Consider the following 57,671-nt stretch of genomic DNA (forward strand, 5'->3'; position numbering starts at 1 on the left):
TGAACACCGAGTTGCCGAACATTCAGGAGGATCTGCGTGGGTTGGCGGATTTCTCGCAGACGTATGCCGATGCGGGTCCGCAGTTGATCGATGCGCTCGACAATCTGTCGGTCACGGGAAACACGTTGGTCGAGCAGCGTCCGGCGGTGGATACGTTGATCTCGTCGTTGACGGCGACGAGTGCGTCGACGGCAGATTTTCTGCAGGCCAACGCGGACAATCTGATTCGGATCTCGGCGGATTCGCGTGAGGCGCTGGACTTGTTGGCGCAGTATTCGCCGTCGTTCGGGTGCACGTTCGCTAATTTCGTGCCGGTGGTGCAACGCGCGCAGGACGTCATCGGCGTCGGCGACGAGTACCGCGGCATCAACGTGGACATGCCACTCATCAATCCACGTGGACGGTACCTGCCTAATCAGGACGAGCCGCGCTTCTTCGACGACCGTGGACCGACATGCCACGCTCCGGCGGACGCTGCTGCCGGTGAGTTCTTCCCGCAGTACCCGGGCGGATCGGTCAACGACGGTTCCTACCAGGTGCCGTCGAGGAACCCCGGACCGCAGGATGTTCCGGAACTGCCTGCGCCGCAGTACTCGCCGCTGCCGGGCATCGTCGAGCAGACGCCGGTGTCCTACGCGGGCTCGGATTTCGAACGCGACACGCTCGCCGTGATCTACGGCGGAGCAACGGGAACCGCTCCGCAGGACGTTCCTTCCTGGGTCACATCCGCGACAGCGCCCGCACTCCGAGGTGCCGAGGTCCGGATGACGGCAACCGGAAACTCACCGCGGTGACACCTCACCCCGCTCGGTGGGGTCGGGTCCGGCCGAGGACTTCCACGCGCGCGAACTGCTGGCGTCGACCATCGGCACGACCCGCGTCGTGATCGCCGAGTTGTACATGTCGGCAGCCTGACGCGGATTGGCGTGGCCGGTACCCGGCATGCGGACCACGCGAAGGTTTCCGTCGGGCCCTCCCGATCGCTCGAACAGAATGCGTTGGGAATAGTCGACGTCGACCACGGTGTCCGCAGCCCCGTCCCGCGGACGCAAGAACACGATCGCCGGAGCGGTCTTGCCGTCGACTTCGTCCGACAACGCGTCGAGGTTGTCCAGAGCACCGGAGGCGACAATTGTCTTGAACTGCGATTCGATGAAACCGTTGCTGGCCGCCGACGGATTCAACACCTTGTCGCGCATCACTTCGTCGAACGCCGAAGCAGCCTCCTCCCACTCGATATGCGGGAGCCACGACGACTGCGTGTCCACGAACCTGTCCTGTCGCGCAGCCATCTCGACGATCGTCCGTAGCGATCGGCTCTCACGCGCCCCCGGCAACCATCCGATCCACCGCAGCAAGTCCTCGCCCGCGTCTCGACTGGCCTCTCGGACAGCGTGCAGGTCGACCGGTGTGCAATCGAGCACGACACCCCCCACGGTCTTGTCGGAGTCCTCGTACAGATGCTGCGCAGCCTCGAGTGCGACGACTCCACCCATGCTGTGTCCGACGAGAACGATGTTGCTCACTCCTACAGCAGTTGCGCGTCTGTCGATGAGGTCGCTGATCACCCGCGTGTCGAGGCCACGATTGTCGTACCGAACGGACCAGACCCGGCCGAGGTCCGCCAACGCAGGCAGAGTCGCCGCCGTGGGCGCCGCATCGAGATTACCCAAGCCGACCAGGTCCACGACAGCCGTCGTGGCGTCCGCGGGATCACGTGGCCCGTAGATCTCGTCGATGCTCGGGCGGGTGTCGGCGAGGCGCCGTTGCTCCGGCGCGACATCGACGCGCCAGTACACACCGAACAGGACGAGCAATGGAATCGACGCGAGCGACACGCGAAGCAGGCACCGACGCGTTCTCCCCAGTACTCGCCAATCGCGTCCCCATCGAGTCTCGATCAACCGCGCCTTCCGGCGCTCGTCGTCCCAGTCCACGGGAAGAATCTCCGGTTCGTTTCTCGACCGACGCCCCCACGTCGAGTCCTGATCAGATACATCGTCCACCGTACGCGCCGATGTCCCGACCGCACCCGGACAAGAACGCGGTCGACTCGATATCCGGTGCGCTGCAGAGTGATCCGGCTGTCCACGCGGTGTGCTGCTACGACGGAATCCTAGCGAGGCAGGAACGGATCCCTTGCAGGGTCGACCCCGACGGGCGCTCGATGAACGAACCATTCGGTACCGAGCGCTTCCCGACGAGTCGCAACGTCCATGTTCGCGAACTGCGACGCACCACCACCGCGTTCGATCTCGGAACGGTGTTGGCTGAACGCCGACCACTTGGTGTCGAACCAGGCGCTGACGTCGATCGCCAGGTCGACGTCACTGTCGGCAATGCCGGGGACTGCTGGTCCGGGGGCCGGGGCCGCCGTTCCGAACAGGGTCTGCCACTTCGACTCGATGGCGGTTCGAGGAAAAGTCGCGAAGCACAGATGGGCCGGACGCCACGGCTCGCCGGCCTCGGGAAACAGCTGCTCGTAACCGGACGCTTCGAACGCAGCCAGTGTCACCCTGTGCGCGTGAACATGATCCGGATGTCCGTAAGACCCGAATCCGTCGTAGGTGACCACGATGTCGGGCCGAAACGATCGTATGTGCGCAACGAGTTTGCCGACCGCCTCGTCGAACGGCGCAGCACAGAAGAGGACACCGCCTGACAGGGCGTTGTCGGTGTAGCCGAGCAGGCGAGGTTCACCAGCACCCAGAACCTCGAGAGAACGGCGCAGTTCCTCGACACGTTCCTCGCCGTCACGCCACGTACACGTCACCACGGCTGTGCGTGCACCCGCCGCAGCGCTTCGCGCCAGAATCCCGCCGGTGAACAGTGCCTCGTCGTCGGGATGAGCGTGAACGCACAGGACACTGGGAACGCTGGGCACATCCCAAGAATATCCCCACCCGTCCGGTGCGCGTCCCCGACCGAGAATGTCGGCCGACAGATCACAACACCGCGAACCGCCGCTTGTGCACGGTCCAGTCCGCAGGGCATTCCGCATGCGTCGATGCGCACGTTCGCACACGAGAAACGCCAGCACACAGGTGGGACAGCACGCCTACGCCCGTCATATAGTGAACGAATGGCATTCCAGATACTTCTGTCGAAGGCACTGACCACCGTCGTCACGGGAGCAGTCGGCGTCGCGGCGTACAACGGCGCAAGAACCCTGATCGCGAAAGCACCCATCAGGGGAGCGGCTGTGACCGCAACCGAGTGGGGCCTTCGCGGTGTGCGCAAGGCCGAGGAGGGTGCCGAATCGGCACGTCTGCAGGTATCGGACGTCGTCGCCGAGGCCAAGGAACGACTCGGGGAAGAAGTTCCGCCGCCCGCTGTCGGCGAGACCGGTCACGGACACAGCCACTGACCGTGGCGACCGAATCCGACGTCATCGACTTCGCCCCGAACCGGGCGGGCAACAGCACATCGGCAGCAACGTCGTCGGCTGACATTCGTGTGCTGTCCGACGCGGCAGGACGAATCAGATTCGACGTTCCCTGGCTCCGTTCGAGCCCGGGCCGGGCAGTGGCAATCGAGAACGCCCTCGACAAAGTGGTCGGTGTCCGTGCAGCGCATGCGTATCCGCGTACCGGCTCCGTCGTGGTGTGGGTGTCTCGTACGCGGGTCGACCGCGATGCCGTGATCGCCGCGGTCCAGGAGGGCAAGTCGACGGCTCGGTCCGCCGTGCCGGACCGCACTCCACGGTCCGCCGACATCGCCAGCGCCGAAGTTCTCCGCATGGCCGTCGGCGGCGCCGCGCTGGTTCTGCTGGGCATCCGTCGCTACGGACTCGGACGTCCGCCGATTCTGGGTCCCACCAGTCGGCTCGTGGCCACGGGAGCCACCGTCTTCACCGGATACCCGTTCCTGAAGGGTGCCCTCCGGTCGATCACGGGGAACAAGGGCGCAGGCACCGACGCTCTGGTGTCGGCCGCGACCGTAGCCAGCTTGGTTCTGCGCGAGAACGTCGTCGCACTGACCGTCCTCTGGTTGCTCAACATCGGTGAGTATCTGCAGGAGTTGACCCTTCGGCGGACGCGACGCGCCATTGCCGACCTCCTCGGCGGGACTCAGGACACCGCATGGATACGGTTGGCCGACGGCAGTGAGATCTCCGTCGACACCGAGTCCTTGACCGTCGGCGACGAGGTCGTCGTGTACGACCACGTTGCATCCCCAGTCGACGGCATCGTCGTCGACGGTGAATCCATCGTCGATCAATCGGCCATCACCGGAGAAACGCTGCCCGTGTCCGTCGTTCCGGGCGCACGTATTCACGCCGGGTCGGTCGTGGTACGCGGACGCCTCGTCGTACGCGCCACTGCCGTCGGCAAGGACACCGCAATCGGCCGCATCATCTCGCGGGTGGAAGAAGCTCAGGAAGATCGAGCACCGATTCAAACCGTCGGCGAGAACTTCTCGCGGCGCTTCGTGCCGACGTCCTTCCTGCTCTCGGCTCTCGCACTGATTGTCACACGGGATGTGCGGCGCGCCATGACAATGCTGCTCGTTGCGTGTCCCTGTGCAGTCGGTCTGTCCACACCCACCGCTATCAGTGCGGCCATCGGAAACGGTGCCCGCCGCGGCATCCTCATCAAGGGCGGGTCGCACCTCGAACTTGCCGGCCGCGTCGATGCTGTTGTGTTCGACAAGACCGGCACGCTCACAGTCGGCCGACCGGTGGTGACCAATGTAGTTGCCTTCGCCGACGATTGGCTCCCGGAACAGGTCCTGGCGTACGCCGCGAGCTCCGAGATCCACTCACGACATCCTTTGGCCGAAGCCGTCATTCGCTCCACCGAAGAGCGTCACATCGAAATTCCTCCACACGAAGAATGCGAGGTGCTCGTCGGACTGGGAATGAGGACATGGGCCGACGGACGGACCTTGCTTCTCGGAAGTCCGTCCCTGCTCAGGAGCGAGAACGTCGAGGTGTCCGAAGACGCCGCATCGTGGGTGAAGAAACTGCAGCGCCAAGCCGAAACGCCGCTTCTGCTTGCGGTCGACGGCACCCTCGTCGGGCTCATCAGTCTGCGCGACGAAGTCCGCCCCGAAGCGCTGAACGTGCTGGCTCGGCTGCGTGCAGACGGCGTCGAACGCATCATCATGCTGACCGGCGACCACCAGGACACCGCGGCTGCAGTCGCTGCGGAACTCGGTATCACCGAGTGGCGAGCAGAGGTCATGCCGGAGGACAAACTGACGGTCGTTCACGATCTTCAGCAGCAAGGTCACATCGTGGCAATGGTGGGAGACGGGACCAACGATGCGCCTGCACTGGCGGCCGCCGACATCGGCATCGCGATGGGTCTCGCCGGAACCGACGTTGCCGTGGAAACCGCCGATGTTGCACTGGCCAGCGACGATCTGAATCGCCTCCTGGACGTTCGTGACCTCGGTGGACACGCTGTCGACGTGATCCAGCAGAACTACGGCATGTCCATCGCGGTGAACGCGGTCGGATTGCTCGTCAGTGCTGCCGGCGGATTGTCGCCGGTCCTGGCTGCGATACTGCACAACGCATCGTCCGTCGCCGTCGTGGCCAACAGCTCCAGGCTGATCACCTACCGAATGGATCCACCGGGTCGACGGGCCGGGTAGCGCGCCCGGCCACCTGAACCTCACCGGCTGCCCGAACTGAGACCATCAGGGTGTCCGACCCTCGCGCAGCGTGCGTTGTGCGAGGGTGCGGAGCGCCCCGGTGATCGACGAATCACCCAGACGGCACGTCGTGTCGTCCACCGACACAGTCCATTCGAACGCGTCCCGACGCCTCGACGCGCTCCCGGATCGGTCTTCGGTGGACGTGAGCATCGGCCGTGCCTGTTCGACGAGTTCCTGCCACTCGCGCACCGATGCGTCGTCGTCCAGCACATCGGTGTCGATCTGTGCTCGGCGAGTGAGGCCGGCCACGCCACCTACACGAACGACTTCGATGAACATGCCACCGTCCTCACGTCTCAGACTCGACGCGTGGACGACTCCGCCGGTTCCTGCGCGTCCACGACCACTCCCACGGTAGCCCAACCTGCGGCAACGGCCCGGTGAACATCTGACTCGGCGCCGTAACGCGTGACTGCCGCAGACACCGTGGCTGCTGCGAAACCTTCGAAATCGACGGTCGACGGCAACGACGAATCGGTGGCGACGTCGAACCACACCTGCCCCGCCCTGTCCCACGCCGGTCCGCCGAGCGCCCTGGCTGCAGACGCGAATGCGCGGTTGGGGATGGATGAGTTGATGTGGACACCTCCGTTGTCCGCCGTGGTCTCGACGTACCCGTCCATGTCCTTCGGTTGAGGGTCTCGCCCGAGGATGTCGTCGTCGTAGGCCGTGCCAGGGTCGATCATCGACCGAAGCGCCCGTCCCTCGACCGCAGGGAGAAACAGACCCTCTCCCACGAGCCACGATGCAGTCTTCGCGTCCTGCTTCGACGAATACTGTTCCACGAGAACGCCGAACACGTCCGATAGAGACTCGTTGAGCGCGCCCGCTTGGCCGAAGTACTCGAGCGCGGAAGTGTACTGAGTGAAACCGTGCGTCAGTTCATGGGCGATGACGCTGAGCGAGGCAGTGAACCGGCCGAACACTTCGCCGTCCCCGTCTCCGAACACCATTCGCTCGCCATCCCAGAACGCGTTGTCGTAGTCGCGGTCGAAATGCACGGTGGCGGAGAGGGGGAGGCCCTTTCCGTCGAGACTCTCGTAGCCGTACACCTCCCGAAAGAAGGCGAACGTGGTGCCGAGGCCGTCGTAGGCCTCGTCGACCGAGACGTCCCCGGAGGCGGGCTCACCCTCGGACCTGACGAGGCGGCCGGGTAGCGCGTCACGGTTCTGCGCATCGTGGATCGACCGAACCGGACCCTCGGCAGCTGCGGCCGAGGAGGCGCGAACGGTGGACCGCAGGGGAGAACGTCCACGCGCGAGCTGACGGTCGATGGCGAGGGTGCGTGCCGCGCTCGACGACGCATGGTCTGCCACCACTCCCTGGCCGCGGCCGGACGACGCGCTCTCCGCGATCCGCTCCAGCAGGAACGGAGGTACGACCGTTCGCAGCTGCGAGGACGGGAAAGTGCCTGAGCCGGAGACGTTTCGGTTGAAGGGTGAACCGGAACCGGATTCCGAGGACGAGTTGGATTCGATTGCCACACGAGCACCTTCCAGTCGAGTTCCGTAGACACTAGACGACGGCTACGACATCGTGTGGTCGCGCGATCCGACGGCCGGGTTAGAGTCGAGGCCGACATCGAAGTGATCGCCGACACAGGTGAGCATCCAGGACTCGGGGGCAACAGTGGTGAACGGAACCGCCAAATCGACACGCACCGCCGATGCGATAGTCGTCGGGGGTGGACTGGCGGGCCTTGTTGCCGCAGCCGAATTGGTCGACAAGGGAAAACGGGTGATCCTGGTCGATCAGGAAAACGAAGCCAACCTGGGTGGGCAGGCATTCTGGTCGTTCGGCGGCCTCTTCTTCGTCGACAGCCCCGAGCAGCGGAGACTGGGAATCAAGGACTCCTACGACCTCGCTCTCCAGGACTGGATGGGTACTGCGGGTTTCGACAGAGAAGAGGATCTGTGGCCGCGACGGTGGGCGCAGGCGTACGTGGAGTTCGCCGCGGGCGAGAAGCGTAGCTGGCTGCGACAGCGAGGGCTGAAGATATTCCCTCTCGTCGGCTGGGCCGAACGAGGTGGTTACGGGCCGGACGGTCACGGCAACTCCGTGCCGAGATTCCACATCACCTGGGGGACCGGTCCCGCTCTCGTCGACATGTTCGCCGCCACGGTGCGCGACGGCGCCGACCGCGGGTTGGTCGACTTCGCGTTCCGTCACCGCGTCGACGAGATTCTCGTGAGCGACGGTGTGGCGACCGGAGTCCGAGGATCGGTGTTGGAGCCGTCGGACGTCGCTCGAGGCGTTCCGTCGTCCCGCCTCGCCGTCGGCGAGTTCGAGTTCACTGCCGGGGCAGTCGTCGTGACGTCGGGCGGAATCGGCGCGAACTGGGATCTGGTCAAGAAGAACTGGCCCGCACGCCTCGGCACACCCCCGCAGCACATGCTGACGGGCGTTCCCGCGCACGTGGACGGTCGGATGCTCGAGATCAGCCGTCGAGCGGGAGCCAGCCTCATCAACTCCGACCGGATGTGGCACTACACCGAAGGCATCACCAACTACGACTCGGTGTGGCCGAACCACGGAATCAGGATTCTGCCCGGGCCGTCGTCGCTGTGGCTCGACGCGACCGGCAAGCAGCTCCCCGCGCCGCTCTTTCCCGGGTTCGACACGCTCGGCACCCTCGAACACATCGTCCGTACCGGATACGACTACTCGTGGTTCGTGCTCGATCAGAAGATCATCGAGAAGGAGTTCGGGCTTTCGGGCCAGGAGCAGAATCCCGACCTGACGGGCCGCAGCGTGCGCAAGCTGCTCGAGCGCATTCGGCCCGGTGCGCCCGGTCCCGTGGAAGCGTTCAAGCGTCGAGGAGAGGACTTCGTGGTCGCGGACTCGGTGCGTGAGCTGGTCGCGGGCATGAACAAGATCGGATCGGTCGATCTGGACGCCGACGCCGTCGAGGCCACACTGATCGCCCGAGACAGAGAAATGGTCAACGGGTTCAGCAAGGACCTGTCGGTGTCGGTCATTCATGCCGCACGCAAGTACAAGGGCGACAGAGTCGCCCGCATAGCCAGCCCGCACCGACTCCTCGATCCGGCGTCGGGCCCGTTGATCGCGGTCAAGCTGCACCTGCTCACGAGGAAAACCCTCGGTGGACTCGAAACCGACCTCGATTCACGGGTGTTGCGCACCGACGGAACGCCGTTCGACGGATTGTTCGCGGCCGGCGAGGTCGCCGGCTTCGGCGGCGGCGGAGTGCACGGCTACCGGTCGCTGGAAGGCACGTTCCTCGGCGGCTGCATCTTCTCGGGCCGTGCGGCCGGACGCGCCGCTGCACGATGACGCCGACCGTCCGCCCCGCGGCAGGACTGGAAGAACGGAGTTTCCGGCATCGAGTCCGGCGGTAGGGTAGTCACACTGGACAGCGGACGCGGTGGCAGCGGATCACCGTGGACAACAGCAGCGACGTCAGGAGAATCGATGCCGGATTTCAACGATCAGGTCGTTGCGGAGTTCCGTGCCAACCACGGTAAGGTCGGCGGCCCCTTCGAGGGGGCGCCGCTGCTGTTGTTGCACACCGTCGGCGCGAAATCCGGTGCGGACAGGCTCAGCCCGCTCATGTACCTTCCCGACGGTGATCGGTACGTCATCTTCGCTTCGAAGGCAGGGGCGGACACCAACCCGGCGTGGTACCACAACCTTCTCGCCAACCCCGCCGCACGAATCGAAGTGGGAGACGACACGATCGACGTCGTCGCCCGGGAGATCGAAGGCGACGAACGAGACGCCCTCTACCGGAAGCAGGCGGAGCTGTACTCGGGATTCGCCGACTACGAGAAGAAGACCACGCGCGTCATACCGGTGGTTGCGCTTTCGGCATCGTGATCGCACGTTCACCTGCACACGCGGTCGACAGCGGGAACGGAAGTAACCGGTGAGCACCGACAACGAGGGCGGAGTCCTGAGCGACCGCGTGCTCACGCTCCCCAACGCCCTGAGCGTGATCCGGCTGTTGCTGATTCCGCTGTTCCTTTATCTTCTGTTGGGTCCGCAATCCGACGGATGGGCTCTCGCCGTGCTGTTGGCCAGCGGTGCCACCGACTGGCTCGACGGCAAACTAGCCCGTGTTCTGGACCAATCGTCACGGCTCGGCGCGATGCTCGACCCGCTCGTCGACCGTCTCTCGGTCGTCACGGCCCTGGCTGCCTTCGTCGTGCGCGGGATCATTCCGTGGTGGGTCGCGGTGATCCTCGTCGGCCGGGATCTTGTGCTCGCGGGCACCATGTTCATCTATCGCCGGCAAGGTCTGCCGCCACCCGAGGTGATCTATCTGGGCAAAGCCGCCACCTTCGTCATCATGATCACGCTTCCGGTGCTGCTCGCGTCGACGGGTGAGTCCCCAGTCGCGGATCTGCTGTGGCCCGTCGGCACGGCGTTGCTCGTCTGGGGGACCGCGCTGTACGTGTGGACCGGCGGTCTGTACCTGTACAAAGCATCCTTGGTCGCACGGCACACCGCACCGCCCTCGCGTGAGGAAACACGAAGTGCGTGAACCGGTTTCTCGAAACCCAGTTCCGTCGCTGCTTCGCTCGTTGATGTCCGAGCATCTCGACCCCGGCTACGCCGCAGCATCGGCGTCCAGGCGGGGGACGCCACGCGGCGGCAAGGACATCGCGATGCTGGTGCTCGGCGCCGTGCTGGTCGGGTGCGTGTTAGGCATCGCACTGTCCCAGGTCTTCGACACCTCGGGTGGCGAGTCCCGGCAGGACACCCTTCACCGCGTCCGAGACGCAGAATCGCGAGCCGCAGAACTCGATTCGACACGACAGGACCTCAGCGCTCAGGTCGACCGCGCGCGCGACGACGCACTCAGGAACGATGATCGCGGCACAGCGCTTCTCACGGATCTGCGCGCGCTCGAAGTAGCCGCAGGCGCCGACAGTGCGACCGGACCGGGAATCGTGGTGACCGTAGCCGAGCCGCCCGCACCGTCGGACTTGTCCGACGTGTCGGTTCCTGTCCGAGGCTCATCTGATTCGGCCGTGCTGGACCGAGACCTCCAGACAGTGGTGAATTCGCTGTGGGTCAGCGGCGCCGAGGCGATCGCGGTCGACGACGTCAGGGTCGGTCCGGGAGTCACGATCCGCCAAGCCGGAGGCGCAATGCTCGTGGACAACCGGCCGGTGTTCTCTCCCTACACCGTGACCGCGATCGGATCGCCGACGCGCCTGGAAGCGCAGTTCTCGGTCAGTGACGCTTACCTGCGCATGGCAGGGCTTGCGCAGCTCTATCGAATCGGCTTCGCGACGGAGGCCTCGGACTCTCTGAGCGTGCCACCCGCGGCCGTACGCGCAGTCACCACAGCAGGACAGGACGAAGGACGTTGAGCGAACACCAGCATCACGCGGCGGCCGACCGTACGGTCGACGGGAACGATCGGAGACCGTCGGGCCGAGGATCCGGACTTCTCGTGTTGGCGGGCGTCGCGATGATCGTGGGCATCGTCATCGGATCGGTGTCCGGACCGGAGGTCCCCGTCGGCGTCGCACCCTACCTTCCGATCGCGGTCGTTGCGGCACTCGATGCGGTGTTCGGCGGTGTACGTGCGTTTCTCGACGGCATCTTCGACGCCAAGGTCTTCGTCGTGTCCTTCGTGTTCAACGTCCTCGTCGCGGGACTGATCGTCTGGCTCGGTGACCAGTTGGGCGTGGGCACTCAACTGTCGACTGCCATCGTCGTCGTCCTGGGCATCAGGATCTTCGGCAACGCCGCAGCTCTCCGTCGACGACTGTTCGGTGCGTGAGCGAGCGAATGAACACACGGTCCGCACAGCCTTCCGACGGCCGGCACAGATTCCGACGGAAGGGCTCGTCCCGCGCGTTCGGCGCCCTCGCTGTTCTGTTGATGGCTGTTCTGGGATTCGGCATCGTGGTGCAGGTCAGGGAAACAGGCAGCGGTGATGCACTCGATGCTGCCCGACCGGCGGACCTCCTGGTCGTCCTCGACAACGTCGGGAGGCGAGAGGCCGCGCTGCGCAGCGAGATCGCCGAGTTGCAGACCACTCTGTCTGCGCTTCGGCAGTCAGACGGTGGATCGGGCGCTGCCCTCGCCGAGGCGCAGGACCGGCTTGCGTCGTTGTCCATTCAGGTCGGCACCGTTGCCGCCGCCGGGCCGGGCGTCACCGTCACCGTGACAGATCCGGACAAGGGGGTCGGATCCGACGTCCTGCTCGACGCGCTGCAGGAACTGCGGGCCGCGGGAGCGGAAGCCGTGCAGCTCTCCGGTGGCGGACAGCCGCCCATCCGCATCGGAGTCGACTCGTGGATCGCAGGAAAGCCGGGTGATGTGATCGTCGACGGCCGACCCACGTCCGCGCCGTTCGTGTTCTCCGCCATCGGCGACCCGGCGACACTGGCCGCAGCGCTCGACATTCCCGGTGGCGTCGTGGACACGGTGTCTCGCTTCGGCGGACAGTGCGGCATAGCTCAGTCTCAGCAGGTGACTGTCTCCGCCTTGCGGGATCTGCGGTCACCTCAATACTCTCAGCCCGGAAACCAGCCGGGAAACTAGTGTGGACGTCGGTGCACGAGCACCTGCCCTCCTCGAAAGGACAGCCGAACAGTGACCGACACCGAGCCCTCGGGCGACTTGCACTACACCCCCGAACACGAATGGGTTCAGCGGATCAGCCCCACCGCCGTACGGATCGGAATCACCGATTACGCGCAGGAACAGCTCGGTGACGTGGTGTTCGTTCAGCTGCCGTCGATCGGGGACGAGGTGACGGCCGGAACGTCGCTCGGAGAGGTCGAATCGACCAAGAGTGTGTCCGACGTGTTCTCGCCCCTCACCGCGAAAGTCATTGCCGTGAACGCAGATCTGGATACGTCCCCGGAGAAGGTGAATTCGGGTCCGTACTCGGACGGGTGGCTCGTGGAGCTCGAGACGGAGACATCGGAGGCTTTGGACGCGTCGCTGTCTCAGATGCTCGATGCCGCCGGATATGCTGGAATTACGGCTGAGTAACCGCACGCGAACGCAGCGTGAGCAACCGTATGCACCCGCACGGGCGGGCAAGGTACGGTTTGTGTAGCTGCACGCGTGGTTGCCGTGGCGAGTCCGCTGCGCCGTGGGGGCCTGTAGACCCTTCCGGGGCAACCGTGGGTTGCCAATCGGGTGAGGCGACGTAGGTCCGCAAGAAGTACAGAACGTGCAAGTTGGTTACTGCGTAACTCGGGTGCAATCGACCCGGGCGATCGGACTGAGAAGGAGAAACGGTGAGCGAGAACGACAACGACGGCATCTACGGAGAGTCGCCGGCGGAAACCACTTCGGTTTTTCGTGCAGACTTCCTCCAGGAGCTGGACAACTCGGCGACCAGCCAGAGCTCCGAGGCTCCGGTGTCGGGCGTGGAAGGCTTGCCGGTCGGTTCGGCTCTTCTCGTCGTCAAGCGTGGACCCAATGCCGGGTCGAGGTTCCTGCTCGATCAGCCGACGACGTCGGCCGGACGCCACCCCGACAGCGACATCTTCCTCGACGACGTCACCGTGTCTCGTCGCCACGCCGAGTTCCGCCAGGAAGAGGACTCCTTCCAGGTCGTCGACGTCGGCAGCCTGAACGGCACCTACGTCAACCGCGAGCCTGTCGATTCGGCAGTCCTCGCCAACGGTGACGAGGTCCAGATCGGCAAGTTCCGTCTCGTGTTCCTCACCGGCCCACGTGCGGGTGCCGATGCACCTGCAGGCGATTCGTCGGCAGGTGCAGGCAGCCAGTGACCGCCGTCGGGCAGCAGTCTCCCGGGGGGATGTCGATAGGCTCCGTCCTGGATCGACTTCGGCCCGACTTCCCCGATGTCACGATCTCCAAGATCAGGTTTCTCGAGGCCGAGGGCCTGATCTCTCCGGAGCGCACGCCATCGGGATACCGGCGTTTCTCCGTTGCGGACTGTGAGCGTCTTCGGTACGTACTCACCGCACAACGAGATCAGTACCTGCCGCTCAAGGTGATCAAGGAGCAGTTGGAGGCGATCGACAGCGGAGTGGCACGCGTCGAGAGCGCTGAGCCCGCACCGCGCAAGCCGCGAACCCTGTCGATCGCTCCGGGCGAGGTGTCTCCCGAGGAGTTCCTCGTCGACCGGGAAGTACGTGTGTCCAAGGTGGACCTGCTCGAGCGGGCGGGAATCGACGACACTTTTCTGACGGAGTTACTGCGCGCAGGGCTCGTGGTTCCCGGCCAGGCCGGGTTCTACGACGAGGGCGCCGTGATTCTGGCTCGAACAGCACACGCGATGTCGCGCTTCGGCCTGGAGGTGCGGCATCTGCGTGCGTTCAAGCTGGCAGCCGACCGCGAGGCGGGACTGGTTGCTCAGATCGCAGGTCCCGTCGCCAAGGGGCGGGATGCCGGTGCACGTGATCGCGCGGAAGAAATGATCCGCGAATTGGCTGCGCTGTCGTTGACTCTGCACACCTGCCTGGTCAAAGCAGCGGTGCGCGGCGCGCTGGACAAATGACCTGACGCAGAACCGTTGGTGGCGCCGCATGGTCATCGATTCCAATAGAATCGGCTGTAGTCGGGTCGAGACACAGCCGGGGCCGAATCTTCAAGCGCATGTGGGAGGCAATCGCCATGAGTGAAATGCGTGTAGTCGGTATTCGCGTGGAGCAGCCGCAGAACCAACCTGTGCTTCTGCTCCGTGAGTCCGACGGTGAGCGTTACCTGCCCATCTGGATCGGGCAGACCGAGGCCGCGGCGATCGCGCTGGAACAGCAGGGGGTTCAGCCTGCTCGTCCATTGACGCACGATCTGATCAAGGAGCTGATCGGTGCCCTGGGGCATCGCTTGAAGGAAGTGCGAATCGTCGATCTGCAAGAGGGGACCTTCTACGCGGATCTCGTGTTCGACAAGGACATCCGTGTGTCGGCACGTCCGTCGGATTCGGTCGCGATCGCCCTCCGAGTCGGCGTGCCGATCATCGCCGAGGAACCGGTTCTGGCGGAAGCCGGTCTGCTCATGCCGGACGAGCGCGAGGACGAGGTGGAGAAGTTCAAGGAATTCCTCGAGTCCGTCTCGCCCGACGACTTCAAGGCTACGGACGGCTGACAGCCTCGACTTGATAACGGAAGAGTCTCAACCTCAACTTTAGGTTCAGGTTTACGGCGCGTTGCGTTGACCTTGCCTCGGCGGACCCATAGCGTTCCCGTCGTGAGGTAAGCAGTCCTCGATCGTGTGTCGCTCGTCCCTACCTGGGCGTAGTCTGGCTTACGAAGGCGGAGTGGAACTTCACGCGAGAACACCGCCGGGACCCGTCCCGGTCGGCCTGGGCCAACCGGGACGTACGCAGTGTCGAGACATCCGAAGAGGGAGCAGTCAGTGGGAGATCAGCCGCAGGATCGCCTCGTGCGAGATCAGCCGCAGGATCGTCAGGTGTCGGAGTCCGCTGTGTCGGAAACGATTGCGCCGCAGGTCCCCGCCACCCCCGACGGGTCCGTGAACACCACCCCTTCCGAATCGACTCGACCGGAGCCGTCCAGCGCGCCCGCCCGCGAGTTCCAACCAGGGCTGTTTCCGGACGATTCGGTACCGGACGAGCTGGTCGGATACCGAGTGCCGAGCGCATGCCAGATCGCGGGCATCACCTACCGCCAACTGGATTACTGGGCACGCACCGGTCTGGTCGTACCCTCGATCCGGAGTGCTGCGGGATCGGGCAGCCAACGCCTGTACTCCTTCAAGGACATGTTGGTCCTGAAGATCGTCAAGCGCCTGCTCGACACCGGAATTTCTCTTCAGAACATCCGAGTCGCGGTCGACCACCTGCGTCAACGCGGTGTGGGCGACCTGGCCAACATCACCCTGTTCTCCGACGGCACCACCGTCTACGAATGCACGTCCGCCGAAGAGGTCGTCGACCTCTTACAAGGCGGTCAGGGAGTATTCGGCATCGCAGTCAACGGCGCGATGCGTGAACTGACCGGCCTGATAGCCGACTTCCCTGCAGAACGAGCCGACGGCGGAGAATCCGAGCCCAGTCCCGAAGACGAATTGGCGTCACGCCGCAAGAGTCGCGCAAATCGAAAGACCGGCTAGGATCGAGACCGTCGCGCTCGCGCGGGAGAGTTCCGGGGCAGCCAGTTCCGGACGCCGAAGGAGCAATACCTCCCCGTCAATCTCTCAGGCACACGGACCGTGTGAGCTTGGACGTCTCTGGAAAGTGGTGGGATCACCCACCCGCCCAAGGGGAAAGTACCTCCGAGCATCGCGTGCGCGGAGCGCGAATCTCTCAGGCGCTCGCCCCGGGTGAGCATGCGACAGAGGGGGAGGATCGGCCGCGCAGTGCGCGTGGTCACTCCACCCGTCAGCATGCATCCACCGGAGCGTCTCATGACCGAACAGAGTTCTCGCCCGTCGTTTTCCGACCGACATATCGGACCGGACGGTGCGGCACTGTCCCGAATACTCGACGTCGTCGCCGCCGGATCGCTCGACGAACTCGCAGAGCGCGCGGTGCCTGCCTCGATTCTCGATGGGTCCGTCGACGGCATTGCCGCCGGACTCGCCGGACTCCCACTTCCACTCGGCGAACACGAAGCGCTGGCCGAACTCGCGGCCCTCGCCGCACGGAACGTGGTCGCCACGTCGATGATCGGTCTCGGCTATTACGACACCCTGACACCGCCGGTCCTGACTCGGAACATCCTCGAGAACCCCGCGTGGTACACGGCGTACACCCCGTATCAACCCGAGATCAGCCAAGGCAGGCTCGAAGCGCTCCTCAACTTCCAGACGATGGTGTCCGACCTGACCGGAATGGACGTGGCCGGTGCGTCGATGCTCGACGAGGCCACGGCCGCCGCCGAGGCCATGACGTTGCTCAGGCGCGCCAACCGGGGCTCGACGTCCCCGCGGTTCGTGGTGGACGACGACGTCTTCCCGCAGACCTGGGCAGTCCTCGAGACGCGCGCGGAGCCCCTCGGTATCGAGCTCGTGCGGCACGACGTCACCGGCGGACTTCCCGACGGAGAGTTCTTCGGCGTCCTCGTTCAGTTCCCGGGCGCATCCGGAGCCGTCGTCGACCACTCCGCCATGATCGACGACGCACACACCCGTGGTGCCCTGGTGGCCGTCGGAGCCGATTTGTTGGCGCTCACCCTGCTCACGTCCCCGGGCGACATGGGAGCGGACGCATGTTTCGGCACCACCCAACGATTCGGTGTCCCGATGGGATTCGGTGGACCGCACGCCGGTTACCTCGCCGTACGGAACGGCCACGCACGTCAGCTTCCGGGACGGCTCGTCGGCGTGTCGGTGGATGCCGACGGCAACCTCGCGTACCGACTGGCGTTGCAGACCCGTGAACAGCACATTCGACGCGAGAAGGCGACCAGCAACATCTGCACCGCGCAGGTCCTGCTCGCGATCGTGGCCGCCATGTACGCCGCGTATCACGGAAGTTCGGGACTCCGCGACATCGCTCGCCGAGTCAACGCCCACGCGGTCGCGCTGGCCGACGGGCTCGCAGCGTCGAACATCTCCGTCGAATCCACCTCGTTCTTCGACACGATCACCGCGCTCGTGCCGGGTCGAGCTCGGAGCGTCGTCGAGGCAGCGCAACGCTCCGGTATCAACCTGCGCACGGTCGACGACGACCGTGTCTCGATCGCATGCGACGAAGCGACCACCACCGACATCGTCGAGCAGGTACTCGCCGCGTTCGACGCCGGGCCGAGCGCGGAGTCCGCACGGTCGTCGTTGCCCGACTCGCTGATTCGAACGTCCGAATTCCTCACCCACCCTGCGTTCACCCGGCACCGAACCGAGACGTCGATGCTTCGATACCTGCGGATGCTGGCGGACAAGGACATCGCCCTCGACCGCAGCATGATTCCACTCGGGTCGTGCACGATGAAGCTCAACGCGACAGCCGAGATGGAATCCATCACCTGGCCCGGATTCGCCCGGCTGCATCCGTTCGCACCCGACAGCGACACCGAAGGAATCCGCGCCGTCATAGCGGACGTCGAGAAGTGGCTGGTCGACATCACCGGCTACGACGCGGTGAGCCTGCAACCGAATGCGGGAAGTCAGGGCGAATACGCCGGCCTTCACGCGATTCGTGACTATCACCTCGGCCGCGGTGATAGTCACCGCGATATCTGCCTCATCCCGTCGAGTGCGCACGGCACCAACGCTGCATCGGCGGTCATGGCAGGTATGAAGGTCGTCGTCGTCACGTGCCGCGCCAACGGCGACGTGGATGTCGACGACCTGCGCGCCAAGATCGGCGAGCACGCGGATTCCCTCGCCGCGATCATGATCACCTACCCGTCGACTCACGGCGTGTACGAGCACGACATCGACGAGATATGCGCTGCTGTGCACGACGCGGGAGGTCAGGTGTACGTCGACGGCGCGAACCTGAACGCACTCGTCGGACTCGCACGTCCCGGGAGGTTCGGCGGCGACGTCAGCCACCTCAACCTGCACAAGACCTTCTGCATCCCGCACGGCGGAGGAGGACCGGGAGTCGGTCCGGTCGCCGTGCGATCGCATCTCGCACCGTATCTGCCGGGGCACCCGCTCCGGCCGGAACTGGGCAGCGGAGCGACGATCTCGGCCGCGCCGTTCGGAAGCGCGTCCATTCTGTCGATCACGTGGGCGTACGTGCGGATGATGGGCGCCGAGGGTCTACGACGCGCCACCCTCACCGCGATCGCGTCGGCCAACTACATCGCCCGACGCCTCGACGAGTACTTCCCCGTTCTGTACACGGGAGAGAACGGGATGGTTGCGCACGAGTGCATTCTCGATCTCCGCGGGCTTACGAAGGCGACGGGCGTGACCGTGGACGACGTAGCGAAAAGGCTGGCGGACTACGGATTCCACGCTCCGACCATGAGCTTTCCCGTGGCGGGAACCTTGATGGTCGAGCCGACGGAAAGCGAGGATCTGGACGAGATCGACGCATTCTGCGATGCCATGATCGCAATTCGCGGCGAGATCGATCGGGTCGGTTCGGGGGAGTGGCCGTCGACGGACAACCCGTTGCGCGGCGCTCCCCACACGGCTCGGTGCCTGGTCGGGGAATGGACTCACCCGTACACACGCGAAGAAGCCGCGTATCCGTGGGAAGCCAACGCGAAGAGAGGATCGATCGCTGCGGGACGGGCCAAGGTGTGGCCTGCAGTACGCCGCATCGACGGCGCCCACGGCGATCGCAACCTGGTGTGCTCGTGCCCGCCGATCGCGGACCTCGAGTGGAGCCCGCGGAGCGACTCGGCGTCGCCTCGGGGTTAGCTGGACGTCAGGTTCAGCATCGCGATCTCGGGCGGTGCTGCAACCCTGACGGGCGGACCCCAGGCGCCGGCCCCACGCGTGGTGTAGAGCGTGGTGTCACCGACACGATCGAGGCCTTCGACGCTCGGCTGCTGCAACGGGACGAGATACCGCAGTGGCCAGATCTGTCCGGCATGCGTGTGACCGGAGACCTGGAAGTCCACCCCCATGTCCGATGCCTCGAACGCCTGCAGCGGCTGATGTGCCAACAGCAACACGAATCGAGACGCATCCCTCCCGTCCAGGGCAGCACCGAGATCGGGTTCGTACGGCGCCGGTGCGGTTGCGTCGTTGATGCCGGCGATGTCGATGGACGCACCGGACTTGCTGATCGTCTCGTGTTCGTTCCTCAGAACGGTCACACCCAGCGTCTCCCATAGGTCCAACCATTTCCCACCGTCGTCCGCATAGAACTCGTGATTACCGCTCACGGCGAACACTCCGAGGGGAGCGTCGAGCTGCTGCAGCGGAGCGAGGTCTGTTCCGACGAGGTCGACGGTGCCGTCGATCAGATCGCCGTCCAGGATCACGAGGTCGGGCGACTGTGCATTGACGTCGTCCACCACGCGTTGAACGAAGCCGGCTCCACGGGCCGGTCCGACGTGAAGATCGGACACCAGAGCCACGCGCGTACCGTCGAATTCGGAGGGCAACCGATCGAGCGCGACGCGAGTGTCGGTCACCTTCGGGAGTGCAGCCTCGACGAGTCCGTACCCGACGGCCACCACAGCGACGGACGCCGCGATCGCGGAGCCGATTCTGTGAATGCGTAGCCGAAGCGCGCGCGACTCACGACGGCGTGCCGCCGACACGATGCGCACGACGAGGGTGACGACGCCGACCAGCACTGTGCCCAGCACCAGGTACAGCACCACAGCGAGCCAACTGAGACCGACGAACGCCGGAACTCGCGCCCATGCCGGATCGAAGACCTCGCCCGATCCGATGCCGACCAGAGCCAGTAGCCACATGACGACCAGCACAGTGTCCGCTGCAGTGGAGTACGGACGACGAAGCTTCGTGGCCCGAATGTAGCGAAAATGGAGCACGAGACCGATGACGGCAAGGAACGTGCCGAAGGCGAGAAGTCGAATCATGTTTCAGTACAGCAACTTTCGAAGAAGGTCGGGGAGTTCCTCACCGTCCGACGACGCAACGGTGTTGAACGAGCCGCCCGTGGCATCGGACACTGACTGCAACGTCGAACTGTCCGGATTGGTTCCGATCGCGACGACATCGACTGCCACCGGACGCTCCGGATCGATCAGATCCGACACCATCTCCAGGAATCGACTCGCCGAGATGGTCGGATCGTCGTTAGGACCGTCGGTGATGAGGACGACGCTGTTCGGCTTGCCGGGGACGTACGTCGACAGAGCGTCGAGATAGACGGCGAGTACCGACTCGTACGTCGACGTCGCAGTGGCGGGTCGAACCGCCGCGGCCTCGGCCAACAGACGTTCCCGACGAGTCTCGCTACCCAGAACTTCCTCGACCGGGCCGGTGGGCACAAGGGTTCGGAACGCGCGTGTGCCGTCCAAATCCTTGCTGTAGATCCACAACCCCAATTCGGTGGTATCCACGACCGAGTCGAACTGGCGATCCAGTGCTGCAACTGTGTTCTGCAACCGAGTCTCCGAACCCTCCGCCGTGTCCATCGACCCGGATGCGTCGAGAAGTGTCGTCACTCGCCGAGGTGTAGCAGGCTCGAGAACTGCATCGACGAGCGTCCGGCCGAACTCGGTGTTCTGCGGCGGCAGCGACGCCGGCGACCGAGCGGCAACATCGAACCCCGCGTCGGAGAACACCGAAGTGTTGTCCGGCCCGGACATGAAGTCGACGAACTGTGCTGCGGCGCGGCTCGCCGTGTCGTCCGTCCACGCTCCGGCCAGCACCACGGCCGGGTGGTCGAACACGGGCCCGTCACCTCGCGGAGTGAATGCCGTGACACCACTCTGGGACGACGCGGTGAGTTGCCTCGCCGACACCGGAACAGTGTGCGCGTCGGCTGTCGGTGAAGTGTCGGCGCTCAGCCGGGCAAGTGCCGAATCGGTCGAATCACTCGTCGTGGAGGGCGTTCCGAGATCGGTGGTCGCGAGCGCGGACATCGCGGAGACGGTGGGCGCGCTTCGGGCGACGTCCGCACTGGCAACGCCCGATTCGTCGTACACGGAGGAGTCGTAGGTGGTTGCCGCTACCGCTCGCAGCGCGGCCGTCGACGCATCGGATTCCGGACCGAGGGGAAGAAGAAGGCGAAGCCCGCCCCACCCGGGTAGTCCGATCGCGTCGAGCCCGTCGGATGCCGCCTGTAGGCGAGGAATATCGGCCCACCCGATGTCCGCGGCCTCCAGCGCATCGGCCACAGCGATCGGTGCAGCCAGGACAACCGGTGACGACGCGACAGAACGAGGCGTGCCGTTCACAGCGCCGGCGGGAAGATCGGCAACGGAATCCGACGATCGCGGGATCCACAACGCCGGCTGCGGACCCAACGCAGCAGCGTCCCAAGCGCTTTCGCCCGCAGCCAGGGCAGGTCCCACCACAGCGGAATCGTGAGTGGACACCTCGAGCGACACGCAGTGATCGCGCACCACAGGAGAACTGTCGGTGAACGCCGCCGCCAACTGTGTCACCTGCGACGAGATGTCCGGGTCGACGACGATCGGCACCACCGCCGGACCTTCCACACAGGTATCGGCCGCTTCCGTGCCCTGATCGGCAATACGGTCGCGGAGTTGGAACCAACCGAACACAGCGAGCACCACCACGAGGATGGTGCCCGCTGCGACGACGGGTCCCTTGCTCACTCCACGGGATCCGCCGGAGGTTCGATGTTCGCCCACGACAAGAGGTTACTTGTCGCGCCCCAAGTGACCGAACAGTGTCATCCGGTCACTCCGCGGGCTTCGCTCCTGTGTCATCCGGTCACTCCGCGGGCTTCGCTCCTGTGTCATCCGGTCACTCCGCGGGCTCGTCAGCGTGTTGCAGCTTTGTACTCGCGGCGGCGGCGGTGCAGGATCGGTTCGGTGTAGCCGTTGGGCTGGCTGGTGCCCTGGAAGATCAGGTCACTGGCTGCTTGGAAGGCGATGTTCGACTCGAAATCCGGCGCGAGGTTCTTGTACGTCGGGTCCGATGCGTTCTGTCGGTCCACCACCGGCGCCATCCGCTCGAGCGAGGCACGCACCTGATCTTCGGTGACGATGCCGTGCCGCAACCAGTTCGCCAGGAACTGACTCGAGATACGCAGCGTCGCCCGATCTTCCATCAACGCGATGTCATTGATGTCGGGAACCTTCGAACACCCCACACCGTGATCGATCCACCGCACCACATACCCGAGGATCGACTGGGCGTTGTTGTCGAGCTCGCGTTGCTTCTGCTCCTCGGACCAGTCGGTCGCAGGTGCCAACGGAATCTCGAGGATCTCCTCGACAGTGGCGCGCTTGGCTTTCGCGATCTCTTCCTGACGGGCGAACACGTCGACCTTGTGATAGTGCAAGGCGTGCAACGTCGCTGCCGTCGGCGAGGGCACCCACGCAGTGTTGGCACCGGACTGCGGATGCCCGATCTTCTGCTCGAGCATGTCGTGCATCAGATCCGGCATCGCCCACATGCCCTTGCCGATCTGCGCTTTGCCTTCCAGCCCGGCGGCCAAGCCGGTGTCGACATTGAAGTCCTCGTACGCCTTGATCCAGCCCTGGGCTTTCATCTCACCCTTCGGCACGACCGGTCCGGCCTCCATCGAGGTGTGGATCTCATCGCCCGTCCGGTCGAGGAAGCCGGTGTTGATGAACACCACACGTTCCTTCGCGGCCTCGATCGCGGCCTTCAAGTTGACCGTGGTGCGGCGTTCCTCGTCCATGATGCCGACCTTCAGGGTGTTGACCGGCAACCCGAGAACCTGCTCCACCCGGCCGAACAGTTCCGCAGTGAACGCGACCTCGTCGGGACCGTGCATCTTCGGCTTGACGATGTACAACGATCCGGTGCGGCTGTTCTTCAGGACATTGTCCGCACCGAGGGAATGCAGACCCGCGAGCGAGGTGAACAGGGCATCGAGGATGCCCTCGGGGACCTCGTTGCCCTCGGCGTCGAGGATTGCATCGGAGGTCATCAGGTGCCCGACGTTGCGGACGAACAGCAGCGACCGACCGTGCAGGATGAGCTCACCGCCGTCACCTGCACTGCCGTCGACCTCGGTGTAGCTGCGGTCCTTGTTCAAGCTGCGGGTGAAGGTTTTGCCGCCCTTGGAGACCTCTTCGGTGAGATCGCCGCGCATCAAACCGAGCCAGTTGCGGTAGCCGAGAACCTTGTCGTCGGCATCGACCGCCGCGACCGAATCCTCGAAGTCCATGATCGTGGTCACCGCGGATTCGAGGAGGACATCCTTGACGCCTGCGGCGTCGGTCGCGCCGATCGGAGACTGCGAGTCGATCTGGATCTCGAAGTGCAACCCGTTGTGCACGAGAAGAATCGCCGTCGGCGCATTCGGTGCGCCCTGGTATCCGAGCAGCTGCGCCGGGTCTGCCAAACCGACTGTGGATCCGTCGGCGAGGGTGACCGTCAACGATGCGGCCCCGGTAGCGGAGGTGTCGACAACGTACTTGGTGGTGCCGACGTGTGAACCGGAGGACAGGGGAGCAGCCTCGTCGAGGAACTCGCGAGCGAAGGCGATGACCTTGTCGCCGCGGACCTTGTTGTAGCTGGTGCCCTTCTCCGCGCCGCCGTCCTCCGGGATGGCGTCAGTGCCGTACAGGGCGTCGTAGAGCGATCCCCAGCGTGCGTTGGAGGCGTTGATCGCGAAGCGGGCGTTGAGAACCGGGACCACGAGTTGCGGGCCCGCGGTGGAGGTGATCTCGGTGTCGACACCGGAGGTGGTGATGTGGAAGTCCGCGGGCTCATCGACCAGGTACCCGATTTCCTTCAAGAACGCCGTGTATGCGCTCCTGTCGTAATTCGGTCCGGCGTGCTCACCGTGCCACGCATCGACCTTGCCCTGGATTTCGTCACGAACACCCAGCAGGGCCTTGTTCTTCGGGGCCAGATCCGTGATCACGGCCTCCACGCCGCTCCAGAACTTCTCCGAATCCACACCGGTGCCCGGAAGCGCTTCGTTCTGCACGAAGTCGTACAAAACCTGGGCAACCTGAAGACCACCAACAGAAACACGATCGGTCATGAATCCCTCGCTCTTTCCGGTCAAAACGCGCACAAGGCGCCTCGGCGACAACTCCGCCTATGTTACTCGGCGGTAGCTCGGGCGGTGGCACCGCCGCTCACCAGTAGATTCTGGCATCGGCGGATAAGTTCCGAGCGGAGAGGGGCAGCCCTGTCCATCAGTCGAGTCTGCGCACGCACGTACTCCGCTCGTCCTGACGGGGTTTCGATCTCGATGGCGTCGACGCCGTAATCCGACAGATCGTAGGGACTGGCACGCATATCGACGGTTCGTGCGTCCAGTGCGAGCTCGAAGCAGTCCGTGACCAGGGCCGAGTCCACGAGGGGTGACAGCTTGTAGCTCCACTTGTACAGATCCATGCTGGCGTGGACGCACCCCGGCTGTTCACGGTCCACTCTGCCGCTCGGCTCGAGGCGCAACATGTTGCGAGGTACCGCGTCGTCGGTGAAGAAGCGAAAAGCGTCGTAATGCGTGCACCGAAGGTTCATTTTCTCCACGACGCTGTCGGTACCCGCGTGACCGAGGCGCAGTGGAACCGTTCCGTGCCGGAGGGCGGCTTCGCCGCCCCGGTAGACCATCGCCCACTCGTGCAGGCCGAAACACCCCAGGTTCGGTGGGCGAGTAGTCGTCGCGGACAGAAGGCCGTGCGTGAACTCGACCGCGGACAGCCTGCGCTCGAGCAGTGACTCGCGTACCCGATAGCCTCCGCTCGGCGCCGGTTCGTAGGCTGCGAACTGGGCATATTCGTCGGCTCTCGGCCCGGTCAGCGTGACGCCGTAACCGGGACTCCATCGCTTCAGGTGTCCCGGCTTGAAGCTGAAGTACGTGAACAGAAAGTCGAGGACCGGGTGGTACGCACCCTCCGCGCGCTGCACCAGATAATCGCCGATCAGGTGCTCGACGCGCGCGAAATGCATCTTCCTCGACGCCGTCCACTCCGCCTCTCGCAACTCCGATGTCATGGTCGCCGAAGGACTCCACCGGGGGCAGGACCCGCGATCCGGTGTGTGCCGTCTCGAACGGTACCGACGAACTCCTCGACCAAATCCTCCAGTGCGACGATCCCGATGGTCGACCCAGTCGAATCGTGCACGACACCCAAGTGGCTACGCGTCCGCCGCAGACGCGTCAGCGCATCGTCGAGCGTCGTGTCCGACGAGACCACAGGCAGGGGGCGCACCTCGGAACGCGGAATCACCGACTCGGGGCCTGCCGCGTCGTCGACCATGTATTCCAGAACGTCCTTCAGGTGCAGGTATCCCACCAGCGAACCGTCGGGAGCCTGCACCGGATACCGCGAGAATCCCGTAGCGGTCACTGCTTCCTCCACGGAACCGAGCGTCGGTCCGGCTGCCCTGTCCGATACCGCGAGACGCACACTACGTACCTGCGCAGACGGAATGAGAACATCCGCGACGGTCCGGCCCGACGTGTCCAGAGCCTGCGTCAGACGCCGATGCTCTTCTTCGTCGATGAGACCTTCCGATCGCGACTCGCCGATCATCTGCGACAACTCGTCCGCGGAGACCGAGGAATCGAGCTCGTCCTTGGGCTCGATCCTCAGCGCACGCAGCGTCAGGTTGGCGCACACGTTGTAGAACGAGATCAACGGCTTGGCCAACTTGATGAACATGAGATGGATCGGCACCAGAATCATCGCAGTCCGCTCCGGACCAGCAATGGCGATGTTCTTCGGAACCATCTCACCGATGAGAATGTGCAACACCACCACGAGACCGAGCGCGATGGTGAACGAGATGGGATGAAGGAAGGCGTCGGGAATGCCGACCCACTCCATCGGTTTCTCGAACAGGTGCGCAACCGCCGGCTCACCCACCCTACCCAGCAGAATCGAGCAGATGGTGATGCCGAGCTGGGCGGCAGCCAACATCAGCGACAGGTTCTGGCCCGCCTCGATGACCGACTTCGCCCGTTTCTTGCCCTGTGCGAGAAGGGATTCCAGACGATCGCGGCGCGCCGAGATCAGCGAGAACTCGGCACCGACGAAGAACGCATTGCCGGCGAGCAGAAAGACGGCGAGCACAACAGCCAATACGTCACCCACGGATTCTCGCCTCCTTGCCCACCGTCGCGATACGTTCGGCGTCTACCGGCTGGAGCAGAATTCGGTCGATACGCCGACCGTCCATGCGCGTGACCTTCGCGATCCAACCACCGTCCGACTCCGACGGCTCCTCGAACGGACCAGCAGGAAGGACGGTGGTGTCTCCCTCGGTGGGGATCCGCCCGAGTCGGGTCAGTACGAGTCCGCCGATGGTCTCGTACTCCCCTTCAGGGGCGCGATAACCGGTGGCCGTAGCTACCTCGTCGATGCGCAGCAGCCCGGAACAGATCCAACTGTCACCCACCCGCTGCACGTCGACTTCCGGTTCGTCGTGCTCGTCGCGGACGTCTCCGACGATTTCCTCGATGAGGTCTTCCATCGTCACCATCCCGGCGGTTCCGCCGTACTCGTCGACGACCAGGGCAACCTGCATTCCGTCCGCCCGCACCCGTTCCATCACGGTGTCCCCGTCGAGACTCGAGGGCACGACCGGCACGTCCTGAGCCAGGTCGGCGAGTCGGGTAGTCCGGCGGTGTGCGCTCCCGACAGCGAATGCATGCTTGATGTGCACAACTCCGACCGTGTCGTCCAAGTCGCCGTCGACGACGGGAAAGCGCGAAAAGCCGGTACGCGCGGCGGTTTCGATCAAGTCGAACGCAGTGTCCGACACCGACAACGACTCCACCTTCACCCGGGGAGTCATCAATTCTTCGGCTGTGCGCTCGCCGAACTGCAACGACCTGTCCACCAGGCGGGCCGTTCCCTCGTCCAGCGCTCCGAGTTGTGCCGACGTGCGCACGAGCGAGCCGAGCTCGCGCGGCGAACGCGCCGACCTCAACTCCTCGGCAGGTTCGATGCCCAGTCGCCGAACCAGCCAGTTCGCCGACCCGTTCAGACCCTTGATGGCCCATCGAAAGACCGCCGAGAACCCTGACATCGCTCCGGCGGTCGCACGGGCAGTCGCCATGGGCATTGCGATGGCGATGTTCTTCGGTACGAGCTCACCGAAGATCATCGAGAACGACGTGGCGATCAACAAGGCTGCCGCCAGAGACACCGCAGAGGCGACGGTGTCGGAGGCACCGACCGCCGTCGCCAGCGGAACGAAGAATCCCGCGAGGATCGGCTCGGCCAGATAACCGGTGATCAGCGTCGTGATCGTGATGCCCAGTTGTGCACCGGACAGCTGGAAGGACAACGTCTTGTGCGCACGCTGGACCTGCCGGGCGCGCATGTCACCGAGATCGGCGGCCGCCGAATCGACTGCACTTCGCTCCAGCGCGGTCAGTGAGAATTCCGCTGCCACGAAGAGCGCTGTGCCGGCGGTCAACGCCACGAAGCCGAGTAGGCCGAGGATGCTGATCGCAATCTCCACCGGTCATCGCCGCCGGAGTTGGGAGAGGCGCATCGCGCCGTGAGTTTCGCCGGGTCGTTCACCCGGCTCGATAGAGGAGCCCTCCGAAGTGGAGCCCTCGTCGTTGGACTCGCCCTGAGCGGTCACAACAGTGCTGATAACGGGTGCCTCGGGCACCTTGGTCCTTTCTCTCGCTTCCCCCCGCCCGCCTCGAGCGGACACTGTGTGGAGGAAGTCCGCGTATTGCCGAAGCCCTGATCTTAACGGTTTCCCGCCGAGAACACGGCTCGGGCAGCGCCCGCGGACAGCCTCGACACGTTCACCAGCCGGTCGGGATACTCACCAACCTGTCGGCAATGGCCTTCCCTCGGCGAAACCTGCAGCCGACTGCACCCCGAGCACGGCGCGGTCGTGCAATTCGGAGAGGTTACGAGCACCCGCGTACGTGCAGGTACTGCGCACACCAGCGCAGATGTGGTCGATCAGATCCTCGACCCCGGGGCGGTCCGGGTCCAAGCGCATCCTCGAACTGGAGATCCCCTCCTCGAACAAGCCCTTTCGTGCACGGTCGAACGCACTGTCGGTGGCCGTCCGTGCAGCAACCGCACGCTTGGACGCCATTCCGAAACTCTCCTTGTAGGCGCGACCCGACGAATCGGTACGCAGATCACCGGGAGACTCGTACGTTCCGGCGAACCACGACCCGATCATGACGTTCGCAGCACCGGCAGCCAGCGCAAGAGCCACGTCGCGGGGGTGCCGCACGCCGCCGTCGGCCCAGACCGATCCACCGAGATCAGCTGCCGCCGCAGAGCATTCCGCAACAGCGGAGAACTGTGGTCGACCCACACCCGTCATCATCCGGGTGGTGCACATCGCGCCAGGTCCGACGCCGACCTTCACGATGTCCGCTCCGGCTCCGATCAGATCGCGAGTGCCTTCGGCGGACACGACGTTGCCCGCAGCCAGAGGAACACCGAGGTCGAGCGCGGAGATCGCAGCCAACGCGTCCAGCATCTTCTCCTGATGACCGTGCGCTGTGTCGATGACAAGAACGTCGGCCCCGGCCTCGACGAGTGCACGCGCCTTCGCGGTGACGTCACCGTTGATGCCGACCGCTGCGGCGATACGCAACCGATTGTTCGTGTCGACGGCAGGCGCATAGATCCCCGCGCGCACCGCGCCTGTCTTCGTGAGCACACCGGCGAGAGTCCCGTCCGGATTCACCAGCACGGCAAGGTTCTCGTGGGCGGCCTCGAGGGCATCGAACACCTCACGCGGCGACGCATCTGCCGGTGCCGTCACGAAATCCGTTGCCGCAACGGACTGCACGCGAGCGAAGCGGTCCACATCGGTGCAGGACGCCTCGGTGACGACACCGACAGGACGTCCCTCCTCCGTGATGACGACGGCGCCGTGAGCGCGCTTGTGTACGAGAGCGAGTGCGTCGGACACCGAGGCGTCGGGCGCAAGCACTACAGGGGTGTCCGCGACGAGATCGCGGCTCTTGACGAAGGCAACCGTGTCCGCGACTGCCTCGATGGGCAGATCCTGAGGTAGGACAGTGATCCCACCGCGTCGCGCAACGGTCTCGGCCATCCGCCGACCGGACACCGCGGTCATGTTCGACACGACGATCGGAATGGTGGTACCCGTGCCGTCGGAGGTCGAGAGATCGACGTCGAAACGGGAGGTGACATCCGTTCGATTCGGGACGAAGAACACGTCGTCGTACGTCAGGTCGTATGGGGGCCGGTGGCCATCGAGAAACTGCACGTTGCGCCAGCTTACCTGTCAGGCGCCGGTTACGCTCTCGGTCAGTTGAGCCTGCGACCGAGACAGCGCGATTGTCGCGACGATCATGACCAGGACCGAGCAGCCGATGATCACCAAAGCGCCGGGGTCGTCGCGAACGCGCTCGTCGAGCACGGTGATTCCCAGGAACGCCGCCCCGAACGGTTCTCCGATGGTCACAGCGGGGAGGGACGCGGAGAGCGGACCAGCTTGGAACGCAACCTGCTGAAGGTAGAAACCCAGAACGCCGCACCCGACGAGTGCGTACGTCTGCCACGCGGTGATGGCAGAAACGAGGTCTTTCTCCACGAGGTCGGTCACGAACTTGGTGAACGCCACCGCCACTCCGAACAGAAGCCCACCGGCGGCGCCGAGCAGCAGCGCTCGGTATCCGGGGTTGTGCAGGACGAATCCGGCCACCGCGAACACCGATATCACGACCGTCGTCACCAGCAGCGGAACCAGCCAGTCGGCGAACGGTGCATTGGAGTGGCCTTCGGTCGGATCACCGACGACGATGAAGACCGCGAGTGCGAGCGCCAGAGAAATCGCCAGCAGCCACGTCGATCGGGTCATCTTGAAGCCGGAGAACTTCGCGGACAAGGGGAGTGCGAAGAGCAGCATGGACACGACCAACGGCTGGACGATCAGCACACTTCCCACCCACAACGCGGCGACCTGAACCGCATAGCCACCTACGTCGCCGACAACCCCTGCCCACCACCGCGGGCTTCGGAGGAGCGTCGACATCAAGGATCGGCCTTCCGGGACCGCGGCCGCGGCGCTCTGTTGCGCCACCGAAGCGCACGCGAACAGCATCGCCGCGACGAGCGCGAGTGCCACGGTCAATACCGGAAACCCGTTCATCGGCGTCCGCTACGACGCCCGGCCACGCCTCGGCGTGACGCACGCGAAGATCCGGGCGTTCGGCCGGGGCGCGACCTGCCGGGCGCAGCGGTGCTCGTTCCGGTCGCAGTCGCCGAAAACGGGTCGGTGACCGGTCGCCCGGGAGGACGCCGCGCGCCGACGACGGACACGAGAACCGGATCGTTTTCGGTCACAGCCACGAAGTGCGCGTCGATGCCCGCCGCGGTAGCAACCTCCACGGCAGCAGGCACCTGGGACTCGGTCGCCAACGTCACCACGACCCCCGAGGCGCCGGCTCGTGCTGTTCTGCCGGCGCGATGGGTGTACTCCTTCGCATCGGCGGGTGGATCGACGTGGACGACGACCGAGACGGAATCGACGTGGATTCCCCGTGCCATCACATCCGTTGCAACCAGGACCGGGACATGTCCAGCCTCGAACGACGCCAGCGTTCGGATGCGATTGGCCTGCGTTTTGTCGCCGTGTAGGCCGGCTGCGTTCACCCCCACCGAACGCAGTGACTCGGTCAGGCGATCGACCGCGAACTTCGTTCGGACGAACAGCATGGTCCGTCCGTCTCGCGACGCGATGGACGCCACCACGGACTCCTTCTCCGATCCGACGACACGGAAGAAATGGTGTCGCGCTGTGCGCTCCGCGATCGGGAGCACGTCGACGGTGTGCGTGACCGGAGAACGGAGATATCGACGGATCAGGTCGTCGACGTCGCCGTCGAGGGTGGCCGAGAACAACATTCGCTGACCCGTCGAGTCGGTACGATCCAGCACAGAGACGACTTGGGGCAGGAATCCCAGATCCGCCATCCTGTCGGCCTCGTCGACCACGGAAATCGTCACCGAACTCAGATCGACGAAGCCTCGGGCAGCCAGATCGTCCAGACGCCCGGGTGTCGCCACCACGACATCCACACCTCGAGCGAGGCGCTCCGCCTGACGCCGGACGGGAACGCCACCGACGACAGCCGCGACTCGCACCCCGAAGGCCAGCGCAGCCTCGTCGAGAGCCTTCTCGATCTGGAGCGCCAGTTCTCGCGTCGGAGCCAGTATCACCGACCGCGGACGGGAGGGTCGGCTACTGCCTCCGCTCAGCCGTTGAAGCAGCGGCAACCCGAACGCCAAGGTCTTACCCGAACCGGTCGGGGCACGCCCGAGAATGTCCGAGCCGGCCAACGCATCTTGTACCACCGCGGCCTGAATCGGAAACGGTGACTCGACACCGCTCCTTCGGAGAGCGTGTACCACGACAGGTTTCAGCCCCAGGTCTGCAAATGTCGAGTGGTGGTCGGGCATAGCGGAACAGTACCGCTCCTCATCCACCCGGCCGAGGGACATTCCCATCCGTTCCTCGCGCCGACCGAACCTCGTCGGTGTCGGTGTTTCTGTCGGACCTCTGCGTCATCATCTACCCACTCGAACATGAGTTCGAGAACAACGGGGCTACACGACTTCAGGGGGCAGCATGTGCGGGATGTGCAACGGGCAGTCGATCGACGACTACGTCGACTCGGTGGAGACCTTGATCGGGCGATACGGGTGGGCGCTGCAATACGTGTCGTCCAGCGCCGCCGCCCTTGACGGTGAATTCGGGAACAGCGGCCGCGCCGACGACGACTACGCCGGTGACGGGATGGTCGATCCTGCGTTCTGCTACACGGTGGGACTTGCCGGCATGGGCCACCCCGAGATCGTGATGACGGGTCGGTCACCGGGTGAGTCGGCAGCAGTGCTCAACGTACTCGCTCGTCGCATTCAATTCGGAGGGCAGCACTTCGAGGCAGGCCAGTACTGCACCGCCGGCGGGTTCGAGGTGTCGTTCGTCGACGTCGCCTATCCGGAGGAGTGGCTTCTGATGTGCCGACGTCTCTATCCCGACGGCGCGCTACGCGCCGTACAGGCTGTCTGGCGGGATCACTACGGCAATCTGCCATGGGAAGGGGAGTACCCCTCGACGATCGTGCAACCGATACTCGGTCCGCCGCCGGGGTGGTAGTGGCGATGGAGGCGAACAGCGCCGCTCACGACGGCGACGATCGTGGTGCACCGGACCGCGCACGGTTCGGTGCACCACGATCGGAACGCCTACGCGTCAGGCTTGGACTTCGCTGCGGTCACCGCTCCAGAGAGTGTGGAACTTGCCTTCTGCATCGACGCGCTCATAGGTGTGGGCGCCGAAGAAGTCACGCTGTCCCTGCGTCAGAGCAGCGGGTAGACGCTCGGCACGAAGCGCGTCGTAGTACGCGAGCGAGGAAGCGAACGCCGGGACCGGAATCCCGAGCGAGGCCGCCGTGACGACAACGCGTCGCCAACTGTCGATCGCGTTCTCGATGGCTTCACGGAAGTACGGCGCGAGGATCAGACTCGGCAGCTCGGCATTGTCGTCGTACGCATCCTTGATCCGATCGAGGAATCGAGCGCGAATGATGCAACCGCCGCGCCAGATGGTGGCGAGGTCGCCCGGGTGAAGGTTCCAGTCGTACTCGGTACTGCCGGCTGCGATCTGGTCGAAGCCCTGCGCGTACGCGACGATCTTGGATGCGTACAGAGCACGAGAGATGTCGTGGGTGAACTGCTCCGCGTCGGTGGGCTTGGCTGCGAGTTCACCGGACGCGAGACCGACAGCTGCTTTGCGCTGCCCACGCGAACCCGAGAGTGCGCGGGCGAACACAGCCTCGGCAATGCCGGTCACGGGAACGCCCAGATCCAGGGCGGCCTTGACCGTCCAGCGACCGGTGCCCTTCTGCTCGGCTGCATCGACGATGACATCGACGAGCGGCTTGCCCGTCTTGGCGTCGACCTGGTTCAGTACCTCGGCCGTGATCTCGACGAGGTAGCTCTCGAGGTCGCCCTTGTTCCATTCCGTGAAAACATCCGCGATCTGCTCAGGCGTGTAGTCCAGAGCATCGCGGAACAAGTTGTAGGCCTCACCGATCAACTGCATGTCGGCGTACTCGATACCGTTGTGCACCATCTTGACGAAGTGACCCGAACCGTCGGGGCCGATGTGTGTGCAGCACGGCGTTCCGTCGACCTGAGCAGCAATCGACTCCAGCAACGGGCCGAGTGCCTTGTACGAGTCCACGGGGCCACCGGGCATGATCGACGGGCCGTCGAGTGCACCTTCTTCACCACCGGAGATTCCCGCTCCGACGAACAGCAGGCCGCGCTTATTCAGCGCGGCTTCACGGCGAATCGTGTCCGTGTAGAGAGCGTTTCCACCATCGATGATGATGTCGCCCTCCTCCATCGCTCCGGCGAGCTCCTCGATCACCGCGTCGGTTGCGTCACCGGCTTTGACCATGATGAGAACCCGACGCGGCTTCTGCAGTGCCGCGACGAACTCCTCGATGGTCTCGGTGCGGACGAAGTTGCCGTCGCTGCCGTGCTCGGCAAGAAGAGCATCCGTCTTGGCGATGCTGCGGTTGTGAAGGGCAACGGTATGACCGTTGCGCGCGAAGTTGCGGGCGATGTTCGAACCCATCACGGCAAGTCCGGTGACACCGATCTGGGCGAGGTCTGACGATTCCACTCCTGAAGTCATGGGTACAGCTTTCCCTGCGACGGCCGGCAATGGAAGTTGGGGGCGATATCCGTGGTGCGAGTGTCGTCACCCCGGACACGATTCGAACCGAAACGCCGGAGGGCGCCGCCACGAGAATCGTGACAGCGCCCTCCGGCGTCGAAATGCGTTACCCGTCAGTAACTTCGGGGCCGATCAGCGATTGCGAGCGGGCCCGTCGAAACCTTCGTACTCACGGCGATCGGTGCGACTCCGGAAACCACCGGACCGCGGAGCGTCGTGCACTGCGTTGGTACGGGGACGGTCGCCCTGGTAGCCGCCGGTGCGAGGGCGGTCGCCTTGGTAGCCGCCGGTGCGGGGACGGTCGCCTTGGTAGCCGCCGGTGCGGGGACGGTCGCCTTGGTAGCCGCCGGTGCGGGGACGGTCGCCTTGGTAGCCGCCGGTGCGGGGACGGTCGCCTTGGTAGCCGCCGGTGCGGGGACGGTCGCCTTGGTAGCCGCCGGTGCGAGGGCGGTCGCCCTGGTAGCCGCCGGTGCGAGGGCGGTCGCCTTGGTAGCCGCCGGTGCGAGGGCGGTCGCCTTGGTAGCCGCCGGTGCGAGGGCGGTCGCCTTGGTAGCCGCCGGTGCGGGGACGGCTGTCGCGGCGGTCACGGGGAGCGGAGCTCACCGCGCGCAGCGGCTCGCCGGACGGCTTCTGCGCTCCCGTGATGCGAGCGAGTTCGTCGGATCCGGGTGACACGTTCACCGAAGTCGACTTCACGCCTGCCATGCCGGTCAGACGCTGAATCTGACGACGCTGGTTGGGCAGGACGATTGCGACGACTGTGCCCTTCTCTCCCGCGCGGGCGGTACGCCCGGCGCGGTGAAGGTAGTCCTTGTGGTCTGCGGGCGGGTCCACATGTACGACGAGGTCGATTCCGTCCACATGGATTCCGCGTGCAGCGACATCGGTAGCGACGAGCACAGGTGTGCGCCCGCTCTTGAAGCGTTCGAGGACCCGTGTGCGCTGGTTCTGAGCCTTGCCGCCGTGCAGGGACTCGGCTGCGATGCCGAGTGCACGAAGGCGGTCGGTGATTCCGTCGCAACCGAGCTTGGTACGAGCGAACATGATGGTGCGACCTTCGCGGGCGCCGATCTCCGACAGGACGATGTCCTTCTGGCCGCGATCGACCATGAGCATGTAGTGCTCCATGGTGCGGACGCTTGCCTTGCCGTCCTGAGTGGAGTGCTCGACGTGGTCGGGCAGGAACTGACGGACGAGTGACTGCACTTCGCGATCGAGCGTGGCGGAGAACAGCAGGCGCTGGCCGTCCGACGGAGTGTCGGCGAGGACTGCGCGCACCTCGGGCAGGAAGCCCATGTCGGCCATCTGGTCTGCTTCGTCGAGAGCGGTGATCTCGATGGAATCGAGGATGCATGTGCTCTGACGGAGGTGATCTGCGAGGCGTCCCGGGGTCGCGACGAGTACGTCGACGCCACGGCGAAGTTGTTCTACCTGCTTGTTGAACGGCATGCCGCCGACGGCTGCACGGACCGTGAGGCCCAGCGCGCCTGCGTAGGGAGTCATGGACTCGACAACCTGGAAAGCGAGTTCGCGCGTCGGTACGAGAACGAGCGAACGGGGACGCTTGGCTGCGGGCCTGTCGGTGTGGCGAGCGAGCCTGGCCAGGATGGGAAGGCCGAAGGCGAGTGTTTTGCCCGAGCCGGTCTGAGCCCGGCCGAGGACGTTCTTGCCGGCGATTGCGTCCGGGAGTGCCATTGCCTGGATGGGCGAGGGCACGGTGATGGAGTTGCGCGCCAAGGCGGCTACCACAGGTTCGGGTAGGCCGAGTTCGGCGAAGGTGACCACGGCGGGATCGCTCGTGGCGTCCGACGCGTCGGGGGTGGATGTACTAGTTGAAACAGCGTGAGTCACGCAGTTGAACCTCTCCGGTTTACGGGCGCGCCAAGAAGCACAAGCTGGGAGAACGCCCACGGAAAGAGGGCACAAACAACAGCTGGAACAAATATCTGACGAGCCAGGGCACTGTCACCTGGCCATCCGTGCGCTGAATCGAATGCGCAGAGTGGGGCTGTTTGTGCCTTTTCGAGTTGCTCGGCCGCAATGGCGACCGATGATCAAGTCTACAAGACAAGTGTTCGATTCGCCGATTCGAACGACTGTGAGCTGGCCGACCCCTCAGGAATGACGCATGAGACGGCTGAGTTCTTCCAGCCAGGGCATGGCGACGAAGATCGTGGGTACGACCAGAATGACCGCAGCTGCGGCATACGCGGCCACCGACGTTCTGACGTCCGTCCTGGGTCCGTTGAGGCGCTTCACTCGAATGAGAGTGCTCGGCCCGCCGGCCGCCATCGCGCCGCGCGGCGCTGTGGAACCGGCACACGTGACGAGCGCTCGGGCGAGGGGAGTGGGTCCGGTGACTTTCACGGCCGAATCGTCCGCGAGAAGTTCGACGAGAAGCTGCACGCTGCCGAGTGCGGACTTGCTACGCACGATCCGCGGGAACGCCTCGTTGACTGCGGTGAACGCCTCGAGTACCAGGTCGTGCCGTGATCGGAGGTGCGACCGTTCGTGGCTGAGGATCGCTTTCACTTCGGCACGGCTGAGATTGGTCAGTACCCCTTCGCTGAGGACGACTCTCTGCCTGAGACCGGGAAGGCAGTAGGCAATGGGCTCGACGGCGTCGAGAACACGAACATCGGCATCTCGGATTCCGGGAAACGGCCGCTCGTCGTCGCTTCCGCGGTCCAGCAAGTCGACGAGTATGCGGTGACGGGCACGCCGCCGCCTGGTCTTCACCGCAACCTGGACGATGGAAAACATCAGTTTCGCGCCGATTCCGAGAGTGATCGCCAGCACCACCACGTACAGAATCCACAGCGGGAGGCCCAGCGCTTCTATTTCGTCGGTGGGCGCCGTCGTCGGCCGACCGTCCGGGCCTGGAACCAGCAACAGTCCACCGATGGCGAGGCCGGAGCTGAAGGCGGAGAACACGGCGGCGACGGCGATTGCCTGCCACAGCACAAGGGCCGCCCGCGGGGCCCGATAGGGCCACGTGGCTTTGCTCAGGAATGCGGGAATCGGACCCGTCAGCAACAGGGCGAGAACCGCGAAGACCAGTGCTGTGGTGGAGTTCATTTCCTCACTAACCGAGGGCAGGAATCAATTCGTGTTGCGATCTTCGATCGTGGGCGATTCCGATTGTGCCACTTCCAGTGCGGCGAGTGCTTCGCGGAGGGCCGCGGCCTCGTCTGCGCCTACCTGCCCGACGAAGTGAACGAGGGCGGCCGCGCGCCCACCGGACTCGGGGGCCTGCGCCAAGGCGTCGACCATGAGGCTTGCAACCAGTTCGTCCCGCCCGTGCAGGGGTATGTAACGGTGCGCGCGGTCGTCTCGCTGCTGGACGACAAGTTGCTTCTTCGCCAGACGTTGAAGAACCGTCATGACGGTGGTGTAGGCGAGTTCACGATGAGTCGCGAGCGCCTCGTGGACCTGCCGCACGGTTTGCGGTTCCGATGAATCCCACAAATGATCCATCACTGCACGCTCGAGTTCGCCTAGACCTGCCATTCGTCCGAGTCTACGGCTAGTCCGACACAAATGCGTACTACTGCCGGTAGTAAGGTCGCCCTGGGCGTGTGGGATGCGTCATATCCGACGTTCCGCCCACCCGGAGGATGACTTTCCGGTGGACTTCGATCGCGTTCACCGAACCGCATCCACTCTGTGTTTATTCTGCAGTCATGAACTGGTTCGTGTCAGCTTCGCTCGTCGACGACACGACGTCTTGGATCACCCTCGCTCTGGGTGCACTCGGCGCCCTGTGGCTGATCGTCAGCCGAACGAAGTGGTACGTCCGCCGAGCACTTCCGATCTGTCTACTCGTTGCGGCCCTCGTCGCAGTGGCGCTCTATTACGTCGTCGAGAAGGTGTGGCGACCGTTCCCCGATCCGATCGAGATCCCGATCTACGTGTGGATCGGGGTGGGACTCGCGGCTCTGTTCGCGGTCGTCCCGCGCGCCGTCGCATCCAGTGGGCTGATCGGCAGGATCGTGTCGGTGGTTGCTGCCGTTCTGGTGGTGGCGGCCGCCGCCGCGCAGGTGAACCTCGTGTTCGCCGCCTACCCGACGGTGGGAACGTTGCTCGGTCTGGAGCAATCGGATCGTGTCGATCTGAGCAACGTGCCAGGAACGCAATCGAATCCGGTCACCGGCGATCCACTGGACGCTTCGTGGACGGCGCCCGCATCCATGCCGTCGCAAGGGCGGTTGACGTCGGCGACCATCCCCGGGACGGTGTCCGGATTCTCGGCGAGACCCGCACAGATCTACCTGCCCCCGGCCTACTTCGTCGATCCACGCCCCCTTCTGCCCACCATGGTGCTGATGGCAGGCCAGCCGGGGGAGCCGGAGGATTGGTTGAACGGCGGACAGCTCGCGAGCACGATGGACGCATTCGCCGCCGATCATTCCGGTCTGGCGCCGGTGGTCGTCGTCGCCGACGCCACGGGCTCGACACTGGCCAACCCGTTGTGCGTCGACTCGCCTCTCGGAAACGTCGACACGTATCTCGCAACGGACGTTCCGAACTGGATCGGATCGACGCTCCAGGTGAATCCGGATCCGCGCAGTCGCGTCATCGGAGGACTGTCCTACGGCGGGACATGTTCCATTCAGGTGGCGACCAACCACCCCGACGTCTACCCGACCTTCCTCGACCTGTCCGGGCAGGCCGAGCCCACTCTCGGTGACCGCGGCCGCACCGTCGCCGAGGCGTTCGGCGGGAACGAGGCCGCGTTCGTCGCCGTGAACCCGATGGATCTCCTGAAGACCCGACAGTTCCCGCAGTCGGGGGGAGCATTCGTCGTCGGTGCCGACGACAACGACTACAAACCCGGCCAGAAGGCTATGTACGAGGCCGCGAAAGCCGCAGGCATGGACGTGGTGTATCTCGAAGTGCCGGGGGGACACAGCTTCGCCGTGTGGTCCGAAGGACTGAAGCAAGAACTGCCCTGGCTGATGCAGAGAGTAGGACTCATCTCGTGAACGACATCATCGACGACGCTCAGGCGACCGAACCGTCGGGACCGTCCGGACCGTCGTGGACGGCGAAGCGGAAAGAGCGACTGTCCGCGGCGTGGCGCGGATTCAGCAGGCAGGCCGTTCGGCTGGCCTCGCTGATCGGCTTCGGAATCAAGGGAGCACCGGTCAGTCTGGGTTTGCTCGTCGTGGTGCTCGCGCTCGGTGTGATCGCAGCCGTTGTCGGCGGAAACACGGTGCACCACGCCCTGGCTCTCGGGATCATGCCGGTCGAGGAATGGAAACTGTGGACGGTACTCACCGCCGGTCTGTTCGCCCCGGGAATCTTCGGTTACGTGGTGTTCGTGGTTGCGGTGTTCGTCGCGGCCGCGCCGATCGAGCGCCGGATCGGGTCGGCGAAGTTCGCCCTCGCGGCCGTCTGCACCCAGGTGCTCGGTGCCGTGTTCGGCCTCGGGATCGCGGCGCTGGCGAAGACGTTCGACGCGGACTGGGGTTTCCGGTTGCACGTCGGGACGGCAGTGGGCCCGACGACGTGGATCGTCGGAGTTCTGATGGTGGCGAGCGCTCGCATGGACACGTTGTGGCGGCGACGGATACGCGTCGGGCTTCTGGCTCTGTTGATCACGTCGGCACTGTTCAGCGGGCACCTTCAAGATGTGGTGCGACTTGCCGCGGCGGTCGTCGGACTCGTGCTCGGACCGGCGATCGTCGGGCGGTCGGCTCGCGGGCCGCGTCTGGCGGGCACCCAGCGTGAAGGCCGCGTCCTGGTGGCGTTGGTCGTCGCCGCCAGCGCGCTCGGTCCCGTACTGGCTGCGCTGAGCCCGGACGCGGTCGGGCCGTTCGCAGTGCTGCGAGACGTCGTCAGCGGAGTGCCGTACACGCCGGCAGAGGTCCGTGAAATCTGCGCCGATTCGGCAACCGACCCCGAATGCCGAACCGGACTCCTCGAGCTGAGACTCGGTGGTGTCGGTCCGACGATCCTGTCGTTGATGCCCTCTGTCTTTCTGCTGTTCCTCGCCGATGGACTCCGACGGGGCCGTAAGTTCGCGTGGGGTGCCGCGGTGGTGGCGCAAGTGGTGTTGCTGATCGTGTCCGTCGCGAACTACGCCATCCGGTTCATCGACGCAGGTGACGACGAGTCGGTGTTCTACGGGCTGGAGTCGCCGACCGCGTATCGCACCGTCGTGCCGTTTCTGCTTCCGCTGGCAATTCTCGTCGTTCTGGCGCTCACACGGAAGTACTTCGATGTTCGCGCACCGCGGGGGACCTATCGAAAGTTCACGATCTCGGTGCTGGGTACTGCGATGATCCTGTGGGTTCTGTACGTGCTGTTGGGGTTCGTCGGACGCGGTGGTTTCGATCAGAAGGCATCCTTCCTCGGCTTGATCGCGGACTTCCCGCAGCGTCTGGTGCCGCCGGTGTATCTGCAGTGGCTCGAACCGAGATTGCTTCCGGACAGCATTTTCACCACGTTGCTGTTCGAATGGACCGGGGTCATCTTCTGGGTGTCGTTGTGCGTGTTCGTGCTCTCGACGTTCCTTACCCCTGTCTCACGCGCGGACAGCGCCGCTGCCGAACGTGCACGCGCCCTGCTGACGACCAGTTCCGGGAGCGCGCTGTCGTGGATGACGCTGTGGAAGGGAAATTCCTACTGGTTCTCCGCCGACGGATCCAGTTTCGTTGCCTACCGGGTTATCTCGGGTGTGGCGCTGACTACAGGTGATCCGGTGGGACCGCGCGGGGAACTCCGATCGGCGGTGGTCGACTTCGCGGAGTTCGCATCGAAGAACGGGTGGATCCCGTGCTTCTACTCGGTGACACCGGACGTTCGTGCCATCACGGACAGCATCGGCTGGGGCGGCATCCAGGTGGGGGAGGAGACTGTCCTCGATCTCGCGGATCTGGCCTTCACCGGCAAGAGATTTCAGGACGTCCGTACCGCGCTGAACCGGGCGAAGAAGGTGGGAATCGAGGCCGAGTGGATCAGCTTCCCCGACGCACCGCTTGCCATCACGGATCAGATCACAGCGATCTCCGAGGAGTGGGTGGCGGACAAGGGGATGCCCGAGATGGGGTTCACGCTCGGTGGTCTCGAGGAGGTGGACGATCGAGAGGTGCGCTGCCTCGTCGCTGTCGACGAACACCGGACCGTCCACGGAATCACGTCGTGGATGCCCGTGTACGAGGACGGCGTCGTCGTCGGTTGGACTCTCGATTTCATGCGGAGGCGGTCGGAAGGTTTCAGACCGACGATGGAGTTCTTGATCGCATCCGCTGCAATTATGTTGAAGGAGGAGGGCGTTCGATTCCTCAGCTTGTCCGGTGCGCCGCTCGCGAAGGTGAGCGACGGCAGTGCGTCGGATGCACCGTCGGATGAGGAAGTCACCTTCTACACGCTGCTCGATCGACTTCTCGACGTGCTGGGCAAGACGCTCGAACCCGTCTACGGGTTCAGGTCGCTGCTGGCCTTCAAGTCGAAGTTCCAGCCGCGGTACGAGCCGATGCACATGACGTTCGCCGACCCGGCCGCGTTGCCGAGTATCGGCAATGCGATCGGACGGGCCTATCTCCCGGATGTGTCCCTCGGCCAGGGTTACCGGTTGGTGCGCACGATGATCGAACGTTAGGCGTCCGGCTCGGCGGATGCAGCCGCGGTCTTGGTCGGACCTCCGACCGCTCCGTACACGTGGCGCGTTCCTATGGGGACGATCAGGGGGCGATCGGAGACCGGGTCCTCGATGACGCTCGCCTCGAGACCGAACACGTCCATCAGAAGTTTCTCGGAGATGATGTCCTGAGGCTTTCCGGACTCGACGATTTTGCCCTGCGACATGACGATCAGCTGGTCGCTGTAGCGTACGGCGAGGTTGAGGTCGTGCAGCACCATGATGACGGTGCGGCCCATCTCCTCGTGCAGACGATCCACCAGGTCGAGAACCTCGACGGAATGCGCGAGGTCGAGGTAGGTCGTGGGCTCGTCGAGCAGCAGGATATCGGTGCCTTGCGCGAGCGCCATCGAAATCCATGCTCGCTGGCGTTGACCGCCGGACAACTCGTCGACCGGCCGGTCCGCCAGGTCTCCGACGCCGGTCAGTTCGAGCGCGTTGGCGACCTCGGACTCGTCGTCGGACGACCACTGCCGCACCCAGGACTGGTGCGGGTGCCGGCCGCGGGACACCAGATCGCCGACGGTCAGTCCTTCAGGCGCAGTCGGTGCTTGCGGCAACATGCCGAGGACACGGGCGACGTCCTTCGTGCGCATCGACGAGATCGCTTTGCCGTCGAGTACGACTTTGCCCGCTTTCGGCTTCAGCAGTCGTCCGAGGGAGCGAAGGAGGGTGCTCTTGCCGCAGCCGTTGGGTCCGATGACCGTGGTGATCACGCCGGTGTGCACGTCGAGATCGAGGTTCTCGACGATGATCCGGTCTCCGTAGCCGAGCGTGAGATCTTCGGCGACGAGGCGGGAGGGTTCGGTTGTGGTCATGCGGAGACCTTTCGGTTACTGCGGACGAGCAGGTAGAGGAGGAACGGCCCGCCGAGCGCGGAGGTCACGATTCCGACAGGCAACTCGACCGGAAGGATCGTGCGGGCGATCAGATCGCTGCCGACGACGAGCAAGCCGCCCATCAACCCGGACGCGATGATCGGCGGGCCGGGCGTGCGCAGAATGCGCAGTGCAATCTGAGGTGCCGCCAACGCCACGAATCCGATGGGACCGGCAGCGGCGGTAGCGATGGCCGCGAGCGCCACCGACGCCAGGAGCAGCGTGGCCTGACCCGACTGGAGGCGCACACCGAGCGAACGGGCGTTGTCGTCGCCGAGTCGGAGGGCGCCGAGTGTGAACGTGGAGATGATGGTGATGCCGCCGATCAGCACCAGTGCACACAGAACCGGCCAGACCTTGCTCCAGTCGGCACCGTTCAAGGACCCGTTGAGCCACAACTGGGCGCGGGAGACGTCGTTGATGTCCGCACTGATCAGCAGCCAGCCGATGGCCGCGGTGAGCATCGCGTTGATGGCGATACCGACGAGGATGAGCCGGAATCCTTCGACGCCACGCTTCCATGCCAGCGTGTAGATGAGCACGGCAGTCAGGACACCACCGACGAGCGCTGCCAGCGGAAGGCCGACGGTAGCCAGGATGCCGACGAACGTGCCGCCGCCACCGAGAACGATGAGCGCTACTGCGGCCGCGCTCGCACCAGCGGTGATGCCCAGAATGTCCGGGCTGGCGAGTGAGTTGCGCGAGATCGACTGGGTCACGGCGCCGGAGATGCCCAGAGCCATTCCCACCAGAAGTCCGGTGAGTGAACGAGGCAGCCGAAGGTCCATCACGATGAACCTGTCGATGCGAGAACCGCCCCCGAACAGCACTTCTGTCACCTGAGGTATGGACAGCGGAAAGTCGCCGCGGCCGATGTTGATGCAGACGACCAGGAACAGCGCCGCGAGCATCACGAGGTTGACGAGAACCATGAGGGGACGCCGAACCAGAGACAGCGGCCCGAGCCGGAACGGCGGACGTGACGGGACCGTACGGACCGCGTCGGGTCCGGCAGCGCCGTTCGCCGACGCGTTCTTGGTCAAGGACGAGGTCACAGGCTTGCCAACTTCCGACGACGAACGAGAGCGATGAAGAACGGAGCGCCGAAGAGGGCGAGCACGATCCCGACCTGCAGTTCTCCGGGGCGAACCACGACGCGGCCGATGACGTCGGCGATCATCAGCATGACGCCTCCCATGAGTCCGGCGTACGGAACCAGCCATCGATAGTCCGGGCCGGTGACCACCCGCGCGACGTGCGGCACGACCAGGCCGATGAAGGCGATCGGACCGCACGCGGCGGTGGCGGCACCGGTGAGCAGGGTGATGGCGATGATCCCGACTGTGCGGGTGAGCGCGATGTTGGTGCCCAGGGAGCGAGCGACGTCCTCACCGAGACTCATCACGTTGAGGCCGGGCGTGCTGGCGAGCGCGATGAGAACTCCGACGACGAGGAACGGCAGTACCTGCCAGAGGACGTCGAGCCCTCGACCGGCGACCGAGCCCACCGACCAGAAGCGGTAGCCGTCGAGACTTGTCTGATCCAACAGGACGATGGCATTGGTCATCGCGGACAGGAAGAACGCCACGCCCGCGCCGGCGAGCGCGAGATTGAGTGGACTGGCTTTGCCGTTTCCGGCGGAGGACAGACCGAACACCACCACACTTGCGATGGCCGAGCCGGCGAAAGCGAACCACAGGTACTGGCTGGGCGAGTTGAAGCGGAAAAGGTAGATCGACAGGACCACGAGGAACGCTGCACCGGCATTGAGTCCGAGCAGACCCGCGTCGGCGAGTGGGTTTCGGGTGTGGCCCTGGATGAGTGCGCCTGCGATGCCGAGCGCGATTCCCACCACGAGCGCGAGGAGTGTGCGCGGTATCCGCAGACTGCGCACGATGATGTCGGTGTCGGTTCCCGTCGAACTCCACAAGGCGTGGCCGATTTCAGCGAACGTCAGCGGGCGCGCTCCGATCGCGATGCTCGCGAGGATCGCGGCGGCGAGAGCAACCGCCAGGATCACGAGGCCGAGGATGCGTCGTTTGCGGATGCCCGCAACGGAATTGTCGCGTGCTATCGGCTCGAACAGTTCGTCGGCGGCCGTCTTCTCGCGAACTACCTCGGTACCGCTTCGCCCGATGCCGAACTGGCGCAGCATGGCCCGGCGCACGCCGAGCGCGTTGCCATCGGCACCATCCCGAACGATCAGGTTCGTCCAGCGCTTGCCGGTGCTCTGGCCGTCCTTGCCTTCCCGATATCCCTGATTCCACAGGAGGAGGCCGACTGCAACCGCGACTGCAATTGCACCGAAGACGAACCGGTCCGCTTGACCACCACCGTTGTCGTCACGGAGCGAGTCGACGATCGACCATCCGATACCCAACGGAAGAAGCACAATCGCGAGATCGACGATCGCCGCGGCGATGCGCGGAGCCCATGGCGCCGGCCCGCGGGGAATCTCTTCCGTGGCGAAATCGTCGTCCGGGGCGGGGTGAGTGTTTCCCGAACCCAGCAATGGTGCCGTCGTCACTGTGTTCGTGACTCCTCACTGTGGTTGATGGATCAAGCGTTAGGTTACGGAACCCTTGTTCATTCTGCGCGTCCAGGTAAGGCAAGCCAAGCCGAATGGGGTGACATGTCGTACATTGCGCAGCCTTCTCGTCGGATCTGCACTTGGTTAGGCTAACCTACCTAAAGCAACGCAACGAAGATCGCCCGTCACGAGAGGAGTGTTCCGGTGTCACTTGCAACAGCTGCGTCCGATGCCTGGGCCGATGTGCACCGTTCGTACGAACACAACGGAGGGGGCAGCCCCCTGGCGCGGTCGTGCACGCGCCTTCGGGCGCTCAATCCCGACTACCCGCGCATGTACGCAGTCGCCGCGATGGCCACCGAAGGCAAGCGGCGGTGGTGGCACCTCGCGACAGGACTCGAGGACGGCCGGGTCGACTCGATGCTCGGCAGATCGCTGGAGGATCTCGGCTCGATGGAGGCTGCGGCCCATCAGGTCGCGACGGCGCTGGTGCACGCGGTCGTCGGCCGCGTCGCCGCGCTGGTGGTACTCGAGGGGCGAGCGTGGGACCCCGGAATCGACAACCTCTGGATTCACATGGACAGCGACGGCGGTATCGACTGGGCGGGCGTGGGGTCACCGATTCTGCGCGTGCTGCCGGACGACCCGCTCGAGTCGACACCCGGCACGGTTACTCTCCCGTGCGAGGAAGCGCTGCTCGTGTGGACCGCGCACCGTTGCATCACCTCGCTGACTGCAGTTCTGAGGTCCATCTCCGCCCGGGCACCGTTCGACGCGTCCACGTTCTGGAGCCTCGTCGGCGATTCGATCCTCGGTGCCTCGACGTACATTCCGGTGCTTGCGAACACCTTTGCTTCCGACAGTGCGCGGCGCGGGCAGGCATTGCTCGACGCGTTCGTCGCCGCGGGCGCACCGGTCCGCGCCCGACCCTGGCCACGTACGCGACTACGTGCCTCCTAGCCCTTGCCAAATCAGGTAAGGCTAGCCTACAGTTCTGGGTGAACCACCGGACCGCGCCGGAGTCCTGAGGGCTGCAGAGACTCCCGGTCCTTGCCACGGCGGGCCTCACATTTCTTCGAATGTGAGGCCCGCCGATTTTTGCCTCGACCTTCTGGTGTAGTCCTGATCTGCGCGTCGAACGCGACGACGCCAGGCGAATCAGGAGAGTCGATGAGCGAGACGCACAGCCCCATCACCCCGAACGTCGATCCCGCGGAGATGACGGAACTCTGCGCGCAGGGTTTCGACGGCGCAGTCGGACTCGTGTACACCGAAGTGTCCGCAGACCGCGTACGCGCAACGTGGGACGTGACGCCGAGGCTGCACCAGCCGGCCGGGATCATGCACGGCGGCGTCCTGTGCTCCGTCGTGGAGTCGATGGCCAGTATCGGGGCGAGCGTCTGGCTCGGTTCGCGCGGACACGTCGTCGGCGTGAACAACAACACCGACTTCCTGCGGGCATCGAGAGAGGGAACCCTCGTCGCCGAAGCGCGTCCGATCCATCGCGGTCGCACCCAGCAGTTGTGGCAGGTGGACATCACCAACGAGGCCGGAAAAGCCGTCGCGCAGGGCAAGGTTCGGTTGGCCAACATCACCGACACCGCAGCGCTCGGCCACGGAACCACCGAGTGAAGACCGGACGAGCCGCACCATCGGTAAGCGTTCTGGGACACTGACACGGTGAGCAACGCACCCATCTCCGGATCACCCGACGACCAGAACGAGTCCGCGCGGCAGGAAGCACGCTTGTCCGACGCTGCGCTCGACCGCATCGAGTCGATTCTCGGTCCCGTCGACGACGCTCTCGCCGCAGATTTCCCCGGTGACCGGATCGGTGGGCAGCCCATCCACACGATCTACGTAGCCGCATCTGCGGCCGGGGTGGACATTCCGGCAAGGTGGGGACAGCAGGCGCTGAGCCTGATCGACGAGAACCAGAAGGTGTTCGATTCGATCGACTCGGTCGGTGTGCTGCCGCGCGTTCGAGAAGCGTTGGCGACGCGCCCGATTCAAGATCTGCGCATCGACTTCGAGGACGGCTACGGCTGGCGCGCGGACGAGACCGAGGACGCACACGCCCGCGAGGCGGGACGCATTCTCGCATCCCTGGCTGCCGACTCCTCGGGCCCGCAGTGGTGCGGAATCCGCCCCAAGGGACTGGCACCGCACGAACGCCGCCGGGGTATCAGGACTCTGGAGCTGGTTCTCGACGGAGCCGGGGGAGTGCCGTCGGGATTCGTGTTCACGGTGCCCAAACTACGAGCTGCCGAGCAGGTCGACGCAGTTGTCGCTCTGTGCGAGGAGATCGAGCGAGCGCATGGACTTCCGGACCGAGCGCTTCGATTCGAGCTTCAGATCGAGAGTCCTCAGGCCGTCGTCGGCAGCGACGGGACCGCAACACTCGCGCGTGCCCTGGGACGCGCGGACGGTCGGTGCACCTCACTCCACTACGGGACGTACGACTACAGCGCGGCGTGCGGAATCACGTCCGCTCAGCAATCCCTCGAACATCCGGTGGCGGACCACGCGAAGGCGGTGATGCTGGCAGCCACGGCACAAACGGGGATCTGGGTGAGCGACGGCTCGACGCAGGTGGTTCCGAGTGGGACACCGGCCGAGGTCGACAGCGCCATCCGGCGCCACGCCGGCCTGGTCACCCGATCCCTCGAGCGCGGCTTCTATCAAGGGTGGGACATGCACCCGACCCACCTCGCGACGCGATGGACTGCGACGTTGTCGTTCTTCCGGTCGGCGATGCCGACGGCCGCGTCGCGGGTTGCGGCGTACCTCGACACGACGTCGGGCGGCATGATGGACGAGCCTGCCACCGCTCAGGCACTGGCCGCGGTCCTCGTTCGCGGTCTGGATTGCGGGGCGGTCGACGCCGCCGAGCTCGAGTCGCTGTCACCTCTCGTCACTCGGGACGTTCTGCACGGACTGCTGGCTCGTACCGTCGGCGGGCCTTCGGCCCAGTCGTAGCGGTCGGCCGGCCGTACCCTGCCGCAAACGAGCACACGTGCCAGAATGTCCGGTACTGCCTGCGTCGGGCAGGACGGGTTACGGATGGAGATCGAATGCGGCTGACTCCGCACGAGCAGGACCGGCTGCTCCTCAGTTACGCAGCTGAATTGGCACGTAGGCGTCGTAGTCGAGGTCGGCTGCTCAATCACCCGGAAGCAGTCGCGCTCATCACCGATCACCTTCTCGAGGGCGCACGCGACGGAAAATCCGTTGCCGAGCTCATGGCATCGGGACGCGAGGTCCTGTCGGCCGACGACGTCATCAGCGGAGTTCCCGAACTACTTCCCGAGGTTCAGGTCGAAGCGACGTTCCCCGACGGCACCAAATTGATCACCGTCCATGAACCCATTTCTCCGAAACGGGGTGACGGGCATCTGATTCCAGGTGAAGTCCTCACCGAGGACGGCGTCATCGAACTGAACGAGGGTGCTGACCTCGTGACGCTCGAGGTGGTCAACACCGGTGATCGTCCGGTGCAGGTGGGAAGCCACGTCCATTTTCCCCAGGCGAACGAGGCGCTGTCGTACGATCGCGCGCAGGCGCACGGACGACGGCTGGGCATTCCCGCCGGCACTGCGGTGCGGTTCGAGCCCGGCATCACCATGACAGTCTCACTCGTTCCTCTCGGCGGAAGCCGAGAAGTGTACGGACTGAGTTCGAATCCTCCCGGAAAGCTCGATGCCTGATGGCCCAGCTCAGTCGTTCTCGATACGCGCAGTTGTTCGGCCCCACCACAGGTGATCGAATCCGGTTGGCGGACACTGACCTTCTGATCGAAGTGACCGAGGACCGAAGTGGTGGTCCAGGACTGGCCGGGGAAGAAGCAGTCTTCGGCGGCGGGAAGGTGATCCGCGAGTCGATGGGGCAGTCGCGCGCAACGCGGGCCGACGGAGCCCCCGATACCGTCATCACGGGAGTCGTCGTCGTCGACTACTGGGGAATAATCAAGGCGGACATCGGTATTCGCGATGGGCGGATCGTCGCGCTCGGCAAGGCCGGCAACCCCGACACGATGACCGGTGTCCATCCGGACCTCGTCATCGGTCCGTCGACCGAGATCATCGCAGGCAACGGCAAGATCGTCACGGCCGGTGGAATCGACTGCCACGTGCATTTCATCTGCCCGCAGATCATGGACGAAGCGTTGGCGGGCGGAATCACCACCGTGATCGGCGGAGGAACCGGACCTGCCGAGGGCAGCAAAGCTACAACCGTCACCCCGGGTGCCTGGCACTTGTCGAGAATGTTGGAAGCACTCGACGGCTGGCCGATGAACATCGTCCTGCTCGGCAAGGGCAACACCGTCAGCACCGAAGCGATGTGGGAGCAGCTGCGCGCCGGCGCATCGGGTTTCAAACTTCACGAGGACTGGGGCTCCACTCCCGCTGCCATCGACGCGTGCCTTCGTGTGTGCGAGGACGCAGGCGTGCAGGCCGCTCTGCACTCGGACACACTCAACGAAGCCGGGTTCGTCGAGACCACCCTGGATGCGATCGCGGGTCGCGGCATTCACGCGTACCACACCGAAGGTGCGGGAGGTGGGCACGCACCCGACATCATCACCGTCGCGTCGTACGGGCACGTGCTGCCGAGTTCGACCAATCCCACTCGGCCGCACACGGTCAACACGCTCGACGAACATCTCGACATGCTGATGGTGTGTCACCACCTCAGTCCGTCCATCCCGGAGGATCTCGCCTTCGCCGAGAGCCGAATTCGGCCGTCCACCATCGCCGCCGAGGACTTGCTGCACGACATCGGAGCAATCTCCATGATCGGCAGCGACGCACAGGCCATGGGCAGGATCGGGGAGGTCGTGTTGCGCACCTGGCAGACGGCCCACGTGATGAAGAAACGACGGGGGTTCCTCCCCGGGGACACCCGCGCGGACAACAATCGTGTGCAGCGCTACATCGCGAAATACACGATCTGCCCTGCCGTCGCGCACGGTCTCGACGCCGAGGTCGGTTCCATCGAACCAGGCAAGCTGGCCGACCTCGTGCTGTGGGATCCGGCGTTCTTCGGTGTCCGGCCGCACGCGGTGATCAAGGGCGGGATGATCGCATGGGCGCAGATGGGGGACGCGAATGCGTCGATCCCTACCCCTCAGCCGGAGCTGCCCAGACCGATGTTCGGCGCATCACCCAAGGCCGCAGCAGCCACATCGGTGCACTTCGTCGCCCCTCAGGCGATCGAGGACGGTTTGGCGAATCGACTCGACTGCGACAGACGGCTGGTTGCGGTCGGGAACGTTCGGGCGGTGGGCAAGGCCGACATGCCGCTCAACGACGCGCAGCCCCGCATCGAGGTCGATCCCGATTCGTTCACCGTGAAGATCGACGGCGACGTCTGGACCGAGCAGCCTGCTACCGAACTTCCGATGGCGCAGAGGTACTTTCTCTTTTGAGCGCGGTCGTGCACGAAATCTCCATGATCATGTCGCTGGCGGATTCACGGTTGCCTACCGGTGGTCACGTCCACTCGGGCGGCATCGAAGAAGCCATCGAACAAGGGCTCGTGCGGGACATCGACACCGTGGAAGCTTTTCTGATCCGTCGACTCAGGACCAGCGGTGCGGTGACGGCGTCCCTCGCAGCCGCGGTATGTGAGTCGGTTCTCGACGTGGACGTCGCCGAGGACGAATGCGACGCACGTATTCCGTCGCCGGCTGCGCGGGCCGCGTCGCGGGCACAGGGGAGAGGATTGCTCAGGCTCGCCCGTGCGAGTTGGCCGCATCAGCAGTGGGAGTCGGTACCGCGTCGACCCCACCTGGCCGTCGTCGCCGGTCTCGTCGGTCGCGCTGCGACACTGCCGGGCCAGGCCATCGCGTCGGTGCAGGTGTACACCACGATGACCGGGTCCGCGATCGCAGCACAGCGACTGCTCGCCCTCGATCCGTCGGACGTCGCGGCATGCACGTTGCGGCTCGCTCGCACCTGCGATGAGGTGGCGGACGAGGTGTGCGCCTTGCTGCCCACCTTGGTGGATCTGTCCGACCCGCTGCTCGACGTGCTGGCGGAGAACCACGCGGCGCGCGAGCGGCCGCTGTTCGTATCCTGAAGACCGACCCGTTCATTCGAACGACATCATCTGCATCACCGAGTCACGAAAGGCCGAAACACAATGCCTCCGCATCTCATCGACGGCGAGCCGCACGACCACAGCCTCGACCGACCGAAGCGCACTCGAGTCCCCGGCGAAGCACTCCGCATCGGTATCGGCGGTCCGGTGGGATCCGGTAAGACCGCTCTGGTCGCTGCGCTGTGCCGCGAACTGCGCGACGAACTGTCGCTCGGAGTGCTGACGAACGACATCTACACGACCGAGGATGCCGACTTCCTCCGTCGGCACGCCGTCCTACCCGACGAGAGAATCACTGCGGTTCAGACCGGCGGATGCCCGCACACCGCGATTCGCGACGACATCACGGCGAACCTCGATGCCATCGACGACCTCGTCGACGAGAACCCACCACTCGATCTGATTCTGGTCGAGTCCGGCGGTGACAACCTGACGGCAACCTTCTCGTCCGGTCTCATCGACGTCCAGATCTTCGTCGTCGACGTTGCCGGCGGCGACAAGGTACCGCGTAAAGGTGGTCCCGGCGTTACCTTCTCGGATCTCCTGGTGATCAACAAGACCGACCTGGCGCCGTACGTGGGTGCCGATCTGGAGGTCATGCGAGGTGATGCGGAAAAGGTACGCGAGGGCCGACCGACCGCGATGATCTCCCTGACGGACGACCCGTCGGCATCGACAGTGCTCGAATGGGTCCGGGCGCGGCTGAAGGAGACGGCCGCGGCCGATGCGCACTGAGCTCGTCATCGTCGCCAGTGCCGAGCGCAGTCCGCGGATCATCTCGTCCGGCGGACTGTCCGGGCGCTTGACCGGTCCGGACACCGTACACATGATCGGCACGGCCGCAACACCTCTGGGCGGCGACGAGATGCGAATCCGCGTCGAGGTGGGAAAAGGTGCCAGCCTGGCAGTCCACAGTGTCGCGGCGACCCTGGCATTGCCGAGCGCCGCGACTACCGAGTCGCATTCGTGGTGGTCGTTCCACGTCGAGGACGGTGGCAGGCTGTTGTTCGACCCGGAACCCATGATCGTTGCGGCCGACGCGCGGCACCACTCGCGCACCGACGTTCGCTTCTCGGACTCGGGGGCGATCCACATCCGTGAGCGCATACAGATCGGCCGGGCCGGGGAGCGTGCAGGTTCCTGGTACGGCACAGTCTTCTCGGATGTCGACTGCGGCGGGGGCCGAGTCCGCCCGCACTTGCGGCACCGTGTGGAACTCGGCGTCGGCACATCGGGACACGACGTCATCTCCGCACCGATGGCGATGTCGAGCACCATCCGTTTCCCAGACGATCGCACTGTGGAAGCCGGACGATCGTGGGTTCGGATGCCACTGGCGGCCGGCGGCAGCCTCTCCACCGCAACCGGCAGCAGAATAGACACGCTAGCGTTGCCCACATGACGGACGGAGATGTGCGCAACGCGCAGTCGCCCGGCGCTGCCCCGTTCGAACCCGAGCACGTGGAGCAAGCGCGCGCCGCGGTGGACGCGGTACACAATCTGGACGATTGGGTGCAGCGGTTCGATCTATTGGGTGATCCGACGCGGTTGCGCATTCTGCTCTGTATGCACCGCGCGCCGGGAATTTGCGTCACCGACTTGGCGCTTGCCCTGTCGATGACGTCGACCTCGGTCTCGCACGCGCTGCGCCTGCTCAGGAACGAGGGGTGGGTTGCAGTGCAGCGGGACGGCAAGAGGATGACGTACCGGCTCGACGACGACACCGTTCATCGCATGCTTCACGAACTTGGCGCCACCCATGCACATCATGTGCACGAGTGACGCCGAGGAGGAGTGACTGCAGACGGGGTCAGCCGGCTGCTTTCTGTTCTTGTTCCGCCCTGGCCTTGCGACCCGACTCGCTGTCGCCCGGACTTTCCGACGCTTCGATCGAATTGAGTTGTTCGATGGCCAACCTCGCGAAGACCTGCTGTTCGGTCGACGCCATCTGTGCGCGTCCGCGTCCGAGGAAGGTCACGAACCAGGAGATGACGGTGGTGATGCGACTGCGGTACCCGACGAGGTAGTACAGGTGCAGCGCGAGCCACATGACCCACGCGATGAAACCGCCGAACTCGAGCTTGCCGACCTTGGCGACCGCGTTGAAGCGCGAGACGGTGGCCATCGAACCCTTGTCGAAGTACTTGAAGGGCTGACGCTGACTCGGATCCTCGCCTTTGAGCGACGCCTTGATCTGCTTGGCCGCGTAGTTCGCACCCTGGATCGCGCCCTGCGCCATTCCGGGAACATCCTTGACCGACATCAAGTCACCGACGACGAACACGTTCGGGTGGCCCTTGACCGTGAGGTCCGGCTCCACGATGACGCGGCCTGCACGGTCGGTCTCGGACTCCGACTGGTCGGCGAGCTGCTTGCCGAGCGCGCTTCCCTGGACGCCGGCGGACCACACCTTGCACTGTGCTTCGATGCGGCGCGTCGTGCCGTCCTTCTCCTTGACGGTGAGTCCGTCGTTGTCGACGTCGGTGACCATCGCGTTGAGCTGAATCTCCACGCCGAGCTTCTCGAGCCGGTCCGCGGCCTTCTTGCCCAGTTTCTCGCCCATCGGTGGGAGCACAGCGGGGGCCGCGTCGAGAAGGATCACGCGAGCGTCGCGGGGGTCGATGTTGCGGAACGCCCCGTCCAGCGTGCGATCTGCGAGCTCGGCGATCTGGCCTGCCAGTTCGACTCCGGTCGGTCCGGCGCCGACGACGACGAACGTCATCAGTCGGTCGCGTTCTTCTTGGTCGTTGGACAGTTCGGCCTGCTCGAATGCGCCCAGGATGCGGCCGCGGAGCTCGAGAGCGTCGTCGATGGTCTTCATGCCCGGCGCGAACTCGGCGAAGTGATCGTTGCCGAAGTAGGACTGCTGCGCGCCCGCTGCGACGATCAGGCTGTCGAAGTGCGTCACCGTCACGCGCTCGAGGAGCTTGGACGTCACTGTCTTCGCCGACAGATCGATGTCGAGGACTTCACCCATGAGTACTTCGGCGTTCTTCTGCTTGCGCAGGATGACTCGGGTCGTGGGAGCGATCTCACCGACCGAGAGAATGCCCGTCGCGACCTGATAGAGCAGTGGCTGGAAGAGGTGGTGCGTGGTCTTGGCCACGAGGGTGATGTCGACGTCGGCCTTCTTGAGTGCCTTGACGCCGAAGAGACCGCCGAACCCGGAACCGATGACAACGACGTGATGGCGCTTCGATTCGACCGGTTGGATGCTCATTACCTGCTCCCTTGAAAATTAGATGTAGCTGCAACGGTAGTCGCCGCCGATCAGGGCGTCTCGGCAAGGTTCCCATGCGGCGGCTCGTCACGCCCGGCAGTTCGGCTCGTACACGCGGTGACCTGGGATGCGTCGACCCTCGATGGTTGCGGACGCGGCAGGGTGTGTGGTGAGTGCGCTCTTGATCGCTTCAGAAGCGGATCCGATTCTGTGGCGGAACACAAGGAGTCGACGCGATTGGCCCAAAGCCTGGTTTTTCGGTTCCCTGGGGTTCATACTCTGACCATGTTCGAGATAAGTGTTACCGAGAGTAACCTCAACACGTCGGTCGTCACCGTCGCTCAGGGGAGCGGCGGTCAGGGCGGGGGAGCCGCACTCGACCAGGTCTTCGGTATGAGCGCCGCGGCGGGAGTGATTTCACTCGGCCTGCTCTACCTTGCCTTTCTGCACCGTACTCGCCGCATCACCTGGCTGGGCCGACTTGCGGACTACGCCGGCGCGAAGACCAACCTCCCCGGGTGGGCAGCTCTGCCGTTGGTGATGTTCATATCGACGATTCTGACCGCGTTCCTTGGCTTCATCTGGGACGTCAGCCTGCACATCGGACGCGGACGCGACGAGGGGCCGCTCGCCAACCCGGCGCACTACTTCATCCTGGTCGGGTTGTTCTTCCTGTTCATCGCTGGTGCGCTCGCGATGATCCTGCCTCTCGACGAGAAGCCCGGCCGCGCCGCGATCAAGTTGACCCGCACGTGGTACGTCCCGACCGGTGGAGTGCTCATCATGGGGGCCGGCCTGTACGCCCTCATCGGATTTCCTCTCGACGACATCTGGCACCGCATCTTCGGTCAGGACGTGACGCTCTGGGGACCGACCCACCTGATGTTGATCGGCGGCGCCGGACTGTCCCTCGTCGGTGTGATTCTGCTCGAGCACGAAGGTCGAATCTCCATGGGCTCGGACGCCGATGGCCCCGATCCGCGCTGGCATCGGAGTCCGGTCCTGACGTGGTTGTTGCGCAGCTCCGCGTTCGGCGGATTGCTGATCGGTCTGTCGGTGTTCCAGATCGAATACGACTTCGGCGTCGAGCAGTTCCAGCTGATCTTCCAGCCGATGCTCATCGCGGGTGCGGGTGCCTTCGCGTTGATTGCCGCCCGCTTGATGGTCGGGCCCGGTGCCGCGGTGTTCGCTGTGGCGTTCGCCGCCGTCGTTCGGGAAATCACCGCTCTGCTCGTCGGACCGGTGTTCGGGGAGCCTCACAATGTGTTCGCTCTGTACCTGGGTGCAGCGATCGTCGTCGAGGTCATCGCGCTCACCCCGCTGGTGAAACGCCGTCTGCTGTTCGGTGCAGTCGCCGGCCTGGGAGTCGGAACCGTCGGAATCTGGGGCGAATCGCTCTGGGTCGACGCCGTTCATCTGTTTCCGTGGACATCGAGCATGTGGCTCGACACCCTGCTGATGACCGTCCCGGTCGGTGTCACCACCGGCCTCGCCGCGGGTCTGTTCGCGCAAGCGCTGAGCGGCGACGGGCTGCCCGGACCGGCCGTTCGCCGAACTGTCGTGTTCGCGATGATTCTCGCCCTCGGTGGCACCGTGGCCAACGGCCTTGCCTTCGAGGTGCCTACGGACGCCACTGCGACAGTGCGGTTGACGGACGCGGAACCTGTGGACGGTTTCCGCATGGTGACCGCCGAGGTGGAGATCGATCCGATAGATCTCGTCAGCGACGACCCCGAATGGGTCTCGATTCTCGCGTGGCAGGGCGGGGGAGACACGTTACGCGGCTTGGTGGTCGACCGACTGGAGGCCACCGGACCCGGCACCTTCCGGTCCACGAAGCCGGTCCCGGTCGACGGCACATGGAAGACTGTCCTCCGCATTCACGACGGTCGCACCCTGACGGCGGCACCGGTGTTCATGGCGGCCGACGAGGGCATCGGAGCAGAGGAGGTGTCCGCCGACGCGTCGTTCACTCGTGACCTGGTCTCGGAGATCACGCTGTTGCAGCGAGAACGGAACTTCGACCATCCGACGTGGTTGTTCGCCGCGGCGTCGCTCGTCGTTCTCGTGTGCACACTGCTGTTGGTCTGGGCTCTTTCGTGGGGAACGGTGCGTATCAGCTCGGTGACTCCCCGGAACTCGCTGCGCACCTCGAGTGAGCACAGAACACCCAGTCGCACATGACAGTTCATCTTTCGAGCTCGCAAGACGTCGTCTACCTCGCGGATCACTCGGTCGTGCTGGCGCTGCCGGCTCTGATACCGGCGTTCATCATCGTCGCAGTCGTTCTGTACATCGTCGCGAAGGACCGACGTGCGGAGAGAAACGAGAACGCCGAGGACGAATCCGCCGACTTGCCCGACCGGAGCTCGGACGACCTGCCCAGTGACCACAACGATGGGAAGAAGAAATGAAGTACGTCCGCTGCGCCGCTGTGACGGGCGCTGCGATGTTGTTCCTCACTGTCGGATGCTCGTCCGCTTCGGACACCGGCAGCAGCACCGCGGCGATGTCCTCGGCCACCGAGGCGTCCTCGGTGGCCGATCCGCAACCTGTCGGCACGGTCATCGATGTCACCATCATGGGCAGTGACATCTCACCCACCAACGAGCGTCTGGACGCAGTCGTAGGTGAGCCCATCACGCTGCGGGTGAACAGCGACACGACGGACGAGCTGCACATACATTCCGTGCCGGACCACACGTTCGAGGTGGAGGCGAAAGCCGATCAGACCTTCGAGTTCACCGTGGACGTGCCCGGTTCGGTGGCGATCGAGCTTCATCACGCCGATCGCACCGTCGCGACGCTCGCTGTCAGGCCGTGATCCTCGCCCACGGGTTGGGCGGTTCCACCGATCTGCCCCTGCCGGTCACGTTCGTCCTGATCGGCGGAGCCTGGGCGTTGTCGATTTCGTTCGCCGTTCTGATCTTCGCTTGGCGCACACCACGACTGGATCCGCGCAGGCGGTGGGCAACCGTTCCTCCTACGGCGCAGCGTTTCGTCGATGCACCCGCCACTCGGTGGACGCTGCGTCTCGTGGCGCTCGCTTTCTCGGTGTACATAGGGTGGGCTGCGTACGCAGGGCCGGAAGATGCGACGAACGCGCTCCCCGGGGTGTTCTACGTTCTCCTGTGGGTCGGCCTGCCGATCGCGTCGGCGTTCCTGGGCCCGGTGTGGCGCATTGTGTCGCCGGTCCGGACGATTCACGCGGTCGTGTGCAGAGCGCTACGCCGCCCCACTGATACCGGACTGATCGAGTATCCCGCTCGGTTGGGTGCATGGCCTGCCGTCGTAGGTCTGTTCGCATTCGTCTGGCTCGAGCTCGCGTACTCCGATCCAGGTTCTGTGGACGCCATTCGGACGTGGTGTTCGGCGTACGCAACTCTGATGCTCGCCGGGGCTATGACGTTCGGAGACAGGTGGTTCGACAACGGCGATCCGTTCGAGAAGTACAGCGACACGATTGCACGCCTGGCCCCGCTCGCCAGA

Annotated in this window: 52 protein-coding genes and 1 riboswitch (1 of these 53 running past the window's edge); of the genes, 31 read left to right on the forward strand and 21 right to left on the reverse strand. The window is 64.9% G+C overall.

Annotated elements, in window-relative coordinates:
* Positions 1-794, forward strand: a 794-nt coding sequence (locus H292_RS0124755) for an MCE family protein (protein WP_020113172.1), incomplete at its 5' end; no start/stop codon positions are given.
* On the opposite strand, the gene H292_RS0124760 is transcribed toward H292_RS0124755, so the two are convergent.
* Positions 783-1,937 (reverse strand): lipase family alpha/beta hydrolase, encoded by a 1,155-nt coding sequence (locus tag H292_RS0124760; protein ID WP_019667973.1) that lies wholly within the window; start codon positions 1,935-1,937, stop codon positions 783-785. The genes H292_RS0124755 and H292_RS0124760 overlap by 12 nt on opposite strands.
* A gap of 179 nt (positions 1,938-2,116) precedes the next feature.
* Positions 2,117-2,884: a PIG-L family deacetylase gene (locus H292_RS0124765; RefSeq protein WP_020113173.1), complete on the reverse strand. Its 768-nt coding sequence runs from the start codon at positions 2,882-2,884 to the stop codon at positions 2,117-2,119.
* A gap of 198 nt (positions 2,885-3,082) precedes the next feature.
* Between H292_RS0124765 and H292_RS0124770 the strand changes: the two genes are divergently transcribed.
* Both H292_RS0124770 and H292_RS0124775 read left to right on the forward strand, forming a co-directional pair.
* Positions 3,083-3,367: a DUF1490 family protein gene (locus tag H292_RS0124770; RefSeq protein ID WP_019667971.1), complete on the forward strand. Its 285-nt coding sequence runs from the start codon at positions 3,083-3,085 to the stop codon at positions 3,365-3,367.
* Positions 3,368-3,369: 2 nt separating this feature from the next.
* Positions 3,370-5,601 carry a heavy metal translocating P-type ATPase gene (locus H292_RS0124775; protein WP_020113174.1) on the forward strand — a complete coding sequence of 744 codons (2,232 nt, stop codon included), beginning with the start codon at positions 3,370-3,372 and terminating at the stop codon, positions 5,599-5,601.
* Between the two features lie 45 nt (positions 5,602-5,646).
* Here H292_RS0124775 and H292_RS0124780 read toward each other — a convergent pair whose 3' ends face one another.
* Together H292_RS0124780 and H292_RS0124785 are read right to left on the reverse strand one after the other, a co-directional pair.
* The gene (locus H292_RS0124780; RefSeq protein ID WP_019667969.1) at positions 5,647-5,943 is read right to left on the reverse strand and encodes a protealysin inhibitor emfourin; all 297 of its coding nucleotides are present in this window, start codon (positions 5,941-5,943) and stop codon (positions 5,647-5,649) included.
* 17 nt (positions 5,944-5,960) lie between these two features.
* Complete coding sequence (locus tag H292_RS0124785) at positions 5,961-7,148, reverse strand: M4 family metallopeptidase (RefSeq protein ID WP_019667968.1); 1,188 nt, start codon at positions 7,146-7,148, stop codon at positions 5,961-5,963.
* Positions 7,149-7,296: 148 nt separating this feature from the next.
* On the opposite strand from H292_RS0124785, the gene H292_RS0124790 reads away from it, so the two are divergent.
* The 12 genes from H292_RS0124790 (at position 7,297) to gcvP (ending at position 18,909) form a co-directional block, all read left to right on the forward strand.
* Positions 7,297-8,958 (forward strand): FAD-binding dehydrogenase, encoded by a 1,662-nt coding sequence (locus tag H292_RS0124790; RefSeq protein ID WP_027499065.1) that lies wholly within the window; start codon positions 7,297-7,299, stop codon positions 8,956-8,958.
* A gap of 138 nt (positions 8,959-9,096) precedes the next feature.
* Entirely contained in the window at positions 9,097-9,501 is a 405-nt protein-coding gene (locus tag H292_RS0124795; RefSeq protein WP_019667966.1) for a nitroreductase family deazaflavin-dependent oxidoreductase, read from the forward strand.
* A gap of 49 nt (positions 9,502-9,550) precedes the next feature.
* The gene (locus tag H292_RS0124800; RefSeq protein WP_020113176.1) at positions 9,551-10,168 is read left to right on the forward strand and encodes a CDP-alcohol phosphatidyltransferase family protein; all 618 of its coding nucleotides are present in this window, start codon (positions 9,551-9,553) and stop codon (positions 10,166-10,168) included.
* Positions 10,169-10,211: 43 nt separating this feature from the next.
* Positions 10,212-11,003 carry a DUF881 domain-containing protein gene (locus H292_RS0124805; RefSeq protein WP_020113177.1) on the forward strand — a complete coding sequence of 264 codons (792 nt, stop codon included), beginning with the start codon at positions 10,212-10,214 and terminating at the stop codon, positions 11,001-11,003.
* A gap of 101 nt (positions 11,004-11,104) precedes the next feature.
* Positions 11,105-11,419: a small basic family protein gene (locus H292_RS27515; RefSeq protein WP_094653437.1), complete on the forward strand. Its 315-nt coding sequence runs from the start codon at positions 11,105-11,107 to the stop codon at positions 11,417-11,419.
* Between the two features lie 8 nt (positions 11,420-11,427).
* Positions 11,428-12,186, forward strand: coding sequence for a DUF881 domain-containing protein (locus H292_RS0124815; RefSeq protein ID WP_371828309.1), 759 nt, complete (start codon positions 11,428-11,430; stop codon positions 12,184-12,186).
* Positions 12,187-12,237: 51 nt separating this feature from the next.
* Entirely contained in the window at positions 12,238-12,642 is a 405-nt protein-coding gene (gene gcvH, locus H292_RS0124820; protein WP_019667961.1) for a glycine cleavage system protein GcvH, read from the forward strand.
* Positions 12,643-12,893: 251 nt separating this feature from the next.
* Entirely contained in the window at positions 12,894-13,391 is a 498-nt protein-coding gene (garA, locus tag H292_RS0124825) for a glycogen accumulation regulator GarA (protein ID WP_019667960.1), read from the forward strand.
* Positions 13,388-14,125, forward strand: coding sequence for a transcriptional regulator FtsR (gene ftsR, locus H292_RS0124830; protein ID WP_019667959.1), 738 nt, complete (start codon positions 13,388-13,390; stop codon positions 14,123-14,125). The genes garA and ftsR overlap by 4 nt, the downstream gene beginning before the upstream one ends.
* Before the next feature lie 116 nt (positions 14,126-14,241).
* Positions 14,242-14,715, forward strand: coding sequence for a bifunctional nuclease family protein (locus H292_RS0124835; RefSeq protein ID WP_026348282.1), 474 nt, complete (start codon positions 14,242-14,244; stop codon positions 14,713-14,715).
* Positions 14,716-15,012: 297 nt separating this feature from the next.
* Complete coding sequence (locus H292_RS0124840) at positions 15,013-15,702, forward strand: MerR family transcriptional regulator (RefSeq protein ID WP_371828046.1); 690 nt, start codon at positions 15,013-15,015, stop codon at positions 15,700-15,702.
* Positions 15,703-15,714: 12 nt separating this feature from the next.
* Positions 15,715-15,812: riboswitch (glycine riboswitch) on the forward strand.
* 184 nt (positions 15,813-15,996) lie between these two features.
* Entirely contained in the window at positions 15,997-18,909 is a 2,913-nt protein-coding gene (gene gcvP / locus H292_RS0124845) for an aminomethyl-transferring glycine dehydrogenase (RefSeq protein ID WP_027499068.1), read from the forward strand.
* Here gcvP and H292_RS0124850 read toward each other — a convergent pair.
* The 9 genes from H292_RS0124850 to H292_RS0124890 all read right to left on the reverse strand — a co-directional run bounded on the left by H292_RS0124850 (position 18,906) and on the right by H292_RS0124890 (position 31,517).
* Positions 18,906-20,045 carry a metallophosphoesterase gene (locus H292_RS0124850; RefSeq protein WP_019667955.1) on the reverse strand — a complete coding sequence of 380 codons (1,140 nt, stop codon included), beginning with the start codon at positions 20,043-20,045 and terminating at the stop codon, positions 18,906-18,908. The two genes, gcvP and H292_RS0124850, sit on opposite strands and share 4 nt — an antisense overlap.
* A 3-nt stretch (positions 20,046-20,048) precedes the next feature.
* The gene (locus H292_RS0124855; protein WP_231383921.1) at positions 20,049-21,791 is read right to left on the reverse strand and encodes a substrate-binding domain-containing protein; all 1,743 of its coding nucleotides are present in this window, start codon (positions 21,789-21,791) and stop codon (positions 20,049-20,051) included.
* 131 nt (positions 21,792-21,922) lie between these two features.
* A complete protein-coding gene (locus H292_RS0124860) occupies positions 21,923-24,127 on the reverse strand; it encodes a malate synthase G (RefSeq protein WP_027499069.1) in 2,205 nt (734 codons plus the stop codon).
* A gap of 62 nt (positions 24,128-24,189) precedes the next feature.
* Entirely contained in the window at positions 24,190-25,089 is a 900-nt protein-coding gene (locus H292_RS0124865; RefSeq protein WP_020113182.1) for a hypothetical protein, read from the reverse strand.
* Positions 25,086-26,192, reverse strand: coding sequence for a hemolysin family protein (locus tag H292_RS0124870; protein WP_020113183.1), 1,107 nt, complete (start codon positions 26,190-26,192; stop codon positions 25,086-25,088). The genes H292_RS0124865 and H292_RS0124870 overlap by 4 nt, the downstream gene beginning before the upstream one ends.
* Positions 26,185-27,567 (reverse strand): hemolysin family protein, encoded by a 1,383-nt coding sequence (locus H292_RS0124875; protein ID WP_019667603.1) that lies wholly within the window; start codon positions 27,565-27,567, stop codon positions 26,185-26,187. The genes H292_RS0124870 and H292_RS0124875 overlap by 8 nt, the downstream gene beginning before the upstream one ends.
* Before the next feature lie 318 nt (positions 27,568-27,885).
* Positions 27,886-29,322: a GuaB1 family IMP dehydrogenase-related protein gene (locus H292_RS0124880; protein WP_020113184.1), complete on the reverse strand. Its 1,437-nt coding sequence runs from the start codon at positions 29,320-29,322 to the stop codon at positions 27,886-27,888.
* Between the two features lie 18 nt (positions 29,323-29,340).
* Entirely contained in the window at positions 29,341-30,207 is an 867-nt protein-coding gene (locus tag H292_RS0124885; protein ID WP_020113185.1) for a DMT family transporter, read from the reverse strand.
* Positions 30,204-31,517, reverse strand: a complete 1,314-nt coding sequence (locus H292_RS0124890) for a DEAD/DEAH box helicase (RefSeq protein ID WP_027499070.1) — start codon at positions 31,515-31,517, stop codon at positions 30,204-30,206. Before H292_RS0124890 ends, H292_RS0124885 begins: the two co-directional genes overlap by 4 nt.
* A 178-nt stretch (positions 31,518-31,695) precedes the next feature.
* Between H292_RS0124890 and H292_RS0124895 the strand changes: the two genes are divergently transcribed.
* Positions 31,696-32,217: a DUF4262 domain-containing protein gene (locus tag H292_RS0124895; RefSeq protein WP_231383922.1), complete on the forward strand. Its 522-nt coding sequence runs from the start codon at positions 31,696-31,698 to the stop codon at positions 32,215-32,217.
* A gap of 96 nt (positions 32,218-32,313) precedes the next feature.
* Here H292_RS0124895 and gndA read toward each other — a convergent pair whose 3' ends face one another.
* The 4 genes from gndA to H292_RS0124915 all read right to left on the reverse strand — a co-directional run bounded on the left by gndA (position 32,314) and on the right by H292_RS0124915 (position 37,317).
* Positions 32,314-33,765 (reverse strand): NADP-dependent phosphogluconate dehydrogenase, encoded by a 1,452-nt coding sequence (gene gndA / locus H292_RS0124900; protein WP_027499071.1) that lies wholly within the window; start codon positions 33,763-33,765, stop codon positions 32,314-32,316.
* A 174-nt stretch (positions 33,766-33,939) separates the two neighbouring features.
* Complete coding sequence (locus tag H292_RS0124905) at positions 33,940-35,658, reverse strand: DEAD/DEAH box helicase (protein WP_027499072.1); 1,719 nt, start codon at positions 35,656-35,658, stop codon at positions 33,940-33,942.
* Positions 35,659-35,922: 264 nt separating this feature from the next.
* Positions 35,923-36,885: a M56 family metallopeptidase gene (locus tag H292_RS0124910; RefSeq protein WP_020113190.1), complete on the reverse strand. Its 963-nt coding sequence runs from the start codon at positions 36,883-36,885 to the stop codon at positions 35,923-35,925.
* 24 nt (positions 36,886-36,909) lie between these two features.
* Complete coding sequence (locus H292_RS0124915) at positions 36,910-37,317, reverse strand: BlaI/MecI/CopY family transcriptional regulator (protein ID WP_019667611.1); 408 nt, start codon at positions 37,315-37,317, stop codon at positions 36,910-36,912.
* 173 nt (positions 37,318-37,490) lie between these two features.
* Here H292_RS0124915 and H292_RS0124920 point away from each other — a divergent pair, with 173 nt between their 5' ends.
* Both H292_RS0124920 and H292_RS0124925 read left to right on the forward strand, forming a co-directional pair.
* Positions 37,491-38,792: an alpha/beta hydrolase gene (locus H292_RS0124920; protein WP_020113191.1), complete on the forward strand. Its 1,302-nt coding sequence runs from the start codon at positions 37,491-37,493 to the stop codon at positions 38,790-38,792.
* A gap of 80 nt (positions 38,793-38,872) precedes the next feature.
* Positions 38,873-41,413 carry a bifunctional lysylphosphatidylglycerol flippase/synthetase MprF gene (locus H292_RS0124925; protein WP_442978583.1) on the forward strand — a complete coding sequence of 847 codons (2,541 nt, stop codon included), beginning with the start codon at positions 38,873-38,875 and terminating at the stop codon, positions 41,411-41,413.
* Here the strand turns inward: H292_RS0124925 and H292_RS0124930 are convergent.
* The 3 genes from H292_RS0124930 to H292_RS0124940 form a co-directional block, all read right to left on the reverse strand.
* Positions 41,410-42,270, reverse strand: coding sequence for an ABC transporter ATP-binding protein (locus H292_RS0124930; RefSeq protein WP_020113193.1), 861 nt, complete (start codon positions 42,268-42,270; stop codon positions 41,410-41,412). The two genes, H292_RS0124925 and H292_RS0124930, sit on opposite strands and share 4 nt — an antisense overlap.
* Positions 42,267-43,262 (reverse strand): FecCD family ABC transporter permease, encoded by a 996-nt coding sequence (locus tag H292_RS0124935; RefSeq protein WP_230594197.1) that lies wholly within the window; start codon positions 43,260-43,262, stop codon positions 42,267-42,269. The genes H292_RS0124930 and H292_RS0124935 overlap by 4 nt, the downstream gene beginning before the upstream one ends.
* 119 nt (positions 43,263-43,381) lie before the next feature.
* Positions 43,382-44,857: an iron chelate uptake ABC transporter family permease subunit gene (locus H292_RS0124940; protein WP_020113195.1), complete on the reverse strand. Its 1,476-nt coding sequence runs from the start codon at positions 44,855-44,857 to the stop codon at positions 43,382-43,384.
* A gap of 246 nt (positions 44,858-45,103) precedes the next feature.
* On the opposite strand from H292_RS0124940, the gene H292_RS0124945 reads away from it, so the two are divergent.
* The 9 genes from H292_RS0124945 to H292_RS0124985 all read left to right on the forward strand — a co-directional run bounded on the left by H292_RS0124945 (position 45,104) and on the right by H292_RS0124985 (position 52,744).
* Positions 45,104-45,820, forward strand: a complete 717-nt coding sequence (locus tag H292_RS0124945; protein ID WP_230594196.1) for a hypothetical protein — start codon at positions 45,104-45,106, stop codon at positions 45,818-45,820.
* Between the two features lie 210 nt (positions 45,821-46,030).
* A complete protein-coding gene (locus H292_RS0124950) occupies positions 46,031-46,492 on the forward strand; it encodes a PaaI family thioesterase (RefSeq protein WP_020113196.1) in 462 nt (153 codons plus the stop codon).
* A gap of 48 nt (positions 46,493-46,540) precedes the next feature.
* Complete coding sequence (locus tag H292_RS0124955) at positions 46,541-47,839, forward strand: DUF6986 family protein (RefSeq protein WP_020113197.1); 1,299 nt, start codon at positions 46,541-46,543, stop codon at positions 47,837-47,839.
* A gap of 95 nt (positions 47,840-47,934) precedes the next feature.
* A complete protein-coding gene (locus tag H292_RS27520; RefSeq protein ID WP_020113198.1) occupies positions 47,935-48,567 on the forward strand; it encodes an urease subunit gamma in 633 nt (210 codons plus the stop codon).
* On the forward strand, positions 48,567-50,288 hold the full coding sequence (locus H292_RS0124965) for an urease subunit alpha (protein ID WP_020113199.1): 1,722 nt from the start codon (positions 48,567-48,569) through the stop codon (positions 50,286-50,288). Before H292_RS27520 ends, H292_RS0124965 begins: the two co-directional genes overlap by 1 nt.
* Before the next feature lie 23 nt (positions 50,289-50,311).
* Positions 50,312-50,941, forward strand: coding sequence for an urease accessory protein UreF (locus tag H292_RS0124970; protein WP_033188863.1), 630 nt, complete (start codon positions 50,312-50,314; stop codon positions 50,939-50,941).
* 63 nt (positions 50,942-51,004) lie between these two features.
* Positions 51,005-51,697, forward strand: a complete 693-nt coding sequence (gene ureG, locus H292_RS0124975) for an urease accessory protein UreG (RefSeq protein WP_020113201.1) — start codon at positions 51,005-51,007, stop codon at positions 51,695-51,697.
* On the forward strand, positions 51,687-52,364 hold the full coding sequence (locus H292_RS0124980) for an urease accessory protein UreD (RefSeq protein ID WP_020113202.1): 678 nt from the start codon (positions 51,687-51,689) through the stop codon (positions 52,362-52,364). The genes ureG and H292_RS0124980 overlap by 11 nt, the downstream gene beginning before the upstream one ends.
* Complete coding sequence (locus H292_RS0124985) at positions 52,361-52,744, forward strand: ArsR/SmtB family transcription factor (protein ID WP_020113203.1); 384 nt, start codon at positions 52,361-52,363, stop codon at positions 52,742-52,744. Before H292_RS0124980 ends, H292_RS0124985 begins: the two co-directional genes overlap by 4 nt.
* A gap of 28 nt (positions 52,745-52,772) precedes the next feature.
* Here the strand turns inward: H292_RS0124985 and H292_RS0124990 are convergent, their stop codons facing one another.
* Positions 52,773-54,182: an NAD(P)/FAD-dependent oxidoreductase gene (locus H292_RS0124990; protein ID WP_020113204.1), complete on the reverse strand. Its 1,410-nt coding sequence runs from the start codon at positions 54,180-54,182 to the stop codon at positions 52,773-52,775.
* Positions 54,183-54,467: 285 nt separating this feature from the next.
* Here H292_RS0124990 and H292_RS0124995 point away from each other — a divergent pair, with 285 nt between their 5' ends.
* The 4 genes in view from H292_RS0124995 to H292_RS0125010 are tightly spaced (each overlapping or abutting the next) and all read left to right on the forward strand, a layout consistent with a single transcriptional unit that may run on beyond the window.
* Entirely contained in the window at positions 54,468-56,366 is a 1,899-nt protein-coding gene (locus tag H292_RS0124995; RefSeq protein ID WP_019667627.1) for a hypothetical protein, read from the forward strand.
* On the forward strand, positions 56,363-56,596 hold the full coding sequence (locus H292_RS0125000; RefSeq protein WP_020113205.1) for a hypothetical protein: 234 nt from the start codon (positions 56,363-56,365) through the stop codon (positions 56,594-56,596). The genes H292_RS0124995 and H292_RS0125000 overlap by 4 nt, the downstream gene beginning before the upstream one ends.
* Entirely contained in the window at positions 56,593-57,006 is a 414-nt protein-coding gene (locus H292_RS0125005; RefSeq protein ID WP_020113206.1) for a hypothetical protein, read from the forward strand. Before H292_RS0125000 ends, H292_RS0125005 begins: the two co-directional genes overlap by 4 nt.
* A protein-coding gene (locus H292_RS0125010) for a hypothetical protein (RefSeq protein WP_020113207.1) crosses the window boundary here: on the forward strand, positions 57,003-57,671 show its 5' portion. 657 nt of this gene lie beyond the right edge of the window; only the first 669 of its 1,326 coding nucleotides appear in the window; it begins with the start codon at positions 57,003-57,005; the stop codon falls past the right edge of the window. The genes H292_RS0125005 and H292_RS0125010 overlap by 4 nt, the downstream gene beginning before the upstream one ends.

It is taken from the genome of Rhodococcus sp. 114MFTsu3.1 (genome assembly GCF_000383555.1).
Taxonomy (GTDB): Bacteria; Actinomycetota; Actinomycetes; order Mycobacteriales; family Mycobacteriaceae; genus Rhodococcoides; species Rhodococcoides fascians_E.

Bases quoted from the DNA above. Each gene is read 5' to 3' on its own strand.
- H292_RS0124770 (WP_019667971.1), top strand. From the start codon at position 3,083: ATGGCATTCCAGATACTTCTGTCGAAGGCACTGACCACCGTCGTCACG.
- H292_RS0124780 (WP_019667969.1), bottom strand. From the start codon at position 5,943: ATGTTCATCGAAGTCGTTCGTGTAGGTGGCGTGGCCGGCCTCACTCGC.
- H292_RS0124795 (WP_019667966.1), top strand. From the start codon at position 9,097: ATGCCGGATTTCAACGATCAGGTCGTTGCGGAGTTCCGTGCCAACCAC.
- H292_RS0124805 (WP_020113177.1), top strand. From the start codon at position 10,212: ATGTCCGAGCATCTCGACCCCGGCTACGCCGCAGCATCGGCGTCCAGG.
- H292_RS27515 (WP_094653437.1), top strand. From the start codon at position 11,105: ATGATCGTGGGCATCGTCATCGGATCGGTGTCCGGACCGGAGGTCCCC.
- H292_RS0124815 (WP_371828309.1), top strand. From the start codon at position 11,428: ATGAACACACGGTCCGCACAGCCTTCCGACGGCCGGCACAGATTCCGA.
- H292_RS0124835 (WP_026348282.1), top strand. From the start codon at position 14,242: ATGAGTGAAATGCGTGTAGTCGGTATTCGCGTGGAGCAGCCGCAGAAC.
- gcvP (WP_027499068.1), top strand. From the start codon at position 15,997: ATGACCGAACAGAGTTCTCGCCCGTCGTTTTCCGACCGACATATCGGA.
- H292_RS0124850 (WP_019667955.1), bottom strand. From the start codon at position 20,045: ATGATTCGACTTCTCGCCTTCGGCACGTTCCTTGCCGTCATCGGTCTC.
- H292_RS0124860 (WP_027499069.1), bottom strand. From the start codon at position 24,127: ATGACCGATCGTGTTTCTGTTGGTGGTCTTCAGGTTGCCCAGGTTTTG.
- H292_RS0124865 (WP_020113182.1), bottom strand. From the start codon at position 25,089: ATGACATCGGAGTTGCGAGAGGCGGAGTGGACGGCGTCGAGGAAGATG.
- H292_RS0124885 (WP_020113185.1), bottom strand. From the start codon at position 30,207: ATGAACGGGTTTCCGGTATTGACCGTGGCACTCGCGCTCGTCGCGGCG.
- H292_RS0124890 (WP_027499070.1), bottom strand. From the start codon at position 31,517: ATGCCCGACCACCACTCGACATTTGCAGACCTGGGGCTGAAACCTGTC.
- H292_RS0124895 (WP_231383922.1), top strand. From the start codon at position 31,696: ATGTGCAACGGGCAGTCGATCGACGACTACGTCGACTCGGTGGAGACC.
- gndA (WP_027499071.1), bottom strand. From the start codon at position 33,765: ATGACTTCAGGAGTGGAATCGTCAGACCTCGCCCAGATCGGTGTCACC.
- H292_RS0124910 (WP_020113190.1), bottom strand. From the start codon at position 36,885: ATGAACTCCACCACAGCACTGGTCTTCGCGGTTCTCGCCCTGTTGCTG.
- H292_RS0124915 (WP_019667611.1), bottom strand. From the start codon at position 37,317: ATGGCAGGTCTAGGCGAACTCGAGCGTGCAGTGATGGATCATTTGTGG.
- H292_RS0124920 (WP_020113191.1), top strand. From the start codon at position 37,491: ATGAACTGGTTCGTGTCAGCTTCGCTCGTCGACGACACGACGTCTTGG.
- H292_RS0124930 (WP_020113193.1), bottom strand. From the start codon at position 42,270: ATGACCACAACCGAACCCTCCCGCCTCGTCGCCGAAGATCTCACGCTC.
- H292_RS0124935 (WP_230594197.1), bottom strand. From the start codon at position 43,262: ATGGTTCTCGTCAACCTCGTGATGCTCGCGGCGCTGTTCCTGGTCGTC.
- H292_RS0124950 (WP_020113196.1), top strand. From the start codon at position 46,031: ATGAGCGAGACGCACAGCCCCATCACCCCGAACGTCGATCCCGCGGAG.
- H292_RS27520 (WP_020113198.1), top strand. From the start codon at position 47,935: ATGCGGCTGACTCCGCACGAGCAGGACCGGCTGCTCCTCAGTTACGCA.
- H292_RS0124965 (WP_020113199.1), top strand. From the start codon at position 48,567: ATGGCCCAGCTCAGTCGTTCTCGATACGCGCAGTTGTTCGGCCCCACC.
- H292_RS0124970 (WP_033188863.1), top strand. From the start codon at position 50,312: ATGATCATGTCGCTGGCGGATTCACGGTTGCCTACCGGTGGTCACGTC.
- ureG (WP_020113201.1), top strand. From the start codon at position 51,005: ATGCCTCCGCATCTCATCGACGGCGAGCCGCACGACCACAGCCTCGAC.
- H292_RS0124980 (WP_020113202.1), top strand. From the start codon at position 51,687: ATGCGCACTGAGCTCGTCATCGTCGCCAGTGCCGAGCGCAGTCCGCGG.
- H292_RS0124985 (WP_020113203.1), top strand. From the start codon at position 52,361: ATGACGGACGGAGATGTGCGCAACGCGCAGTCGCCCGGCGCTGCCCCG.
- H292_RS0124990 (WP_020113204.1), bottom strand. From the start codon at position 54,182: ATGAGCATCCAACCGGTCGAATCGAAGCGCCATCACGTCGTTGTCATC.
- H292_RS0124995 (WP_019667627.1), top strand. From the start codon at position 54,468: ATGTTCGAGATAAGTGTTACCGAGAGTAACCTCAACACGTCGGTCGTC.
- H292_RS0125000 (WP_020113205.1), top strand. From the start codon at position 56,363: ATGACAGTTCATCTTTCGAGCTCGCAAGACGTCGTCTACCTCGCGGAT.
- H292_RS0125005 (WP_020113206.1), top strand. From the start codon at position 56,593: ATGAAGTACGTCCGCTGCGCCGCTGTGACGGGCGCTGCGATGTTGTTC.